We start from the raw sequence: 57,671 nt of genomic DNA, 5'->3' as shown, positions 1-57,671 counted from the left end.
GCGTTGTAAATCCGCATTTTCTTGACGCCACCCGAGTGCACAATAAGAAAGCCGATACTTCCTTAGCGTAGGAAACACCGGCTTTCTTCATATCTAAAATTGCTTAACGTATGTTTTTCGCTTTTTGTTGGTAGGACCCTAATCATTGTGATGTAAATTTCCTACTTATCCAACCGATCGTTGTGCATCGTTTTTCACGCTCGCGAATTCCCCTCTTTGATTGCTACACGTGGGGTATGTATAGCTTGCCAAATGATATAATGCGACGAATAGTATAATGAAGAAGGATTATTTGGAACCAGGTTTCTTAAGAATATAAAAACAGTTAGTTATTGCGATTGCACATATGAAAATGCAAAGCTCGACAAAAAATGAGCTTTGCTTAGTATAACACTATTTTAGCGTCTGTATGTTCGGTTTTAAATTATTAATTACGTATTTTAGTTCATCTGACACGTAGTATGTCATTCTGGCTTACGTTATCCAATCTTTCATCTTTTTATAGATATTGTGTGACGGTAACGCACCACCGCGTTCAATATTGCTTATATAGGATTTCGAAATATTCAATTCTTCGGATACTTGTTTCAATGTTAAACCACGATTGATGCGGCATTCCTTAAAATCACTACCCATGTTCTTGCAAATTTCTTCTTTAGTTTGCGTTAAGGAAAAATTGTTTGGCGTCTTGATTGATTTCTTCCTCTCGATCGGCTCGTAATAGCTAACAATCTCGTCAGGTGGCGCGATGATGATCGTAGCATTCAACCAGACACGTAACCAGCCTTTCTTCGACATGCTGTCTTCATTCCATTGATTGTATTGCCAAAATGTAATTACGCCTTCTTCCTCCAATAAGTCAAGGGCCTTCTCCAGGCGGTCCCGAATACGTGAAGGCGCTTGTAAATCTATTGGGATACCAATTTTCTCGAGTAATGTACTGATTTTATGCGGCTGCAAGTAGCTCGCTTTTCGTGCCTGTGTACGCCAACGCCAGCTTACATAACGGATGAGTTTTTTCTCCCATTTCCGTTGATATGGATTGAATTCAATCGCTTGATTCGGTAATAACTTTACTTGTCTGGCAGCGCCTTGCAAGAAAGGATCAAAAACTTCCCCAATTGTCACATATAGACGTTCGGGTAGTGACTTTTCATTTAATTCGCATGGACTGCCGTCTTCATTCATAAAAATGAACGCACGTCCTTGCATCTTCTTGTTGACAGGTTTGCCTTGTTCATATACTAAAACCGACTCAAGTTCCATCCATAGTGACTGTATGATGGAAAGCGCTTTCAAAACTTGGATACGTTGTTGTTTTTCATAGCCACCACGCCTCCCTGTTCCTCCGAGCTTTGGCTTCAGTCCACGGATTGTCAGTAGATCATCGAAGCGAATTTCTACGCGGTCACCTACTTGCGCCAAATACATATGACATAAAGAATCCAATACGTCCACATCAACTTCCGATAACGATTCGACATCGTTACGCAGTTGATTCATACGACTTGCTGTTCGCTCCTCTTCACGCGGAAGTAGCTGCAAAGAACCTGTTAATCTTGCACCTTGAATAGTTGCTCGCGGCCATTGATCGGGTTCGCAGACAAAGTGCTGGTTAGAAATCGCTTCCGTGATGAATTGATAGATAGCATTGCTCATGACGACAAGATTATTTGTTTTTGCTGTTGATTCGATAGGCTGATGTACAGAAATCTGCTCGCTGACTCCGAGTAATTGATTGATTTGCTCCATTGAATTTTTTTCTGATTCAAACACCGCAAGTATTTCGGAAACCATTTTTTCGATGTACACGTTGACGTCAGCGGTGAATGTATTCAGAAAACTATCGTTGGAAACAAAACTTACCCTCATTTCTTCGAGAAATAATACATTCAACGCTTCTCTGTCAAGAGCATTTAAAGTATTATAGCCATGCCTTTTAAGCATCTCACTGACGGTATGGTTCATTAAATACGTCCTGTACCACGTGCTGAATACATTCCAAGAATTCTCATCATTTAGACGAGTATGTGCATGTACCATTTTATCGTATTTGGCATGTAATTTATTTATAATTTCCCATTTGAGTGTTGGCTTATTCATAAGCAACGGTGTCAGATGACCTTCATAGGTGCTAAAAAATTTAGCGATCATGAACTCTGTCGCTTTCGAGAGCACTTCGCGTCTTGCATCCACACGAATCTTGAAAAACAAATCAATATTGTCCTCGTAGTCTTGCTGACGGACAATGAATGTCTCGTTTTTCCCCCTCGGAAAAATACGGTTGGCATCCACTTTTTTTCGTACGTTTTCAGATGGGAAATTAATTAAGTAGTTATAGTCAAAGAAGTTGGGCTGGCGATCATGTATGATGATCACTTGGAATGGGTCGATTTTATTTGCGATGGCTTGATGATGGGTCAGTTCATAGTTCCTGTCATTCAACAGTAAATCGTGATTAATCAAACAGAATCCCCTCCGATAAACCGTAAGTTCAGAATAGTATAACACGGATTTCCAAGATTCACTATTTACTTTTGGTTCAGTAGAAGGGATAGGTAGTAAAGAGTAGAACGAAAAAACAGCTTGAAAAGTTCGTTGATCAAACTTTTCAAGCTGTTTTATGAATGGTTAGTAGTTAAGATACTAACGCGCCTTGTAATTTGAGTTCTTCGATGAATAATGGAAGGACTTCGAACAAGTCGCCGACGATGCCGTAATCTGCCATTTTAAAGATATTCGCTTCTTCGTCACTGTTAATTGCGACAATCACTTTGGAGTTCGACATGCCTGCCATATGCTGGATCGCTCCTGAAATACCTACTGCGATATAGAGATCGGGCGTTACTACTTTTCCGGTTTGACCGATTTGTAGCGAGTAATCGCAATAATCCGCATCACAGGCACCTCTGGAAGCCCCTACAGCGCCGCCTAGCAAGTCCGCTAGCTCATACAATGCATTGAATCCTTCAGCGCTCTTAACGCCGCGTCCGCCAGCGATAACGATTTTCGCTTCCGATAAATCTACGCCTTCCGTTTTCTTGCGGATCACTTCTTTGACGATCGTACGCAAGTCTTTGACATCTACTTCTTTGGCTGTGATGTCGCCTGTCCGGCTAGCGTCAGGCTCCAACGCGGAAATATTATTCGGACGGATTGTGGCGAATAGCAGTCCTTCGCCTTTCATCACTTTCTTTTCAAACGCTTTACCGGAGTAGATCGGTCTAGTGAAGAGGACTTGATCGTCTTCTTTTTCGATTGCCACCGCATCCGAGATCAATCCAAGTTCCAAGCGGCTTGCGATTTTAGGTGTCACATCTTTACCGACTGACGTATGGCCCATGATCATGCCCGATGGCTTTTCGTCCTGCATCACTTCCATGATCACCTGTCCGTAGCCTTCTGATGTATAATTGCTCAAGTTTGCATGTGAGACGGTAACGACACGATCTGCACCATAGTGAATCATTTCTTCAGCCGGTTGCTGCAAGTCTCCATCACCTAGTACCAATGCTAGAATTTCTGCATTGGCATTTAGTTGTTTTGCCGCTGCAATTGTCTCATAACTTACTTTACGAAGAACCCCTTGCTGCAATTCCCCGATTACTAGTATTTTTTCACTCATAGTAAAACTCCTTTCGTTTCGTAGATTGCTTAGATAACTTTCGCTTCACTAGACAATAAGCTGACCAGTTCTTTGACTTGTTCCCCCGTTTCGCCTACCAAAATCCGTCCTGCCTGCTTTTTAGGGGGTAAGAAAATAGAAATCGTAGCCGTCTTCGCTTCCACTTCGTCTTCATCGAGATCTAGATCATCGAGTTCAAGTTGCTCCAGCGGCTTTTTCTTTGCCTTCATGATACCTGGAAGGGACGTGTATCTTGGCTCATTCAGTCCTTGCTGGCACGTTACGAGTACCGGCATGGATACTTCAATTTTCTCGAGATCCCCTTCGACGTCTTTCTCGATTTTGGCCATTTCGTCTTCAATATCCAGCTTGACGATCGTCGTAATGAAAGGCATATTTAAACGCTCCGCAAGACGAGGCCCTACTTGTCCGCTTGCCTCGTCAATTGCCACATTCCCTGCGAGAATCAAATCCACTTCTTTTCCTTCAAAAAATGCTTCAAGAATTTTCGCGGTCGTGAATTGATCTCCTTCATCCAGGTCTTCACTCGTATTGATGAGTACCGCTTCATCCGCACCCATCGCAAGTGCTGTACGCAATTGCTTCTCTGAGTCCTCATCACCAATCGTCACAACCGTTACCGTTCCGCCGTGCTGGTCACGTTGCTGGATCGCTTCTTCGACTGCGTATTCGTCATACGGATTAATAATGAACTCCGCCCCGCTTTCATCAATACGACCGCCTGACACGGAAATTGCTTCCTCCGTGTCGAATGTTTTTTTCAGTAAGACATAAATATTCATATAAAAGACTCCTCTCTATACTTTGCATCACAATTTATTTGATTTCTTCAGTTTGTAACGCTTTCGGCACAACGTTCGTATCGATCAAATCGGCTTCACTCGTGTGGATGCCAGGAATCGCTCGAGGAATCAACGGCAGGAATAACAATGCAATGACGATGAAGCCCATTATTACCCACGATGTATTCACTATTGCTCCTACATTATTACCGCTTGCAGAGAAGATCGAGAAAGCAACAAGTGCTAACGATGCGCCCATTCTCTGTGCAAGGTTCTCAATTACCGTATTCGTAAATGTCACGACATTCATTCGTTCCGTTGAAGCTTTGGATACGACAAGACCTTTCACTACGGGTGTTTGGAAACCTACACCGATACCGACCAGACTCATAGCAATGAACAAATACGTAAACGATGTAGTAAGTGTCACGAAATTCAACATGATGATTCCGGAAGAAAAGACAAGAATTCCCGATCCTATAATCAATCGTGCTGACAGCTTTTTCATAATTCTTCCGCTTAAATAAGCTGCGACGGAGGTGCCAAGGAATACGGCCATCTGCAGGAAACCTACTGTTGTAGCGGCTTTTCCTTGTACGCTTTGTACGAAGAATGTTAATAAGTACATCACACCCGAGTAACCAAGGAAGATGAATACAGCAATCGTCGTAGGTACCCAGAAGTTCCGATTCGCAACATACTCTAAATCAAGCAACGGTGCTTTTTGTTTTTTCTCTACAAAGATCAAGATGATTAACGCAGTGACGAATACTAGCAATGAGGGAATCCACATTCCTGATTCGATTCCGAAGCTGTTGATGAATGTTGGAATCGTCAGCAAACCGAGCAATAGAGCGATAACGAAAATCAAGCCGAGAACATCCAACTTCTTACGTGCTTGTACTTTGACATGTGGAACAAAAGCAAAGAGTGCAATGCCTAAACCACCGAGAATAGCAGTGAATATAAAGCTTGCCTGCCAGTTCGCCGTGTCGACGATCATACCGCTGATTACCGGACCGAAGACTGCACCAATTGTAATGAACGCCGCAAACGTTCCAATCGCTTTCGCGCGTTGCGTCCCGATCATGAATTTACCCGCATAGGCAATTCCCGATGGTGCAATCGCCGCGCCTGAAATACCTTTAAAGAATAAACCGAGAACGAGCACCCAGAAAGAAAACGAGAAGGCTACAAGCAATGATCCGATGACCATGAACATACCGCCAATTAGAATGACGATCTTCAATCCGAACGAATCGCCAATCCATCCAAGTAGTGGCTGGAATCCTGTTAAACCAACAGCCAGACCCAGTTGCATCCACACCGCGTATCCTGGCGTCAGATTAAATTCCGCCAGCATATGCGGGTATGCGGGAAGATGGGTTGCTAAACTTAACATAATAAAGAATGCTCCGAAACTTATGAATAAAAAACCTCTATTAATCGATTGATCTTTCAATGCCGCTTCATTCATGTAGTGGCCTCCCTTTATCGATAGTGTCATAGTTTTTACAAGCTTTATTCATTATGTCAAATCTAGTTGTGGTTTAAAGTGAAGATCTGCAGAAGGAGATTTCGATATGCTTGGCGCAAAACCGAAGCTCTCCTGCCACAGATCAGACGTTATGGACTGTTTACCGGATATTGATGACACAAGCTTTTTCTACTGTATAATCCAGAACCGAGTCTGTACCGTAACCGCTCTCTTTAACGCCGCTAAACGGAAGATCTGCACCTACTCTAGCGTACGTATTGACCCAGACATTACCTGCTTGAAGCTTATCAATCATACGATGTGCAAGACTGAGATTTTGTGTCCATACACCCGCTGCCAGGCCAAAATTCGTGTCATTCGCGATTTGAATGGCTTCATCTTCCGTATCAAACGGAATAGCGACCGCCACTGGACCGAAAATTTCTTCATGAGCTAGTTTTGAACTGTTGTCAGCTACTTTAACGAGCGTAGGCTGCACCCAATAACCATCCGCAAATTCTGGTTGTCCCGGTAGAACAGCTTCTCCACCGTACTTTCCTCCGAAGACGACTTCATACCCTTCTTTTGATGCCTCATCGATAAACCCGCACACCGACTGATATTGCGCTTCGTTCGCGATAGGCCCCATAGTGTTGTTCGTATCCAGAGTATCACCGTGTTTAACGAATTCATTGTCCGTCATCAACTCTTTTAAACGACCAATCACTTCGTCATAAATGGATCGCTGGATTAGCATGCGTGAACCCGCTACACAAATCTGGCCAGAGTTCGGTGTGAAGATGCCGTTGATCAATCCGTGTACCGCTTGATCGATGTCCGCATCTTCAAAGACGATATTCGGAGATTTCCCCCCGAGTTCAAAGATCAACGACTTCGGTGAATGCGCAGTCGCTTTTGTGATGCGCTCCGCTGTTGCCTTCGATCCTGTCAAACTCACTTTATTCACTTCTTTGTGAGAGACTAGGTAATCCCCGATTTCACGACCCGCACCCGAAATGACATTCAGTACGCCAGGCGGTAAAATGTGTGAAATCAACTCCCCATATCGCAATGAACCGACCGCCGCACTCTCAGACGGTTTTATGATGACTGTATTCCCTGCCGCTAGCGCATAGGCAGCCTTAATCGTAAAGGTGAACAAAGGTGCGTTCCAAGGTAAAATTCCGACTACTACCCCGTATGGCTTACGTGAGGTGAAACCAAAATCTCCAGTGCCCATCTGTACTGTACGACCTTGTGCACCTACGAGAGATGCCGCTCCTGCTGCGTCGTACCAGACCTGCTTTAGCACTTCCGCCAAATACTGATACTCATCTAGTACCCAGCCGTTATTACGCGTTTCAAGTTCAAGCAACTCCGCAGCATACTCGGGAATCATATCCCCGATCTTGCGCAGATAATCGCCGCGTGTACGGGCGGGTAGATTCGCCCAGTCATCGAATGCTGCGCGTGCTGCTTGGACGACCCATTCCGCGTCTTCCTTTTTACTAGAAGGAATGGTTGCCCATACTTCCGCTGTAGATGGATCGATACTGTTTGATACAGCTCCGTCTTGCGCCTGTACGGACTGGCCGTTGATGATATTGCCGTAAGTCGTCAATTTGGATTTCTCGGATACGTTCGTCATATGTTTTCCTCCTTCAAATTACCAGCCTAGTGATGCGACTACTTTTTCTTGATAGAAAGGGGTGGAACCTACATACTGATCATAATAGCGAGCGCGTTTGACAAATAGATGGCAATCGATTTCTTCCGTGAATCCGATTCCACCGTGGATTTGGATGTTATGTGCCGAGACTTCGATGAATTTCTCCGTCGCATATGTACGGGCGCTGTAAACTGCTGCTTCTCGATCGAACTCGTCTGTATCTACTACCCAGTTGGCATAATGGCTTAGTGAGCGGGCAATCTCCAAATGTACTTTCATATTGACGATACTGTGTTTGATCGCCTGGAAACGTCCGATCGCTTGGCCGAACTGCTCCCGAATCTTCGCATATTCCGTCGCCATATGGACAACACTTTCCATTGCACCGACAATGTATGAACTTAGTGCGGCATTGAAGTACAACAGACCTTCTTGAAGCTGCATCCATCCCTTGTCTACTTCACCTATAATTTGATCTTCTTTGATGATTAGATGATTGAATTCAATTTTCGCCACATGTTTTGATTCGTCAAAGGAAGATAACTTCTCGATGTTCATCCCTTCTGTCTTGTCAATCAACACAAGAGACAATCCGTCTTCTTGATCCTCTTGATTGGTGCGTACCAATAGGAGGAAGGCATCTGCAAGTTCCGCTTCCGGTACAAGCGTCTTCGTGCCGTTTAGCACATACTGTCCGTCCTGTTGTACTAATGCACATTGGATACCTGCTGGGGAGAAGTCGTTGAAAGGCTCCAGTGCTGCGAATGAAACCAGTTTTTCTCCTGAGGCAATCGCTGGTAGATATTGTTGCTTCTGCTCCTCTGTTGCGTATTTCTTTAGCGTCGGTACTACCAACGCGGAAGTTTCCATGAACAAGCCAGGTACTAGTGAACGTCCCATCTCTTCGAATGTCGGAACGAGATCGAGTGCATCCAAGTCCATACCGTCATATTCTTCAGGAATGTTGATACCGCTACATCCAAGTTCAGCTAATGTCGTGTACACTTTCTTTAGGTTTTCTGGATTATTGTCAATCATTTCTCGAGCTAGCTGTGTACCGCCGAATGTATCCAACATTTTTCGGATATGTCCACGGAACATTTCCTGCTCTTCTGTTAATGAAAAGTCCATATATCATCCCTCCAAATCTATTAACGTCCCATGTCTTTCGGCAATCCGAGTACGCGCTCGCCAATCGTATTACGCTGTACTTCACTTGTTCCGCCACCAATTGTCTGTCCGAATGAGGCGAGGAATACATGTTGCCACTTCGGATCCGCTACGGCATCTTTATCAAATAGCACGCCTTGATGTCCTTGAATCTCCACGGCAAATGCTGAGAGTGCTTGGTTCAATTCGGTTACTACCAATTTATCGATGGACGTTTCCGCTCCTGGTTGACCGTTCTTAATCGTAGTAGTTAGATTTTTATAGTAATTCAATAGCGATCCACGCACGCGGGCATAAAAATTCGCCAATTTTTGTCTGACTACAGGATTTTCAATCACTGGCTTTCCATTTACTTTATACTGCTGTGCCAGTTCCACGGTATCGTTGAATTGTTTTTCGAGTGTGAAGAGTTCCGCACCGATTCCTGTACGCTCATGGAGCATTAAGGCAATCAATACATGCCAGCCTGCGTCTACTTGTCCGACGATATCTGCATCGGTCGCGACAGCGTCTGTCATATACACTTCGTTAAAGTCTTTATGTCCGTCCATCTGCACGATCGGAACCGTTTCGACTCCCGGTTGGTGCATATCCATCATGAACACGGTAATTCCACGGTGTTTCTTTTCGGGATGCGTACTCGTTCTCGTCAACAGGAAACATTTATCCGCCACGTGGCCAAAACTTGTCCAGACTTTCTGACCATTGATAAGCCAGCGATCGCCGTCTTTTACCGCACGTGTTTTCAAGCCTGTTAAATCAGACCCTGCGCCAGGTTCTGAATAACCTTGGCACCATATTTCTTCGCCTGTTAAGATTTTTTTCAAATATTTCTCTTTTTGTTCATCCGTTCCGATATCGATCAATGTAGGACCTACCATATGGATCCCGATATAGTTGATGAGTGGCGGCGCTTTGACGCGTACCATTTCTTGGTGGTAGATGATTTCTTCCATCAAGGTGGCGTTGCGACCGCCATATTCTTTTGGCCAAGCAATCGCTGCCCATCCGCCTTCATACAATTTATTCTGCCATGCACGTAACACGCGGGAGTATTCATCCAAGTCTTCCGGCAAGTCGCGTTTGCCTTCTAGCCAGCCTTCAGGAAGATTGGCTTCAAGCCATGTTCGTAGTTCGGTTCTAAATTTTTCTTCTTTTTTCGTGAAAGAGAAATCCATACTCGCTCATCCTTTCTATCTCGCCTATCGATCAGTTCGTAGCCGGAATCCACTGTGGCAATGCACGGTCTTCCGTAATATCCACCCACGTCATTTGGATCGGCATACCGATTGCCAAATCTTTTTCTTCGCAATTCAAAATGTTGCCCATGATTTTCACTTCCGGCACTTTGTCGAGCTGTGCAAGGGCGATAATCGTCGGTAACTCCTCTTGGAAGCCTGGTAAGAATGGGCGGTAGGAAACCACATACGAATAGACTGTGGCTTTAATATCGTTGCCTAATTGTTCCCAGGTGACATTTTCACTTCCGCATTTTGCGCACGTAGGGCCTGGCGGTTGTGAGTACGCAGTACAGTCAACACATTTTTGCAGAGCCAGTTGGTGTTGGTCCGCTGCATCCCAGTACGGAGCATTATCTATATCTTTCAATGGAATAGGTTTTTGGTAAGCAGTCTTTGCTTGTGTCATAGTGATTCCTCCTAGTTTCGTAAGATCATGGCGCCTGCGATATCCGGTCCGGCCCAGCCTGTACAAATACCGATCTTACAATCTTCTACTTGGCGGTCGGTTCCTTCGTAGTCATGGCGCAACTGTCTGACGATTTCAATCGCATTGTTCATTCCGTGTGTGTATCCTTCAGATAACATGCCGCCCGCTGTATTGGTTGGCAGCTTACCGCCGATCTTCAAGTTACCTTCTGCAACAAAATCTCCCACTTCTCCGCGTTTCGCAAATCCGTATGCTTCAAGCTGCCGCATAACAACCCAGCTAAAACAGTCATAGATGGAGGCAACATCGATATCTTCCGGTGTCACACCCGCGTTTTCATAGAGCTCTTCCGCTACGTAATCAGAAGCAACTTGGTCGATATCGTTCCAGTAATGCGCGTGCGGATGACATTGTCTTGCCGCCATTCCCATGATATAGACCGGTTTCGACACACAGTCTTTCGCTTTTTCAGCAGATGTTACGATGATCGCATTTCCTTCATCGAGTTCTAGGCATGAATCATGAATATTGAATGGAGAACTAATATCCGGTGTAGCGAGATAGGTTTCCATCGTTAACGGCTTCCCATGCAGGAATGCTTTTGGATTTCGTTGCGCATGTTCATAGAAGCTCAAGCACACATGCCCGAGATGTTCTTTCGTAATGCCCGTCTCATGCATATGACGTGTCGCATACATGCCGAACCATTGCGATGGGCTGGCCGATCCGTACGGAATCACGAAGCTTCCGCCTGCGAGTGCTCCTTGTAGCATATCGGGATCATATCCGCGACCTACACGAGTCCCGGAGCTTCCGTTCATCGAACGATAGATTAATACCGTGTTCAGCTGGCCTGCTTCAATGAGCGCCACTGCATCCGCAATGAGCATTTCCGTACTCGCTCCGCCACCCTGGATATCCTTCACATATTTCGGTCGTACACCTAGATAGGTGGCCAATTGATGGGATGTACAGGAATCCCCTTCGTTATAGTTCATGAATCCGTCGATGTCCGTCGCTTTCAAGCCCGCATCTTTGATTGCTGCGTTGGCCGCTTCAAGCGCCAAGTGCAGAGGCGTGGTTCCCGATTTTCTTGAGCGTTCGCTCTCTCCTACGCCTACAATGGCATAGCGGTCCTTAATAGTTCCCATAGATATATTCCTCCTATTTCACGTCTGTTTATGTCAGTTGTAAGATCGCGCTGCCTGATCCGACCACTTCGCCCGATACTTTCTCGGCCGTCAAATCTAGTGCGATCCTCCGCTTGCCCTCTTCTTCATATGTTCGTTTGACTACACCCGAGCAGCGTATTTCATCGCCCGGTACCGTCATTTTGCCGAAACGCATCTTGAAATTTACCACGCGTGCTTTCTTGCCAGCAATTTTCATCACATACTCCCCAAGGAAACCCATGACGAGCATGCCGTGCGCTATGACTCCATCCATTCCGATCTTCTGCGCAAACCCATCGTCCAGATGCAACGGATTAAAATCCCCGGAAGCACCTGCATATTGTGCAAGTTGCACTTTCGTAATCGGTGGCTTCATCATCGGTTCCAGTTTCTGATCCACGGTCAAATCTTCCAACACCCAATCTTTGATCATCTGAAGTCCCTCCCATTAGTTTTTTGCTGCGCGATAGACGATATTCATTCGGCTAATACAGACAAGTTCGCCTGTTTGATCATTCATTTCCGTATCGAGCTTCAGGAACTGCATCTTTCCGCTCTTTCCTTCTTTGTCATACAGATCACGTACTTTGATCTGGCAACGTAGTTGATCGCCTATGCGGATTGGTTTGTAGTAAAGGAATTCCTGCTCACCGTGTAGCATCCGGCGGTGGTCCAGTTGTAAGGGCATTTTGACTTTGCCGTCGTTCATCGCAATTGGGAATGTCGGTGGGACAATTAGCCCGACGTACGCCGACTCCTTCGCATACTGGTCGTCCGTATAGAGTGGATTGTCGTCTCCGATGGCAGTGACGAACTGGCCAACATGCCGACTTTCTACTTCAAACACGTATTCGTCACTCGTTAAGCCTATAACGCTTTTATCCAAGTCCATTTTCCATCCTCCTCTTATTTGGTGATGATCAATGCATCTGCCGCTACAATGCCGTCTTCGTAAACGATTAACGGGTTAATGTCTATTTCCTGAATGATATCCGAGTAGTCTTCAATTAATCTGGAAACTTTCAGTAACACGTCGATGATGGCTTCTTGATCGACGGGCTTTTTATTGCGTACGCCTTGTAGGATTTGATAGCCCTTCAAACTTTCCATCATATCGATAGCATCTTGTCTTGTGATCGGTGCGGCACGGAAAGATACATCTTTAAAGACTTCTACAAAGACACCACCGAGACCAAACATGATAACAGGGCCGAATGTCGGATCACTCGTTACACCAACGATGACTTCTACGCCTTCAGGTAACATTTCCTGGACGGATATGCCGTGAAGATCCGCTGTTGGGCAATGTTCTTTTGCGCTGCCGTAGATTTCCTTGAACGCCTGGCGTACTTCCACCCCGTTCTGGACATTCAGCCGAATGCCGTTGACTTCCGTCTTATGCGGAATATCAGGCGAATCGATTTTCATGACGACCGGATACCCCATGTGATTCGCAACTTGTACCGCGTCATCCGCCGTCTTCGCAGTAATTCGCTTCGCTGTGCGAATACCGTATGCGGAGAGGATTTCGCTCGACTGCGATTCGCTCAACGTTTGACTGGCGGGTAACAAGTGCCGGATGTTCGATACGTCCAATTCTGTTCTTGCAGGCTCGTCGCTGATTTTATGCGCCTTTCTGTGTGCCTCTGCATAATCTACTAATTTTGCCAACGAACGGATAGGATTCATATCACCGAGAATAAACGGAATGCCGTTGTCCTCGAGATACTGAACACCTTTTGGAATCGACATGCCTTTTAGCGGGAAGTTCGATATCATGACGAACTTATCCGAGTTCTTGCAGATCTCAACGAATTCCTGAAGAAGCGGCGTGTTTTCATCCCAGTGAATAGGGAACTCAGGAAATAAGATGATGTCCGTATCGGGATCCTTGACGAGTACTTTTAATGGTGCGAGATACAATTCCGGATTGGTGATCGATGCGGCTGCGGTTAAATCAACCGGGTTGGAAGCGCTTGCAAAATTGGGAATGTTTTTCTCGATATCTTTTCGCACTTTATCGCTTAGCGCACGGATGTTTAATCCGTACGACTCACAACGATCCGCTTCGTTGATTCCTCTGCCGCCTGAACTCGTGACGATCACGGTATTTTTGCCTGTCGGGAGTTTATTGGCCAAGAATAATTTAGAGAATGAAAGAATGTCATCGTAATCGTCTGCACGCACAATGCCCGCTTGCTTGAAGAATCCGTCATACACTTGATCAGCACCCGCCAATGAGCCAGTATGTGATGCCGCTGCACGACTGCCCGCGCTGCTTCGTCCGGACTTCATGATGACGATCGGTTTATTGATTTGAAGTGCGAATTTCGCTAGTTTCCGTAACTTCGCTGCGTTTTTCTCGCCTTCCAAATAGCCGCTTGCTACTTTTGTTTTCGGATCATGCAACATGTATTCAATGACGTCAGAGAAGCTTACATCGACTTCATTGCCAACACTGACGAAGTAATTAAACGTCAATCCATGTTGAGCTGCCGCAATATACGTCAACACGCCAAACGCGCCACTTTGCGTAACAAATCCCACTTCACGTTTCTTGCCAAGCGGCACATTCGTAAGTCCTGGAGAGAATGTCCCCATCAAGCCATTTGTTGTATTGAGAAGACCTACACAGTTTGGGCCGATCAATCGCATATCGTATTGTTCAGCGATTTCTTTCAGGCGGTTTTGTGCAATCATTCCTTCTTCGCCGATCTCCGAGTAGCCGGATGCAAAGACAATCGCCGCCTTGACACCGCTTTCACCACAATCGATCAGACATTTCTCTACTTGGTGAATGCCGACACAGAGAACAGCCAAATCGACTGATTCGGGTGTATCGCCTACGCTTGCGTAACAAGGCAATTCTCCAATTTCTTTCGCTGTAGGATGGATGGGGTAGATCTCGCCTTTAAACCCTGCGTCTAGTAGTGCTTTCAATTGCAGGTAACCTATTTTATTCGTGTTTTCCGAAGCACCTAGTACGGCTACTCTTTTTGGGTTGAATAAGGGATCTAGATCCATATTCGATGGTAGTACTTCATTCATCATTTTCATCATCTCTTCACCTCTATGCTTTCTTATCATCTATTTACTGGCTTGAGTAGAATCATAGCAAAGGGGGTTTTCCATTATCTTTTCTTTTTTGCGTTAAATAATTAATATTATTAGGAGTGGAATTATTAAATGAACAGACGCCCATCGCCTGATGTGTAAGCACTTTTTTATTTCTTATTTTCTGACTAGTGAAGATAGACCCGACTTTTGTGCAAGATGGGCACGACTTTAAAGAGAGATGAGCGCTTTTTCTGTGGAAGTTCGGGGTGATGGTGCATCGTTTGTGAAAGGTTTTTTGTAATCTGTGACGTAAAACAACGCAAAAAAGCGTCCCATGAAGTGTTCTGACTTCATGGGACGCTTTCTAATTCGTTATTGACTATCCTTCTTCACCGTCACTACTTGCACGATCTGTCCGTCTTTCGCTTCGTCCACTACAGAACTTCCTGTAGACTGGCGATTAGTATTTTTTATCGACATCGGCTCAACCTCTATCTTTAGACCTTTAGACGTGTGAATCACGAACTCTTCATCGTCTTTCACAAGCTTCATATCTACCACTCGATAAGGATTGGATTTGAGTTCTTTAATGATTGTGACACCTCGTAGTGCTCTAGAGCTCGTCTCGAATTCTGAAATGTTCATTCTTTTTACAGTTCCACGCTGTGTGGCTACAAATACATTACGTGCTTGCTCTGTAATCACTTCAAATGCCACCAACTCGTCCCCGGCTTTAAGATTAATGCCCTTGACGCCGCCTGTACGTATACCAGTAATGGCAAGCTCTGACAAGGCAAATCGTAGTGAATAAGCTTGTTTACTTACCAATAATACGTCTTCTTTACCCGTTATAACCCGTGCACCCACCAATCGATCGTCTTTTTTGACGTTCATTGCTTTGAATGTACGGTTAAAACGTTGCACTTGGAAGTCAGTCAGTTTCGATATTTTCACATTCCCATTGGATGAAGCAGTTAAAACACTGCTATTTTCATCAAATTTTTCAAGGGCGATCACGTCTACCAGCTCTTCACCTGGTTCAAGTCCGCAAATACTGGATAGATGCTGCCCTAAGTCACGCCAGCGGATCTCTGGCAGCTCGTGGACTGGTTGGTAGATGTAATTACCGAATGATGTGAACAACAGCAAGTGATGCTGTGTATTCAGTGCAGATTCGATTAGATTATAATCGTGTTCTCTCATTTCTTGACCTTTTCCACCCGAAGCGGAGTACGAACGCATGCTGGTACGTTTGACATAGCCGCCTTTTGTGACGGATACCATGACTTCTTCGCTAGGGATAAGAATATCGAGATCCACTTTCAGTTCCTCAATTTTTTCTTCAATCACGGAACGGCGTGGTTCGGAAAATTGCTTGCGGATGGCTTTGATTTCTTTCACCAAAACAGATTTCAATTTAGCTTCGCTTGCAAGAACCGCTTCTAACTCTTCGATCAAGTCACGTAGTTCTTGTTCCTCACGTTTTAATTCTGTTATATCTGTATTCGTCAATCGGTATAATTGCAATGAAACGATGGCTTCTGCTTGAACTTCAGTGAATTCATAGGCATTGACCAAGTTCAATTTCGCATCTTTCTTATCTTTTGACGCGCGAATGGTCTTAATGACTTCATCGAGGATCGATAAAGCTTTTATTAAGCCGTCTACGATATGTAATCGTTCCTTCGCTTTACGGATATCGAAGGTAGAACGTCGTGTAATGACCTCTTTTTGATGATCAATATACGCGTCCAGAAGCATCGGAAGAGACATTAACATCGGACGCCTACCCGCAATCGCAATCATATTGAAGTTGTACGTGATCTGTAAATCTGTATGCTTCAATAAAAACTGCATGATGGCTGTGCCGTCGATTTCTTTCTTTAACTCCACGACGATGCGCATTCCTGTACGGTCGGATTCATCACGAATTTCCGCAATACCGTCTAAACGACGGTCATGGCGCAGTTCATCCATTTTCTTCACTAAATTGGCTTTATTGACGTCATAGGGGATTTCCGTAATGACAATTTGAGATTTACCTGCTTTTAACTGCTCAATTTCCCACAACGCGCGGATAATGAAACGCCCTTTACCTGTCTTATAGGCAGTACGGATACCGTCTGTTCCTTGAATAATCGCACCTGTCGGGAAATCGGGCCCAGGAATGACTGTCATTAGCTCATCCACGCTGACATTCGGCTTTTTCAAGCGCATCAACACGGCATCGATCACTTCATGCAGTGCGTGAGGCGGAATATCGGTCGCGTACCCTGCAGAGATACCTGTAGAACCATTCACTAGCAAATTCGGGAAACGTCCAGGTAAAACGGTTGGTTCAAGTTCTGTATCGTCAAAGTTGAATGCAAAATCGACTGTTTCTTTGCGGATATCGCGCAACATCTCACTCGCGATAGCAGACAGTCGTGCTTCGGTGTAACGCATTGCGGCCGCGGAGTCTCCATCGACCGAACCATTATTTCCTTGCATATCTATCATTTCATGACGCAGTTTCCATGATTGACTCATCCGGACCATCGCATCGTAGACAGACGTATCACCGTGCGGGTGATAGTTACCGATTACGTTACCGACAGTTTTTGCGGATTTACGGAACGCTTTTTCATGTGTATTGCCTTCATGGAACATCGCATACAAAATACGACGTTGTACCGGCTTTAATCCGTCCCGTGCATCTGGAATTGCACGGTCTTGGATAATATATTTACTATAACGCCCAAAACGGTCACCAATTACTTCTTCCAAGGGCAGATCTTGAAACGTTTCTGACTGTGTCATTCCGTATCCCCCTCAACATGTATATATGCATTATCCAAAATATTATGTTCTTCAATCAAGCCGAAATCGACATTCTCTTCAATCCATTTACGACGTGGTTCGACTTTATCACCCATCAACGTGGTCACGCGACGCTCAGATTTCGCTCCATCTTCAATCGTCACACGGATCAACGTTCGTGTCGATGGATCCATCGTCGTTTCCCATAATTGATCCGCGTTCATCTCCCCAAGACCTTTGTAACGTTGAAGCATATAGCCTTTTCCAACTTTTTCGATAGCTTCCTCTAGATCATCATCCGTCCACGCATAAGCCAGCTTCTCATTTTTACCGGCACCTTTAAATACTTTGAATAAAGGCGGCAATGCGATATACACTTTACCTGCTTCAATTAACGGCTTCATATAGCGATAGAAGAACGTCAACAGTAGCACTTGAATGTGCGCACCATCGGTATCGGCATCGGTCATAATAATCACTTTGTCGTACGCAGCATCTTCGATTTGGAAATCAGCACCTACTCCACCACCGACTGCATGGATGATCGTGTTGATTTCTTCATTTTTCATAATGTCTTCGAGTTTCGCTTTTTCGGTATTGATGACTTTACCACGAAGCGGCAAAATTGCTTGGAACGTACGATCACGTCCCTGCTTTGCTGAACCGCCAGCGGAATCACCTTCAACTAGATACAACTCATTCTTCGCAGCATTACGTGATTGTGCCGGGGATAATTTACCGGATAACAATGTATCGGATTTTTTTCGTTTCTTGCCTGAACGCGCATCTTCACGCGCTTTTCGTGCGGCTTCACGTGCTTGATGTGCACGGATTGCCTTACGGACAAGATTTGCGCTCAGTTCCGCATTTTCTTCAAGGAAATACAGCATTTTTTGCGAAATGACGGCATCTGTCACCGTTCGTGCTTCACTCGTGCCGAGTTTACCTTTCGTTTGACCTTCAAACTGCAAGATTTCTTCCGGGATTCGTACGGAAACGATCGCCGCAATCCCTTCACGGATATCCGAGCCATCGAGATTTTTATCTTTTTCTTTCAATAAACCCGCTTTACGTGCATATTCATTCACCACACGTGTCATAGCAGCTTTTGCACCGGTTTCGTGCGTCCCTCCGTCTTTAGTTCGGACGTTGTTAACGAAGGAAAGAATCGTTTCAGCATAACCGTCGCTGAACTGGAACGCAAATTCGACTTCAATGCCGTCGACTTCACCTTCGAGGTATGCTACGTCATGTAGAACTTCTTTTTCTTCATTCAAATAGGCGACAAACGCTTCAATACCTGATTCGTAATGAAAGATATCTTGCTTATCTGTAGTTTCTTCTTTTAGCGTAATCTTTAAACCTTTCAATAGAAAAGCGGACTCACGCAATCTTTCTGCCAGTGTGTCATATTGATATTTAATTGTCGAGAAGATCGTCGTATCCGGTTTAAAATGGATCATGGTTCCTGTCTCTCGAGTTTTACCGATTTCTTCAAGTGTTGTAGTCGGTTTACCGCCATGCTCAAAGCGTTGGTGAAATTTCTTGCCTTCTCGATGGATCGTCACTTCTAGCCACTCGGACAATGCATTGACAACGGATGCTCCTACACCGTGTAAGCCACCACTCGTTTTGTAGCCGCCTTGCCCAAACTTTCCGCCCGCGTGCAAGACTGTCATAATTACTTCAGCAGTTGGTTTCCCTGACTCATGCTTCCCGGTCGGCATACCACGTCCGTAGTCTCGTACGCTGACACTGCCGTCTTTATGAATTGTGACGTCAATTTCATGACCGAAGCCAGCTAGTGCTTCATCCACCGAGTTATCCACTATTTCGTAGACTAAGTGATGCAGACCTCTTGTGTCGGTCGAACCGATGTACATTCCCGGCCTTTTTCGTACCGCTTCCAAGCCCTCTAAAATTTGAATGGAACTATCATCATACGTATTTTGTATTTTCTGTTTCGTCAAAATGAAACCCCCGTCAAACAAATGTTCTATTATTTTAATCATACATCTTCTGATAAACCTTGTCAAATCAACGTTTTGTTTCAGCTCAACCTATTGTATAGAAGAAATGTACGGAATGCAACGAGCAAACCATGACAACACACCGAACGATTTATGCGGAAATTCCTTTTTCCGGCTGTTCTTCATCTTCCTCTAGAATTCTATTATTGTCCAGAACTTATGCATCTGCTACACTAATAATAAAATAGTTTATCATGCATAAAGGGGTTCACTATGGAAAATTACGTTATCATTCTGGCAGCTTATTTGCTTGGCTCCATCCCTTCCGCTCTGTGGATCGGCAAACTTTTTTATGGAACGGATGTTAGACAACATGGCAGTGGAAACATGGGTGCGACGAATACATTTCGGGTACTCGGAAAAAAAGCTGGCATCGTCGTCACACTGCTAGACATCTTCAAAGGAACGGCGGCTGTCTTATTGCCGTTATGGCCAGTATTCCACGATACAGCGATTCATCCATTGATTCTTGGAGTCGTCGCAGTACTTGGACACATCTTCCCTATTTTTGCAGGACTAAGAGGCGGAAAAGCCGTTGCGACTTCTGGTGGAGTATTACTCGGTTATAATTGGCCCATTTTCTTATTAGTCGTCATTACGTTTTTAATTGCGTTAAAACTAACAAAGATGGTATCGTTAACATCCATCATCGTGTCTGTCATGGGACCACTATACTGTCTCATTTATTACTTTATGGGTGGCGATCTGTATTTATTTTTAGTCGTCGCACTGATGGGCCTTTTCATTTTTTATCGCCATCGTGACAATATTAGTCGGATTAAGAATGGATCTGAACCGAAAGTGAAATGGCTATAGACTTTTCACGGGAAAGGATGTATGGAGCATGAATATTCACCTATCCAAACAAGCCATTCATTGGTTTGAAGAAGAAATGGAAGTCGCTACAGGCGATTATGTAAAGTTTTTTGCGCGTTATGGCGGATCCAGTCCATTACATGAAGGTTTTTCCATAGGTATTACAAAAGAAGAACCAGACGAGCTGGCAGTCGAAAACGTCATGAACGGCGTGCATTATTACATAGAAGAACGAGATCTTTGGTTCTTCGATGGACATGACTTGCATATTGATGCCGATTCGGCAACGGAAGAATTATCTTTTGACTATGAAGTAGCGTAAATTACAAGAAAAATGGTAAGCATCACTGCTATAAAGAGTGATGCTTACCATTTTTTAATCGGTGTAATTGATGTAATTGCCCTTCTTGCCTCAAAATTTCTACTTGACGTTCCCCAAGTAAATCGAAATGCGGATATTTTTCGCGTGCGTGGATCCATTCTGGCTGTAAACCGTATGTATTTCCCCACTTTATGAGCTTTTCGACATCACTGCATCCCGCTTTTGTGACAGTATTGACTGTCGGAAACCGGTCATCTAACCAATAATGTGTCAAAAACGCAATTTCCTCACGCTGTACCGCATTTTTCCACTCCTTTAATTGCTGTCGATCGATTCCAAATGCCATCAGCCTTCGCCTCGCTGAATTTTCGTGTATGTTGCATCCCATTCCGGATGAATTTTGCGCAAGGATACTGGTCGGAAGTTTTCTTTTTTCACTACTACGTGCTCAGAAACACCGGTGGCGGCAATCGATCCGTCTGCATGCAGGATTTCATAGCCATAGACCGTACGTAGCTTGCCGTGCGACTCGACCCACGTTTTGACAGTAATGGTCTCACCGTATGTAATCGACGACTTATACTTCACTGACAGCTCGGTTACAGGCGCCAAGTAGCCGTCGCGCTCAAGCTGTGCATATTCGTATCCGAGATCTTTGATCAGTGTAGTCCGGCCAATTTCCATCCAAATTAAGTAGTTGGCATGGTAAACGACGCCCATCTGATCGGTTTCTGCGTAACGCACTTCGATTTCTTTTTCACTCGTAAACATGTGATCACCTCATGTTCTAGTATAGCGAACGGAAAAGTGAATTGCTTGTGATAGACATTATGGGAGTGGAAATTGTAGGTGGAGACGTGGAGACATGAGCGGATATAGCTTACGTATGAGCCGATACGGACCGTGCTAGAGCGGTGGTCTCGTATCATAGAGCGCTTGGCGGTATCCATAGAGCGGACACGCATGAACTATGAGCGCTTATTCGAATGAATGAGCGTCGACGCAATGGTTTTCACTCTATCCCCGCTAGTCAAACTGTAAAACGCGAAAAAAGATGCCCGGCTTAGCCGAGCATCCTTCCTTATTTCTATATTACTTTGCTGCTAATTTATTACGTAGAACCATTTGAAGGATTCCGCCGTGACGGTAGTAGTCTACTTCAACTTCAGAGTCGAAACGAGCTAGTACTTCAAATTCAGTTTCCTTGCCGTCTGGAGCTTTCGCTGTAACTTTAAGGATTGAACGTGGTTTTACGCCTTCAGCGATATTCACACAGATTTCTTCTTCACCAGTTAAGCCTAGAGATTCAACGTTTTCACCATTGATGAATTGAAGTGGAAGTACACCCATCATCACTAGGTTAGAACGGTGAATACGCTCGAAGCTTTCTACGATAACTGTTTTGATGCCAAGCAAGTTGGTACCTTTTGCTGCCCAGTCACGTGAAGAACCCATTCCGTAGTCTTTACCACCAAGGATAGCTAGACCCGTACCGTCTTCTTGATACTTCATAGCTGCATCATAGATCGGCATAACTTCTTTGTTTGGCCAGTACGTAGTGAATCCACCTTCAGTGCCAGCTGCGATTTGGTTACGAATACGAATGTTCGCAAACGTTCCGCGCATCATGACTTCGTGGTTACCACGACGTGAACCGTAAGAGTTGAAGTTACGTGGCTCTACGCCATTTTCACGCAAGTAGAGACCAGCAGGTGTATTCAAACCGATAGCTCCTGCAGGTGAAATGTGGTCAGTCGTGATAGAATCACCGAACTTACCGATTACACGCAAGCCGTTAAGCGGTTCGATATCACCTGGTTCTTTCGAAAGGTTTTCGAAGAACGGTGGGTTTTGGATATACGTTGAAGACTCATCGAAATCGTATAGTGAATCGTCAGTCGTTTCAATTGCATTCCATGCTTCGTTTTCAGTGAATACGCGAGCATATTCTTTACGGAACAATTCAGGTGTAACTGTAGCGTTCAATACATCGTTAACTTCTTGTGTAGAAGGCCAGATGTCTTTGAAGAATACGTCGTTGCCGTCTTTATCTGTTCCGATTGGGTCTTTCGCAAAGTCAATGTTCACTGTTCCAGCTAGTGCATATGCTACAACTAGTGGAGGTGAAGCCAAGTAGTTCGCTTTCACAAATGGGTGTACGCGGCCTTCAAAGTTACGGTTACCTGATAGGACAGATGTAACTAGAAGATCTTCGTCACCAATTGTTTTTTCGATTTCCGGAAGCAATGGACCGGAGTTACCGATACATGTAGTACATCCGTAACCTACAGTGTTGAATCCGATTTGATCCAAGTAATCAGTTAGACCTGATTCGTTCAAGTAGCCTGTTACGACTTTTGAACCCGGTGCCAATGAAGTTTTAACGTATGCAGGAGGTGTAAGTCCTTTTTCAACAGCCTTCTTCGCAACCAATCCAGCCGCTAACATAACGTAAGGGTTAGATGTGTTTGTACAAGAAGTGATAGCTGCGATTGCAACGTCACCCGTTTTCAGCTCAACTTTACGTCCGTCTTCGAACTTAATTGTGCCTTTTTTCTTAAGCTCTTTTGGTGTTAAACCAAAGCCTTGTGTTCCTTCTGGAGCTACAACTGCGTCTTTGAACGACTGTTGCATTTCAGTCAATGGAATCAAGTCTTGTGGACGTTTAGGACCTGAAAGGTTTGCAGCGATGTCGCTAAGGTTGATTTCTACAACTTTAGTGAATGTCGGCTCTTCCTTTTCAGGAGTGAAGAACATATCGTTTTCGATCAAGTATTGCTTAACTACTGCAATATGCTCTTCGTCGCGGCCTGTTAAGCGCATATAGTTAAGTGACTCTTCGTCAACTGGGAAAAATCCACAAGTAGCACCATATTCAGGCGCCATGTTTGCGATTGTCGCACGGTCAGCAAGTGGCAATTTAGAAACGCCAGGGCCGAAGAACTCAACAAATTTACCTACAACGCCTTGTGCACGAAGGATTTGAGTTACTTTAAGCGCCAAGTCCGTTGCAGTTGTACCGTCTGGAAGATCGCCAACCAATTTTACACCGATAACTTCTGGAATTGGGAAATACGAAGGTTGTCCAAGCATTCCTGCTTCTGCTTCGATACCACCAACGCCCCATCCAAGTACACCGATACCGTTGATCATGGTTGTATGGGAGTCCGTTCCAACCAATGTATCTGGGTATGTTTCGAATGATCCATCTTCGTTTTCAACAGCGTGAACAACGTTTGCTAGATATTCAAGGTTTACTTGGTGAACGATACCCGTTGCAGGTGGTACTGCACGGTAGTTATCGTATGCTTTTTGTGCCCAGCTCAAGAACTGGTAACGCTCAGCATTACGTTCGAATTCAAGTTCCATATTTAGTTGTAGAGCTTCTGGCGTACCATAGCTATCTACTTGTACAGAGTGGTCAATTACTAGATCCACTGGAATTTCAGGATTGATCTCGTTTGGATCTCCACCTAGTTCGTTCATTGCAGAACGCAATGAAGCCAAGTCTACTACAACAGGAACTCCTGTGAAGTCTTGTAGAATTACACGTGAAGGTTTGAATGGAACTTCAGCGTCTGCGTTTTGTACAGTGCCCCATTTAGCTAAATCTTCTACATGGTCGTCCTTGATCACGTATCCGTCGTGTTGACGAAGTACGGATTCTAGTAATACTCTTACAGAATAAGGAAGTTTCGATACTTTTGTTAGTCCTGCTTCTTCTAAAGCTTTCAAACGGTAGTAGTTATACGTCTTGTCGTTTACTTTGAAAGACTGACGGCTATTATGCAAGTTGCTTTTTGCCATTTTATGTTTCCTCCCTTTATGTACTGAAAGACGAAAAGTTCCCATCTTTCCTCTACTCCATCTTAGTATAGCAAAGAACAATAGTAAAATACATATAATTTATAGGTATACATAAGAAAAGCTTATGACTAATCGAAATATCATTAAGAATTCTCAATTAGTCGTTTCTATTCTCAAATAGCGTCACATTCTCTCGTAAAAATGCCGTTTATGCCATTTACTGTATATCTATTTCCAGAAAATAATAAATAACTATTTTATGTTTTATTACGAAATTATGTATGGTAATGAAGTCTTTAGTGTCTTTACATATGTTTAGACACGGAGCCGCCACTATGAGAAAATAAAGAAAAGGAGAGGTTTTGTATGAAGAAAGCATTACTCGTTATCGATTATACAGTAGATTTTGTAGCAAGGGACGGTGCATTGACTTGCGGTGATCCAGGTATCGCGCTTGAGCAGTATATTGTGAAGCAAACAACGGAGTATGTACAACACCAATTGCCAGTATTCATCATTAATGACGTGCATGAAAAAAATGATCCGTACCATCCGGAAAGCAAACTATTCCCTCCTCACAACATTCGAGGCACAGTAGGCAGAAATCTTTATGGGAAACTGCAGGATCTCTATACCGATCATAAACAAGAAATTAGTTGGATGGATAAAACACGCTACAGTGCATTTGCCGGAACAGATCTCGATATCCAATTGCGCGCACGCGGTATTACGGAAATCCATCTTATGGGTGTATGCACGGATATTTGCATCTTACATACTGCAGTCGATGCGTACAACCTTGGCTACACGATTGTTGTTCATGAAGGCGGCGTCGCAAGTTTCAACGCTGCAGGTCACGACTGGGCTCTCTCTCACTTCCAAAACACATTGGGCGCAACCGTGATAGCGAAATAAAGTCAGACAAAAGTTCAGCAGGCATTTGACCTGTCTGAACTTTTTTATCGAAAAATGTTTGAGGTATTAAAAAGATGGTAATACCAATACTAAGCAAGAGCTACATAACATAATGAAAAGGAGATGAGCAACATGAGCTTTTTATGGTTCTTAATTATCGGAGGTATCATTGGTTGGCTAGCTGGACTTATTGTAGGTAGAGATATTCCCGGCGGTATCATTGGTAACATCATTGCAGGTATTGTAGGTGCATGGATTGGTGGTGCACTATTAGGCGAATGGGGTCCACAGATCTCTAGTTTCTATTTCTTACCCGCGTTAATCGGTGCGATTGTACTTGTATTCATTGTTAGCTTAATTATGAAGAGTATGCGAAGAGCTTCATAATACTAAACATCAAAACGTGAAGTGGCCCATTCGAGGCGCTTCACGTTTTTTTGTAGACTAAGTTTTGCTTATTCATTCGTCTACACGCTCATAGTTCATGCGTAACCGCTCTATAGTCACCGTAAAGCGCTCTATAATACGAAACCAAAGCTCTATCATGTTCCGTAACCGCTCTATAGTCAGTGCGAAGTGCTCTATGATAGGTGACAACCGCTCTATACGCCCGCCTCTTGAACGTTCCCTTCCACTTTACATCAATCAAAAAAACGCGGAGCCACCAGATTCGGTGGACTCCACGTTTCATTTCTTCACTTGCTTCTCTGTTGCCTTGCGTTGCTCCTCGAACTCATTGTAATACCACAATACATCTTCTACATATTGATCGCTGTGATTATAAGTGAAAACAGCTTTCGGTATATCCCCGTCTGCGGCACCGCTATCCGATAGATAGTGGGCGGCGCTGAAGATGGCATCTTCTATATCAAATGGGTCCGCTATTCCGTCACCGTTTGCATCGACACCGTAACCACCGTATTGCTTAATCACCGCTGGATCAATTTTATCACGTTCAGGAATATCTCCTTTGCCCAATTCCTTGCAACCAGGATAATCCCAGCCGACGAACGTACATGGCATGAACTGCATCGGTCCTTCTGCACCAACTGGTGAGACGTCGGCTTTCATTGTAGAGAACCTGGTCTCAATGCGGTGATGCGCTGCAAGCAATGTCCACGGAATATTGTATTCTTTTGCTGCCTCGATATAGATTGGAATAAATTCCTGTGGGACGGCTTCTCCAGTTTTTCGGTCTTGAATATGAAATAACGCCGTAGCCGTTTCTTTAATCGTGTCGTGTTTTCCGAAATTCACCCAAAGAATGGCGGAAATCGTAAAGAGCGTGACAGCAACAGGTACTAATAAAACCAAAAAAGCGACCATAACTCGTCCCGATCGACTGAGCCTCTTTTTCTTTAATTTCTTCATTGCCTCATCCCTTCAGTTGATTACTTGCCTTCTTTGATGAGTGCTTTCATGTCTTTTACGATTGTATCATATTGCACGTCTTCGTTCCCACCATATAATTTTACGACTTCATTGTTCTGATTCACCAAGCCGAATGAAACGCCATGGATGACTTGATCATCATTCGGGATTTGCTTCACTAACTGTTTAAACGATGAAGCAGCTAATTTTTCAATGGTCTTCATATCGTAACCTGTCAGCATCTGCCATTTACTTTCATCGGGCGCGCTAAACAAGTCGAGATACTTCCCGAGTTCTTCTGGTGTATCCACATCCGGGTCTACACTGAATGACACGATATGGTAATCCTCGATGTTATTGTCAATCAATTTTTCCTGCAACGTGACCATATTGCTCATCATTGGCGGACAAACGGTTGTACATTTCGTAAATACAAATTGCGCTAGCCATACAGAGCCTTTCAAGTCTTCATCGGTTACGGTTTCATTGTGTTGGTTGGTAGCTTTAAATGAATCCACTTTATATTTATGATCGGGCTTAAAACTGCCACCACACGCACTCAATATCAGCACAAAAATAAGTGTTAACGGTACCAAAAGCTTTTTATACATTTTCGATTCCTCCACCTTTTAATAGTCACTTTATCATAACGAAAGTTCACCAGTCATACAAGGTGAAGGCAGCCTCCATTTTGGCTAAATCTTGTCGGAATCATGAAGTTCCTATGAAGTCATCTGTTTTTGATGTCTGAGAGAACGCCATGAATCGCCTCTAGCTTCACTTCCAAACGATGCAGTAGATAAAACGATACGAAAATCGGAAATCCGACATCTTGTATGAGCTGTAGCCAGTGCTCCATTGTTCACTCCTCCTCTCTGTCATTCGATGAAAAAGCCGGCTTCCAGTACGTGACTGAAAACCGGCTGTAACTTATCGACTGACGATGTTTCGTGTATCACGTGCAACGATTCGTGCACCTTTAATCGTGGCGAGTGGAGATTCTTCGATGAGGAAAATATTGCTTTGGATCACTTGCTGCATTACCGCTTCGACTTGACCTTGCGTAATGTCTTCATCGGGTTCATCCACCGTTAATGTGACCGGCTTATTCGCCGCGGTTAAAAATGTTAATTCCAATACTTTTGCCATGTGCGCTCTCCTCCTGTACGATTTTAGTTATGAAGATCTTCTGTTACTACTTTCTCGAGCTGAATGAGTGGGTAGCTTGATAATGAAGCAAGTTGTGTCAAAGCGGTGTACATATTTGCTGGTGTTGCGTCGTCATTGATGAATTTGTACGTTTTAATCTTGCGGATGAAGTGACCTTTCTCGTTAACACCTGCATTAAAGTGGATCTTCGCCGTAGCCTGATTGAATTCTAGTGTTGCTGCCATGTGTATCACCTCCTTTCATCCGCTATATAGACGAAAAAAGTGAAAAGGATACTTTGTTAGTGAAATATTTCTCAATTGCTTTTATAATGAAGGGTAGAATGGAAGAGGTGAAAAAACCGTGCCAGACCTATTTATGTGGTTTATTATATTTTGGGGTATTGTGATGATCGGCTTATTCGCTATCGGTGGATTCTTCATGTTCCGGAAGTTCCTGAAAGTATTGCCGAAAGAAGACGGAAAATCGACACTGGATTGGGAAGAGCATTACGTCAATGAGTCGTTGCATTTATGGAATGACGAGGCGAAAAGCATGCTCAACGAACTCGTTACGCCTGTGCCGGAGTTGTTCCGCGACGTGGCGAAGCAGAAGATCGGTGCCAAGATCGGTGAGATTGCATTAGAAGACCGTGCCAAAACTATTGAATTTGATCATATTATCAAGGGGTATATTCTTGCTACGCCAAAGCGCGACCATAACTTCTTGCGCAAGAAACTCAAGCAGATGGAAATTGATGTTCAGCCATATGAGCATTTGTTTACGTGAATAAAGAAACAGGATGTCCCTATTGATGGGGCATCCTGTTTTTGTGTGGTTTTGAGTATGTAGTTCAAGTTCGTAAGATCAGTGAGTTAGGGTGATACGTCATGGGATGGAAGCTCCAGCTGGCGCACGCTTTCCTATGGGCTCACGGTGAGCCAACCAGGTCGCTAGTACAAAGCCATGCCCGCTGGAAAGCGTCCGCTCGGAACGGAAATCCCCTACTCAAAACTTATGCCAGCCTTCTACTTTCATTTCCAGACATAAAAAAAGAAGCCGTCACAAGGACGACTCCTTCCCTACCCTACTCTTCTCAAGCATCTTATACTTCACTAACATTCCGACCCGCCACGGCAAGATCATCGAAAACGCGAGGATGAAAAACATGCCGCCAAGCTCACCGACGTCGATTGTGTTACTGAGCACGATCTTTCCGACCAGGCGAATCACCAATAACCCGAACAGGATCAGTAAAAACACCTTCGACTTCTTCAAATAAATCCCGTCATCTTTAATCTCAAACTTCGTCGTATAAATCAAAAACGTGGAAAATATCAAGCCGACCAAACCGGCTTCTACCACTTGCGTCCATGGCACTTGGAATTCGTCGAACAAGAACATCAACATCCCAGACGACATGAACAATGGCGGTAAGATAATCTTCTTCGCCTGAATCGGCCTATTCGACGCCTTCGCCCGCATCGTATAGACAAATGTCGTCATCACGACGAAAACTACCGTCGAAGCGATGATCAAGTAAATGGAAGGAATACTTGTGAAGACGTAATCTATCAGTTCTTGTATCTTATGCATCTATGTTCCCCCACTGCACGAGCTCATCGAGGCGTTTTTTCAGATCATTCATTGGAACGATTCGTGCAAAACGCGTCAACTCTTTCTGTTCATTAAATAATAAGACGACTGGTGCAGTAAAGAGTGACAACTGTCCGGCTATTTCTGGAACTTCCGCTGCGTTCACACGGTAGAAGTCGAATGGATAATCGCTTTCGAGTGCCGCCACCTGCGGATACAATCCTTCGCAGACGGAGCAATTATTCGTTTTCACGAACAACAAGAACTGCGGTGTCTCATTCAATACATGCTGCCACTCGTCAAAAGAAGTAATTTCTTTCATCCTACACCTCTTTTCCGCTTACCCACTTACATTAAAAGCCTTGGAAGTCGCCAAAGATTGGGCTAAGCCAACTTGTGAAATAAACCATTCCGTTAAAGAACAGTATGATACCGAATGCAATCATCAAGTAGCCGCCTACTTTCGTAATCTTCATACTGTGCTTGCGAATCCAACCAATTCGAGTGATGAAGAAAGATAAGAAGAAGAATGGAATCGCGAAACCAAGTACATAGAGCATCATATACAACATACTAGATGCCGGATTCGTCGCAGCAAGATAGATGATGGCACCGATGATCGGTCCCATACATGGCTGCCATCCAGCGGAAAACGCTAGACCGATCAGCGCCGTACCGAAGTAACCTGCGGGACGATTTTTAAATTGCAGCTTCTTCTCTTTCATTAGAAATTCTGGTTTAAATAATCCAATCGTCATCAGTCCGAAGATGATGATGAAAATCGCACCTAGCTGACGAATCAAATCTTGATATTGCAAGAAGATCGATCCAATTAAGGACGTACTGAATCCTAAAATAATGAATACGATCGAGAATCCGAGTAAGAAGAACAGCGTGTGCAACATGCCAGCACGGTTCATTCCTTTTTTCTTATCTCCGAGTTCATCCAGTGACATGCCGGTAATATACGAGATAAAGGCCGGGTATAGTGGTAATACGCATGGAGAAATAAAACTCAGGAAACCTGCTCCAAACGCAAAGAAAATATTAACATCCGTCCCCAACAAAATTCCTCCTTTAACAGTAGAACAAGTAGAATGCCGGCAAGCGCCAACATTCCCACTCTATCGTACCAAACAAGAGACTCGATTACGCTTCATTTGATTGTGAAATCTTTTTGACAATCACGCAATCTTACTCTTGTGTTCCGTTTTGCAATTCATACATCGTGTAGTACAAGCCCTTTTGCGCAAGCAACTCTGCGTGTGTCCCACGTTCAACGATTTCGCCGTGGTGGAGTACGAGAATTAATTCGGCATCCGCGATCGTACTTAGACGGTGAGCAATCGCAATCGTTGTACGGCCTTCGCGCATCTTCTCTAAACTCTTCTGAATCGCCACTTCCGTTTCCGTGTCAATATTTGCAGTTGCTTCGTCGAGCACGAGCACTTTCGGATTCATCGCAATGGTCCGTGCGAAAGCGATCAATTGACGCTGTCCACTGGATAACGTCGAACCGCGTTCTGTCACTTTCTGTTCATAACCGTTTGGCAACTCTTCAATAAATTGATCGGCTTGAACGAACTCTGCAGCTTCCCGCACATCTTCATCCGTCAACTCTTCATTATGGAGACGGATGTTGCTTGCGATATCACCGTAAAACATGAACGGATCTTGCAAGACGAGTCCTACTTTTTTCCGCAATTCTTCTATTGGATACTCTTTTAGCGATACCCCATCAATGAAAATGTCGCCGCGCTCGTATTCATAAAAACGCATGAATAGATTGATAATCGAACTCTTTCCGCTTCCTGTATGACCGACCAGTGCGACCGTTTCACCTGCATTGGCGGTAAAGGAAATATTTTTGAGCACATCCTGTTTACCGTCATAACTGAACGTCACATTACGGAATTCGATCGTACCTTCTGTAATATGCTGAGTAGATACTGCTGTTTGCTTTGGTTCAATTTCCGGATTATCGATTAACGCGAATACTCGCGACGCAGATACGATCGCTTGCTGGAACATCGATAAACGTTGCATCACTTGGTTGATCGGTTGGAATAGACGTCTTAGCAACGTAGTGAACGCATAAATAATCCCGACATCCACGACCGACGTAAACGATGCCGTTCCGAAATAGCTAAGTACTGCAACGATGGATCCGGCATACAGCAAGTCGATAAATGGTCCAAGCATCAAGCTATCAAAACGAATATTTCGCAGTCCGACGCGGTAATGTCCTTCATTGACTTCAATAAACTCGTCAGACAAGCGCTTCTCTTGGCGGAACGCTTGAATCATGTCCATACCAGATAATGACTCGGAGATTTTCGCGTTCAGCTGACTGAGCCGTTCCCGAATATCTTGATAGAAGTCTGCACTGTAATAGCGATAGACCGATACGAGAATTAGGAATAGCGGCAATAAGATCAATGTATAAAGCGCGAGTTTGCCGTCAAGCGTAAAGAGCGCAATATAGACGCCGACAATTCCGAAGATCGCCTGCATGAACGTAACCGCCACACTGACGAACATTTCTTTGATGGATTCCGTATCATTCGTTACACGTGAAACGATTCCGCCAGCAGGTGTCTGATCGAAATACCGTAGTCCAAGCTTCTGGACTTTCGAGAACGCATCGATCCGAATTTGCTGGATGATTGCGAGTGCAAATTCCTGGAACCGCAATGTTTGGAAATACGACCCGATAATGTTGACGAGTTGTAGTCCGATGTAAATTAGTGCAATGGTCCATACTTCTTTCGCCGGGAAGTTTAGTGGTACGACATAGTCATCGAGGAATCGCTGGATCACTAGTGGCCCAAGAATCGTCGATGTCACCGTCAACAGCAATAATAAAATTGCAATCAATGCACTTTTTTTCATTGGTAAGACGTATTTCGCTAGCCGCATGAACGTTTTGAACTGATCTCTGGCGGACATCTTCTGTTTGTTATTCATCTGCGCCGCCTCCTTGCTCTACGATCGACTCTAGCTGTTGCAAATCGTACATTTCTTTATACATACCGTTTTGCGCCATTAAGCTATCGTGATCGCCAATTTCAACGACTTCGCCTTCATCAAGAACAATAATTTGATGCGCGTGCTGAATGGCACTTAAGCGGTGCGACGTAATAATGGTCGTCTTACCCGTTCTTTCTTCTTTCAATGAACGAAGAATCGCTTCTTCCGTCCGGGCATCTACTGCGGACAATGAATCATCCAGCAACAATAGCTCCGGATCCATTAGCAACGCACGTGCAATGGACACACGCTGACGCTGTCCACCGGATAACGATACGCCACGTTCTCCAACGAGCGTTTCATACCCTTTTTCAAACGTCAGAATATCTTCGTGAATATGCGCAGATTTCGCAGCCGCCACAATTTTCGCGGGATCAATTTTCGGGTTCGTAAAGGCAATATTTTCACCGAGTGTCGTCGAGAACAAGAAATGGTCTTGCGGCACATAACCAATTGCCTGGCGCAAACATTCCTTCTTATAGCGCGTAATCGGAATGCCACCATACGTAATCGTTCCCGTATACCCTTCGAATTCTCGCATTAATAGCTTGAGAATCGCTGTTTTCCCTGCACCGGTCTTGCCGATCACGCCAAGTGTTTCACCTTGCTTGATCGTAAAGTGTAAATTACGCAGCGATGCTCGTTTATCGTCTGGGAACTTGAACGTGTCGATATCAAAGACGATATCTCCGTGCGGCAATTGACTCACCGCATTCGGACGATCTTGAATTCCAGGCTCAACCGAAAGTAAATCCTGAATTCGGCTGTAGGATGCATTTCCCCGTTCGACAATGTTGAATAGGAAACCAATAGCTAGCATCGGCCATGTTAACAGTCCTAAATAGGAAGTGAACGCCACCAAATCCCCGATCGACAACTCCCCTGATAAAATAAAGCGTGTACCGAAATAAAAGGATAGAATATAGGAGATCGCAAAAACTCCCGCAATCGTCGGATCAAACAACGCATCCACTTTCGCAACACGCATATTCTCCTTAACGACTTGTTCTGAACGTTTCGTGAACGACTCGACATCTTCTTTTTGCTGACCAAACGTCTTCAGCACTTTAATTCCTGAAATACTCTCCTGTGCTTTGTCGTTCAAATCGGAGAATGCTTCCTGCGCTACACGGAATCGATTACGTAATAATCGTCCGTAATAACTCGTCAGGAAAATCATCACCGGAATCGGCACAAGGGCGATCAGCGTTAACTTCCAACTAATCGAAAACGCCATCATCAAGATGACGAAACCACCTGTTGAAATCGAATCGAAGAGTGTCAGAATTCCTGATCCCGCCGTTTGTTGCACTGCATTGATGTCATTCGTTGCATGCGCCATTAAATCTCCGACACGTCGTCGCTGATAAAATGAAGGCGACATGCGCGTGAAGTGCGTAAACAGACGCTCTCTCATGACGCGTGCAAGGTATACCGATGAGCCAAAAATCATCACGCGCCAAATATAGCGCAAGACATACATCAATACGCCCGTCACCACGAGAATAATCATCCAGCGCATCAGCATCTCCGCGGTCAATTCATCTTTCGCCACCGCATCGACAATATAGCCGATAATTTTCGGCGGTGCCAGTTGCAGTAACGCGACAATCATCAGGGCCGTGATCCCTATGCTGTATTGTTTTTTTCTCTCAGAAAAAAACCAGCGTAAATCCAGTAATACTTTCACTGGCTTTCCTCCTTTGTTCTGCACCACTTCTCTTGCAGTATTTTTTATAGTGCTGGCTATTTGATTCTAGCAAAACTTCTAAGTTATCGAAAGTTACGGAACTGGAATATTTCAGTATTTGAAATACATCCTCTTTATACTAGCGGGATCGTACGACTGGATTCGACTTGTTTTCATTTATAATGTCCACCGATTAATTGATTTCGTCTATACGCCGTACCACCTGGCGTAACGGAAACTGCGCGAAGAATAGCAGCCGATCCATACTTCATGCGAATTTCATCCATCACGTGACCGATTTTTTGTTGCTTCCAATTCATTGGTTCAAATAAACTGAGCTGGAAGCTACTATCTTCTTCGAGATTCGACAAGTTGACGGAAATATGGCGTAACGGTCGTCCGTCATGGAACGTTTCAAACAACTCTAAACAGACGCGATAAATCGCCATCGTTTCATTCGTCGCTTCCGGCAACGTTTTTTGACGATTGAACCCGCCACCGAGTACGTGCTTTGAATAACCAAACGACAATGTGATGGTGCGTCCTTTCTTTTTCGCAAGCCGCGCACGCATTGCGGTATCTTCACACATCTCAAGCATGACGGCCAATACTTCGTCAGTCTTCGTATAATCGCGCAACAGCGTCTGGCCTTTGCCATAACTCACTTGCCCTTCGATCAACACGGAGCCAAGGTCGGAATAATCGATGCCATGCGCATGATAATAGAGTTGATTGCCCATCACACCGAACTTCTTCTCCAAACTCTCAAGCGGGGTGTGCGCGAGATCACCAACTGAATAAATGCCCATGTCTTCAAGCGTTCGCTCCACTCGCTTGCCGATTCCCCACATTTTATGAAGCGGGGCAACAGGCCATAACTTCTCCGGCACATCTTCATACGTCCAGTGCGCAATCCCTGTTTTTTTCGCCTCGAGATCTAGCGCGAGCTTCGACAACAACATATTCGGCCCGACTCCGCACGCTGAACGCAACTCGAATTGCCGGTACAACTCATCCTGAATGCGGAAAATCAACGTCTCAAGAGGACCCCATAGTCTTTCCGTGCCCGTAAAGTCGACAAAACTTTCATCAATACTGTATACATGGATCGCTTCTTTTGGTACATAGCGGTTCAACAACTTCGTCAATTCCATCGACACATCGATATAAAATTGCATTTTCGGTTCAATTAAACGAATGCTTGGGTCGTCCGGCACCTCATACAGACGCATGCCTGTCGTAACTCCAAAGCGTTTTTTCAGTGGCGGTGAGGCAGCCAGTACGACACCGCCTTTTCTCTCAATATTGCCGACAATCGCAATCGGCACTTCCATTACGTCGAGTCCTTCCATGGCTGCAGCACAGCTCGCGTAGAAGCTACGCATATCAAGACACGCAATTTTTCTATTCGGTAATGGTTTCATATGGCATTCACCTCTCAAAAGAACAAGTGTTCCTATGAGTAGTATACCCCCATTTATCGGGTTCAAGCAATGGAAATTCGCGGGTACCATGGATAGTTGTGGTGAATATATCGACTAGACGAAAATATCCCGAAAATCAGAGTGTGACCTCTCACTTTCGGGATATACTATTTCGGTATATCATTGTAATATAATAATTATTTACAGGGAAATATCTTCAGGTGGTTGGCCCGATTTATTCATCAAGCGAATCGCTTCGGGTTCAATTTTCAAAATAACCAAATTCGGATCTTCAGGACCGTCAAACCACGCTTTCATATGATCATTCCAAATTTTCTTTTTCAAGCTTTCGTCATCAGAAATCGCTACACGGCCGGAATACTCAACGTATGCGTCACCGAATCCTTCCCCGTCATACCCAAGAAGAATATGCGTGTACGGATTATCTTCAAGTTCATCTACCTTTTCCGTTTTTCTATTAGTAGGTGTATACAAAGTCAATCCATCACTCATAAATGTCATATACCGGCTATACGGTTTGTTGTTATCCACCGTCGCCATCGTTCCTACCATACTTTCATCCAGAATTTTCTGTACTGTGTCTTTTGCAGTCATGTACTTCCGCTCCTTTCGAGATTACTCCTAGTCTTCCCACCGCCACCATTTCTAAACCTAAAACGATTTGAGCAAGCCACTCATTTCAGCCAATACTGACTACCGTTACGGGTCTGACCGAAATAACCGTATTCAATTAAATAATTTCGAAGTGTAATGAAATCTTCATGAATTTCCGAAAGCCGATCATTCAACTCATGTTTACTGTACGAAATATCTCCGTCAAAGCGCTTACTAATTTCCTGGACAATAATTCGTCGCTGTTTTTCCGTCGCCGGCATCTCTTTTAACTGGCCATCGGTTCCGTCAGGGAAAAATGTTTGCAGTATTGCTTGCTGTTCTTCCTCCGCCACTGAATACTCATCGTGAAATAATTGAGATGCTTTATGCGGCGGGATAAACGCCTGCGCGTACGACTCACGTTCTTTCAATAACTCCATCATCGCAAGAAACACTTTCGCCTGACGTTCTTTTTCTTTTAACGCAAAGCGATGATGCCGGACGGTCGTCGCACTGCCAATCTCCAGTTCTTCCTGTACATCTTTATCACTTTTCCCTTGATAGAATAAACGCAACAGATCACCTTGATGATCCGTAATCCCTGACCATTTCTTATCGAGTTCAAGCAAATACGCAAACACCGACTGATGCGAATGTTCGATATGCACATGCATAAATCGCTCCGCTTCATACAACGCATTCTCGTACGGATAAATCACACCTTTTTCGATTTGTTTACCGCATAGTAAACAATCATACGATGTGGAATCTTCTATATACCCTTGCTTTAATTCCGTTAGTGAAGCATCCCAGAACGCTTTCGTAAACTCCATATATCCCACACTCCCGTTACATTTTTAATCAAGACAAACAAACCAATCTTTTGTTTGTCAGCTATCTTCTATGATACCTCACGTATTATCTGACTTCAATAGCGCAACAAACAATATACCGCTTTGTTTGTTCGTTCATTTGCAATACGTTTCATACAGTCGCCAAACAATATCGCACGTGATACACTCATTTCATACCTATACAAACGAGGTGACATAATGTGTTTACTGGCGTTTCAATTGCAAAGCCATCCGAAGTATCAGCTCGTCATGATGGCGAACCGAGACGAAGCTTACGCACGTCCGACAGCACAAGCAAACTTTTGGAGCGATCATCCAGATATTTTAGCAGGACGTGATCTCGAACAAATGGGCACGTGGCTCGGCATCAATACACAAGGGAAAGTCGCTGCACTAACCAATTATCGTGACTTCACGCTACCGCAAACCGGCAAACTCTCACGCGGTCACATTGTATCTTCCTATCTACAATCCAGTCTGTCTGCACAAGATTTCATGGAGCAACTGCATACAAATCGAGAAGATTATGCAGGCTGTAATGTACTGGCTGGATCCGCCAAGGAAATGTTTTATTACTCAAACATCGAGCAATCCATCCAACATCTACCGAACGGCACACATGGACTGAGTAATGCCTTGCTCAATACACCGTGGCCGAAAGTGGATAAAACGAAAGCTTTGCTGGCAGATTACTTGCAACAAACGGAGACGATAGATCCGAATATATTATTTGGCATGATGCAACGAGCGGAACCATTTCCGATTGAACAACTACCGGATACCGGCGTAGGTGAAGATCTCGAGCGCTTGCTGTCTTCGATATTTATCGCATCAAAAGACTACGGCACACGTTGCACGACTGTACTGACCATAGACAGAGAAGATCGTGTAGAATTCGAAGAGCGCACATACAAAAAAGGCGTCTTTACCGCTACTCAAAAATTCTCTTTTCGCATCGAAAAACCGGCTCACTCCTAAAAGAGTACAGCCGGTTTTATTCTGTTTTTCATGCATTATTTTCATATAATTATTATAACATGTCCATATATTTTTTGAATTCGGCCAAAGCTTTTTCGCGGTCTCCCGTACTGAATAAACGTCTTTGATCAGCACCGATAATACGATAATGTCCACCTGCGGTATGCTGTTGCAATTGATATTGCTGCCATTGCCCGATTTCCGTCCACCAATTAATCGACGCACTGGCGGCTGTTTGTCGTGAATGAATCTCTTCATGTACTGCTATTTCAGCTAACTCAATCGGGTCTTCTCCCATGACCGAGCGCAACAAAGCACTCTCGCGAAATAGCGCACAAACTACTACCGCTGTTGCCCAACCAATTTCTTGGCGGCCTTTCTCTAACTGTACTAAAGTCTTCTTTGAAATGCCTATAATCTCCGCCATTTGATCTTGCGTATACTCCATTTCTGTTCGGATTAACTTCAAGCGGGGTGACACTAAGTCAATGACTGTCTGCTTATTCAACGTTTTATTCCACCTTTACATTTAAAGTGTATATTTACACATTTAATCACTTTAGTTATTTTACGTGTGATACAACCGCCTTTTGTGTGTTTTGTCTTCATTCGTGTAAAATAGCTTTTATCTCTATAAGCAGTGTATCACAACTAGTATCACTAGATAAATCCCCATAGAAAAAACCTGCAGAACCGAAGTTCAACAGGTTGTGTATAGCGTATTAAATAGTTCTGGTAGAATCCCAATTCGTAATATCTTCTTCTAGCGGAATTTGTGCAGCTCGAGCTTTTACCGCAGCGTTGAAGAACAAGGCCACTAGGAAGATCGAGATGACAGTCGCTCCGATTATGGACACATTCATCGGTAAGCCGAATCCAATGGCGGCATTCAATATATACGTCGTCGTAGCCATCAGCATGAATGTTCCGGGTATGAGTGCGACCCAGTAGTTCTTACCGGCAATGAAGAGATACATTGCACCTACAAATAACGCAATGACCGCCGTGGACTGATTCGCCCAAGAGAAGTAGCGCCATAGAATGTTGAAATCTACTTGAGTCAGTGCAATCGAAATAGCGAACATCGGAATCGCGATCCATAGACGGCTCATGATTTTCGCTTGCGGATACTTGATATAGTCCGCAACAATCATGCGTGCACTACGGAATGCCGTGTCGCCTGATGTGATCGGTAGGATGATGACACCAATCACCGCAAGTGTTCCACCGATAGCACCTAGCATCGTGATAGATACTTCACTAACAATAACTGCCGGTCCACCAGCCGCAAGCAATTCACTCAATGTCACACCGTTAAACAACGCCATACCAGCCGCTGCCCAAATCATCGCGATAATTGCTTCTGCAATCATCATGCCGTAGAAAATTTTGCGACCTTGGTTTTCATTCTTCGTTGTCCGGGAAATAATTGGAGACTGTGTCGCATGGAAACCAGAAAGCGCTCCACATGATATCGTTAAGAATAATAACGGGAAGATCGGAATATTATCAGGATGTAAGTTCGCAAATGTCAATTCAGGAATCGGAACACCTTTAATGACCATCATGCCGCCGATACCGACTGCACTGATCACAAGTAGCGCACCGAAGATTGGATAGAAACGACCGATGATTTTATCGATCGGTAATAGTGTCGCCAAAATATAATAAAGGAAAATAAGAGCCACGATGATTCCCATTGCCATCCAACCATTCATGAGGTTGTATAGCAATCCTGCTGGTGCGGAAACGAATACCGTACCGACCAAGACGAGTAATAATAACGCAAACGCATTGACAATATGTTTCATCGCTTTGCCGAGGAATTTTCCTGCCAGTTCAGGCAAGTGTGCACCGCGGTTTCGGATTGAAATCATACCTGTCAGATAATCATGTACAGCGCCTGCAAAAATCGCACCGACGACAATCCAAACAAATGCGACCGGGCCGTATAACGCACCCATAATCGGTCCGAAAATCGGGCCAACTCCTGCGATATTTAGTAATTGAATCAATGAGTTCTTGTTTGTGCTCATCGGCACGTAATCGACTCCGTCCGCGCTCGTATACGCCGGCGTAGGACGTTCTTCTTTAACGCCAAACATTTTGACGATATACTTACCATACGTAAAGTAACCAACTATTAATAATACGATAGAAAATAAAAATGTAATCATTGCCTTTTTCCCTCCCTAGTATTGATAACGCTTACATCAACTATAATAGAAAGATGTCCGAACTATGACAAAATCTCGTAACATGTCAAAATCGCGAGGTAAGATGCACTCCGAGAGATTAACATGTTACGAGATTTTTTTATCCTTCGAGGCGTTGCCGTAATTCTTTGACATAATTTCGGCTAACTGACAATTTCTCCGGGCGCTGATCTACTTCTAACTGATACGCTCCATTGAACCAAGGCGTCAAGCTACTGACATGTACGAGGTTCACGAGAATACTTTTATGGATGCGGAAGAACGATGAATAGGTCAATTTGTTCTCGAGATCTTTCAATGTCATGCGCGTTTCATAATCACGCGTAGGCGTAACGATCTTCGTCCAGTTTTCTTCTCGGTGGACATAAAGAATATCGCTGACCGGGATATAGTGGATTTCGCCTTCCGTTTCGACGGGCAATCGACCCATTCGTTTCGGTGATGTGTCGAGTTGTGTCCGCTGCAGCAACTCTTTTACACGCGCAATCGTCTGCCGCAATTGCTCTTCATCATACGGCTTCAGTAAATAATCCATCGCATGGACACGAAACGCTTCTGCCGCGAATTGCGGATAAGCCGTCGCGAAGACGATCAGCGGTACTTTTTTCAATGCGCCTAGCGTCTTGGCGACTTCCATTCCATCCACTTTTGGCATCTCGATATCAAGGAACACGACGTCAGGCTGTAGCTGCATCGCCTTGATAATCGCCGACTCCCCTGAATCCGCTTCTCCGACAACCTTTACTCCATCAAATCGTCCAAGCAAATACAGCATTTCTTCGCGCGCGTACCTTTCATCATCTACGACTAATACGCGAATCGTTTCCGTCATATCCGTTCACCTCCGATTTCGGAATGTGGAATGAAATCTTCGTCCCTTCATTCTGTGTACTTTCTATTGTGAGTCCTGAATTTTTATCGAACGTCATCTGTAGGCGTCGGTTAACGTTATAGAGACCGAGCCCGGTACCTTTTTCAGATTGGATTTTCTCTCGTCCAAGTATAGCGAGCCGCTCTGGAACAATTCCCTCACCGTTGTCTTCTACCATAATATGAATGGCATCGCCTATTTCATGTATTGAAATGTGGACCATTGCATTTGCGTCCAAATCCTTAATACCGTGCGTCATCGCGTTTTCAACGATCGGTTGCAACGTCAATGGCGGAATCTTCTCCTGCAGAACGTTCGGATCCACGTCGATACAAATCTTCAATTTATCAATGAAACGTGCTTCTTCTATCATCAAATACGCTTTGACGTGCGCAAGTTCTTGCTGTAACGTTACCATCTTCACCGTCGTACCTTCAAGATTCTGACGCAAGAAGAATGACAGCGACGACAGCAGTTTACGCGCTTCATCCGGATTTGTTCGTATCAATGAAAGAATAATATTCATCGAGTTAAACAAGAAATGTGGACTAATTTGCGCCTGCAACGCTTGGATTTCTGCTTCTTTAGCTAGTTGATAGGCATGATCCGCTTCGGCAATTTCAAGTTGATTGCTGAGTAGTTCAGCAAGTCCCGCAATTAATTCAATCGTGACATCGGTAATCGCTGTACGTGAAGGATAAAATAGCTTCAATGTTCCAATCGTTTCACCGCGCGTTTTAAGTGGTGCAATGACGATGGCACCTGATGCAGATACACTCGGATGGTCATGGGTGACAGAATCCGTGACAATGAGCCGACCTTCCCGGATCACTTGACGCGTAATATCTGTCTGGATCGGGCCTTGCATCATCGTACCCCCGGATCCGACATATGCGAGAATATCCGTTTTATCCGTCATCGCGACAGCACCTGGTTTCAACTCATCTAAGAGAATACCGCACACCGCCTGAGCTGTTTCCTTTCGCATACCTGTCCGTAAATAGCCGAGCGTCTGATCCGCGATACGCAATGTTTTCTGCGCTTGCAACGCGGTCACTTTTTCCTGATCACTGATGACGTTATACGCAATTAGCATAAATAATGCAGCACCCATTCCATTTGCCAAAATCATCGGCAAACCAATCGTTTGAACCAATGCGACTGCTTTCTCAAACGGCTCTGCTAATACAACTATGAGCACCATTTGCAACGCTTCCGCAGCTGCACCAATCGTGAATGCCAAAAGCGGACGAATAGGCTTGCCCTTTTTATAGAAGTAGCCTGCAAGAATACCTGAAATTATAGTGGATACGCCACACGAAAAAGCCGTGAATCCACCTAAAGACATCCGGTGTATCCCAGCGATGAGTCCAGCGCCAATCCCAAGTCGATATCCACCAAGCAATCCTGCGACGACTACCCCGATCACACGGGAATTCGCAATCGCCTCATCGGTAGTGAGTTGCCATGACATATTTTCAAAATGAAACGTCTGCATATCCAGTGCTACACCGAAATACGTTCCGAAAATCCCAAACAATCCAAAAAAGAGTATCGCCGTCAGCTCTTGCCGACGGTCCAATACATCTTGATGGATCATATGTTGGAAAAAGCGAAAACGAGTCAGAAGGAAAGCGACCGCCACAATCATTCCGACCCGTTCAAACATAATGATCAGTAAATCGAGCATCGCCATCCTCCATTCATTTGATTAACAAAAACTACTTTTTAATCGCCTTGTTCACAACCGCTACGACTTCCATACGTGACATCTTCTCGCGTCCTTCTTTAAGCGCATCGAGTGTACTATGCGCTAGTGCCAACGGAATATTACAGAAGTTCAAAATCGTCTTCGTATGGATGTCTTCAATATACGCATCAGCGAGGGCCAAATTTTCTTCAGCATACGCAAACATTTCCGGCAACTTCCAGTCATTCGGGAAGAAGTTCACATCACGCACAGCGTCTTCCTTGTAGTTGCGAAGAATATTAACAGACTGCAAGCCACGGCCAAAGCCAATGGCTAAGTCACGATCCGTCTCCGTGCCATCATACCAGCGCCAAATATCCGCAAGCATAACGCCAACGAGTCCCGCAACATAGTACGTATAATCATCAAGATCCTCACGCGTCTCAATCACCCAGTCCTTGCCTGCCCACTTCGCCATGCCACGGCCCATGATCGCAGTCGATTCGAGTACTTTAGTACGTGCCGTGTCTGGACAGAACTCTACCCAGTCAGCTAAGCGCAACGTCACTTCAGGCAACTGATCCCGGTACGGTGCGAATAACTCGTCCAGTGCAGACGCCATCGATTCACCTGTTGCAATCATGCGGTCTAGTATATCGCTTACTTTGTTCAGTAAATCCATGACGATATGTACGTCCAGTTGTTCATGGTCTTCAATTTCGTCGATTGCGCGCATACACAAGTACGCAGACGCGACGGCTTCTCTAACGTTTGGTTCAAGTAATTTAATAGGTATATAGAATGTACGGCTTGTCTCTTTTAGGACTTTCATTGCTTCTTTTTGTAGTTTCGCTTCAGTTTTCATGTAAGGTTCCCTCCATCAATCTTCGCACAGGTAGTGATTATATAGAATGTGTTTATTATAGCATTGATTGTCTTAGGCATGCGACTGGAAAGATGTTGGAGGTGGAAAACTAGTTGCGAAATGCATTTACCAAGTTCCGGAAATGATACACGTATATACAGATACTATATAACGTGTTGTGCCATAATGGAATTCAAAAGAATACTAAATGGGTGCCAGACCAAGACGATCTACTGAATTATCCTTCCCGTCAAAAAAGGGACACCAATCCATATGCGAATTGGGTCCCCGGATATTGTGTATTTATTGTTTTCTGCTGCCTGTTCTATCTACTGAAATTAAATCAAGTTTTCCTTTTCAACAACTCTACTGGACTCTTTCCTGCTACGGTCAATCGTAATTTCAACCGTCTGCTCTTTTGGCTCGTCAAATGGTGCACCATCATAAACATGGACACCATCTAATTCACCCTGACGTACCCATTTCATAAATGACATAATCATTAATAACATAATGAAAACGAGCGGTAATGCCGTGATAATGGAAAGTGTCTGTAAAGCCTCCAAGCCGTCACCATACATGAGAACGATTGAGATGCTTGTTAGAACGATTCCCCAGAATACACGATACCAACGTGCTGGCTCCTCGCCTTCTTTCAAATTAATAGACGCTACGTCTGATAACGTATAAGCAGCCGAGTTAACAGTTGTCGCCAAGAAAATGGCGGCAACCAGTAAATACAGCACCATAACGACTCCGCCTAGCGGAAGCTCATTCAAGATAGCTAATATAGCGGCAGGTGCACCTTCATTTTGTAAGATATCGAGTACGGGAACAATATTATTAAGTTGGAAGTACATACCTGTGTTTCCGAAGATCGCAAAGGCCAACCAGCAGCCCAATGTTCCGCCCACTAACTGCCCTAGTATTAAACCTTTAATCGTACGACCTTTCGAAATACGAGCAGCGAACATACCTGTGAATGGAGCATATGAGAACCACCATCCCCAATAGAAAATTGTCCAAGCGTCACTGAATCCTGATTTCCCCACCGGATCTGTGTACAGGCTCATTCTAAAGAAGTTTTGGAATAGAACACCGACACTGTCCGTAAAGCTCGCAATAATAAACATCGTTGGACCAAAGATGAAGATGAAAATCGCAATCGCGATATATAGGTAAAGATTCCAGTCGCTTAAAAGCTTCAATCCTTTTTTCAGTCCGAAATAAAGACAGATACAGAAAAAGATCATCAATGTAACGACAATCACTAAATTAAGTGTAAGCGTTTTCTCTACACCAAAGAGTGAATGGACTCCTTCAGCGAGCAAGGGGGTACCAAGTGCTAAGGATGTTCCAATACCGCCGATTAGACCGAACATGAAGCATACGTCAATTATTTTCCCAAGTAAACCATCCGCTTTGTCCCCGATGATTCCACGGCATGCTGTACTCAATCGATAGGATTTTTGACCTTTGACATATACTGCGTATGCGATCGGGATGGAAGGAACGCAATAGATAGCCCACGCAGAGAATCCCCAGTGAAACATTCCATATGTAGAGGCAAAACTTGCTGCTTCCACGGTTTCTGCCGCCATGCCGTATGGAGGACTGGAATAGTAGTAAGCCCATTCAATAATTCCCCAATACATGATACCCGAACCGATTCCAGCAGTGAAAATTAATGCCAGCCAGCTAAATGTTGAAAACTCTGGCTTCGTATTACCTAATCTAATTTTGCCCAACTTGCCAAAAGCCAACCAAAGCAAGAAGCCAAATATCCCTAAACAAACCCATAAGTACATGGGACCGAAGTTTGTTGTGATGGAATGAAGGACGGTATTTAAAAACGTAGTCCCTTTGACGGGATTTATTAAAATAGGAACAGTCAACGCCGCAATCAAGGATAAAGCAATCGCCAATATCTTTTTATCAATGGTCTCAAATCTCATGTATACACTCCCTTAGTCTTCTATGATTCATTCTCATTTTACTTCATATAGAGTCATTATTAAAGAAAACCATCAGTGTAGAAAATACACCGATAAGTTATCTTAAACGCGTGATGTACTAGATTTCTCAAATAAGGCAGTCAAGCGATCACCTACACCCGATGTTGAGGAGCTTCCTGCATATCAGGTGTGAGAACTTTATTCTATACTAGAAGTTGTTCAATAGCATCTATAACTTTTTTGTCGTATTGCTCATAACCGAAATGATCGAGCAGTTGACTGGCTGACCAGATCGTCGCCAACGGATTCCCCATTTCTTTTCCTACAATATCCGGCGCCGATCCGTGAACCGGTTCGAACATTGTTCTATCAAGAAATCTATTCATTAAGCGCCTCGAGAACCATTTCATGGAATTGAACGATTGCTTGTTCAGATTGAGAGTAGCGGCCTTTTTCGAATGCACTTGATTTGAATCCTAATTGTCCCAATTCAACTAATTCGATGTCTTCAAAGCGAACTTGCTCCGCGAATGTCATCAAGTCTTTCTCTTCTTGAGATAATTTGTCTAGGCTGTCTTCTTTAAAATAGTACGTATAAACGATTTCAGTATTTTCATGATCGATTGGTATCAATTGAATCGTGGCCATATTAGCGGGTCCCGGATAAATGGTAAGCATCAAGTTCGGCCATAACCAGAAGAATGAGCCGCCTTGCATTTCCGCCTCATCCAGATTCACTTCTCCGTATTGCTTATCAGGTTTTACCATTGTGCCTTGAAGGGAATAGTTCTCACATGTAATGATCTGATAATTATCCATATCCAATGTATCAATGAAGCTCGGGTGTGCCACGTGACAATGATCACATTCCAAGTAGTTTTCAACAAAGGCTTTCCAATTCGCTTTGATATGACGAGATTTACGATGTGTGAATTGCAAACCACTCAGAAATTCGAACTTACTTAAACGGTCAAAGAAGTCTCCGTATGATTCTGCCAGTGGTTTTGCGTTGTCATCCAGGTTAACGAAAATTAAAGATTCGATTACTTCCATTCTGACAGAACGCAGGCAAGCATCTTGTACACAAGCCGCATCTTCTTCACTTCGGAAGTTAGGTGCTTTATTTAATTTACCGTCTGTTTTGAATGTCCAGCCATGGTACGAACATTGTAAAATTTTCTTCTTGCCTGATTCAGTTTTTTCAAGTTTTGTTGCTCTGTGTGGACAAACATTATAGAATGCGCGAAGGACATCATCAGTTCCACGAATAATGATAATCGGATCGTCGCCAATTTCAGCAGTGAAAAATGCACCTTTCTTCTCTACTTGGCTCACATGACCGACCAATTGCCAGCTCTTTGCGAAAATCATTTCTCTTTCTTTTTCCAATACGCTTGGGTCTGTAAATAAATTATAAGGCATCGTTCTTTCGAATGTTCTTTCTGTAGCGTTCTGCACTTTGTTATATGCCATTTCTCATTCCCCCTTTAGGTTTCTCATATTTTAGCTAGCTTTAATTCTCTGACACGCGAATGGTGTTTCTGCCAATTTGATAGAGTGGCTCGGACATCATTTAAAAGCACCCAACCAAGCCTTCAATCAAATCTTCAAGTGCTTCAGTGACTCCTTCGTTGTCATCCAGCAAAGCAAATGCGAAGCTGTCAGCTGTATGATCTAATACGTCCGGTGCGACTAGGTTATATGCTCCAAACGCGATGCAAATATTTCTCTTCACCATGGTAAATGGCGCCATTATCTTGCTCCTGCTCCGGAAATCAAAATAATCAGTTATCTCTGAAGGTCATTTTTTTGGAGTTTCTTCCTTATCTCCCATAAGGCTAGTGCTATGCATAGGTTGAATTTTCGCTGTTGGATCGATATACACCTTGGCACTGCTTACGGAAACAGGTGCTTCTCCAAATGCTGATGCAATCGGCTTTACTTTTGTAGTCAATTTGAAAACGCCTTCATTTTCTTTCTTGACTTGTATTACCGTTTCACCCAAGTAGATGGTAGTTTTAAATTGATTCATCTGTTCAACCAGATGATCCACCAGCTCCTGAGCCCTCACCTTATGGAAACCAGCAATATCATACATATTTTTTCAGGATACAGTGCTGCAAGCTATGGCAGGCTCTCAATGACTATTACGGACAGTTGCCGAAGTCCTGCATAAAACGCTGTAAATAAACCGACCGGACCGCCTCCAATAATTGTAATATCACTAGCCTCGGCTGTTCTACCCAGTTCATACCTCCTAATAACTACTTTATATACAGCGATTTGGTACGAAGCAATTAGGGAATTACCTCATTTATGCCTCATCACAAAATCTCCCCAATTATTAATGCAATTATTATGCCAACTATTAAAATATCAATAGGAATAAGGACTCTGTCGTTTTATCTTCATAATGTTGTTACAATTCATTCAAATTCGAGTCGGAATTGACTCAAAAAATACGCGGTATTTTCAAAATTGACTCAGATCAAACAGCAGAAAGGTGATTAAAATGCCCGAAAACAAAGAGCATGAAAAGCGGTGACCAATCGGGACTTGCTACAAATGGTGAAAAATAAAATGTTCCGGGAAAATTTATACTACAGGCTCAATGTGATCGATATTCAGATACCGTTGTAGCGCGAACGAAGAGAAGATCGTATTCCACTGATCTATAGTTTCCTAAGCAAATTCAATGGAAAATATCATTCAACAACAATCATTTCTGAAGAATGGTTAATCGTTCTGTACCATTATTCATGGCCGGGCAATGTGCGCCAGCTGGAAAATCTGATGGAGCGCCTAGTCATCATGAGTGAAGCAGTCATCGGGTTTGACGATCTGGCGGAGATTATTTTGGAGAAAGTGGAGGAACTTCTCGAACTGCTCTTTTCGAATTCATTGGACAGTGCGCTGGATAATATAACCCGCACCATGATTAGAAGATCGTATGAGAAGTTCAGCTCATCGAGGGCAGTGGCAGAAGACCTGAAGATCAGCCAGTCCAATGCTTCCCCGCTAAGACCGCCAAAGTGAAGACTGAACCATAAAAACGAGCTGCCCTTGAGACGATTTCCGTCCCGAGCGGCAGCCCGTTTTACGTATTGAATTCCTTTTCCATAAACTCGACGAACGCTTTTACGATATGTGAATTCATGGATTCTTTATGATACAGCCTCCATGTTAGGAGCACGATCGATTTTCCATCGGCAGAATAACTATCAACCTTCTCCAGCTCCGGCGTATCATCCAGGATCAGACGTGGTAAGAAATTCTAGCAGTCGCTCAGCCAGTTTCTGATCGACAATACGTTTGGCGAAGAAATAGGTTCCGACTTGTTCGCCTTTCTGAGCAGGCACAAACTTACAGGACAGCTTTGCAGACACTGGATTCGTAGATGCATCTGAATGAAATTCTGGATCAGTATGTGCATGGAAGACGATCAGCTGAATAGAATCTCAAAAATACGTTTCTATAGCAGTCTCACACGCTTCAATACATCCTTCATAAAACCAAATCATATCATTAGTTAACCTATACTTCGCAGCAAATTATTTAATCAGCATAAATAAACATTAAGGTGTACTTGAAGGTCAAGGAATTTGCTAATTCGAAAGAATGATAAACTAAAAAGACTGGATGCGTGAACATCCAGTCCATTATAACTGTCAACAGTTGGAAGAGCGTATGGGCTATAGTAATTTTTTCAAAAGAGCGGTCACCTTAACCTCAATGCGAAATGGTTACTTTTGATGAAAATTAGGATGAAAGCCAGGCATGCAATTATTCTCTTCTTAACTCAGTTTAACTTATTTTGAACTGCTTAATCAGTTCATTTAGACTCGCCGCACTTTCTTCCAGTGACCTTGCACTGCCGGATACTTCATTCATAGAACTACTGGATTGTTGTGCAGTTGCCGATACCTGCTCAACACCTGCCACTGATTCTTCAGAAGCAGCCGCTATATTTTCAATCGAATCATTAATAGACCTTGTGTTGTCTAACACTTGATATAGAGTGGAGGACATGCCTTCAATTTGAGTACCTACCGATCGAATAGTTTCTTGAAGAACTTTAAATGTATCCCCAGTAGTTTGGATTTGGCTCGATCCTTCATTCACTAGGCCATACCCTTCATCCAGTGATCTGGCGACATGATTGGATTCCGTTTGAATGTCCGTGACAATTGTGGTAATTTCGGAAATAGAATTACCGACCTGTTCTGCAAGTTTTCTAACTTCATTGGCTACAACTGCAAATCCTTTTCCTTGTTCCCCCGCACGTGCCGCCTCGATTGCTGCGTTCAATGCCAGTAAATTCGTTTGTTCCGCAATTTCTTCGATCACTTTAACCAGCTTAGTAATTTCGTTCGTCTTGTTAGTTAATCCTTTTACCGTGAAGAGTGAACGTTCCATCTTTTCATTGATCTGATTCATTTTTCGAATGGATTCTTCCATGTTTTCATTTCCGTTATCCGTCATCTTGAGCATGACGTTCGATTGATTTTTTACATCTTCCCCTTTCTCCGCGACTTTTGTAATTTCTTTAGTAAACTGACTCACCTGTTCGTTCAGTGCTGAAGATGAATCCGCCTGAACCTCTGCTCCGTTGGTCAACTCGATCATTGTGGTCGCGATTTGCTGACTGCCTGCTGTTACCTCATCCGCATATTGTGTAAGTTCTTCACTTTCGCCCGTCACATCATTTGATACAAGGATGACCTCTTCAACCAAATGCCTGAGTGAATTTTTCATATCATGAATACTTCTCGAAATCGTCCCAATCTCATCTTTTCTAGCCAAGTATTTCGCGTCAATTTCTTCAGTAAAGTCGCCGTGCGCAATCGTTTGTAAACTTTGCGCCGACTTAATAATCGGTGTAGTAATGTATCTTGCACTAAGTGTATTCAATACTAGGATCAAAACGAGTACTATCAAGGAAATGAATATAATTGTTTTAATCATCTCTTTTGCCCCGGCTGTCAATTCTTCCTCTGACATAAATGAAGCTAAAATCCAATCTGTATTCGCCACTTTATACGGAGAAACCAAGTATTTCTTATCTTTAATAGTTGCATAGAAAGGTTCCAATTCTTTTGATGAAATCTCTTTTAACCCTTCAATGTCCACTTCATCTATGCTTTTGAAGTTATTTTCAGGATTATTTCCATCCGCCATAATAATTCCTGTATCATGTACAATCATGGAAAACCCTGTATTACCTTGTTTCATTTCATTTAACATGTCACTTACAACGGACTGCTGAACATCAATTCCCAACGTCCCCAATACTGCGCCATTCTGATCCGTTAAAGTGCGCACATTACTAGTCACCATGGCATTTGCAATTGAGTCTAAATAGGGAGCAGTCCTGGCGATCTTTCCATTGCCTTCTTCAGCTGCTTGATACCATCCTCTATTTCTTGGATCATACTGTTCGTTTACCTTTGTTTCAGGCCACTGCAAATAGGCTCCATCTTTAGTTGCAAGATATACATACAGCGTCTCTGGATGGGTTTCTCCATACAACTTAAACACATCATAAATCTGTTGTTCTATTCCGCCATTTTTAGATGGCGTCATTTGTACCTCTTGAGGATTGTCCTTGTAGGTTGTAATTGAAGCATCTATTTGCTTTACTAATGGATTCTGTACCATCATTTGAATGTCCCGGTCTATTTGACTGTAAAAAATGTCTATGGACTTCTCGACGACTTTCATTTATTCTTTTGAATTATCCAGAAAATCTGTTTTTGCTTGCCTCGTAATTTGATAGCTGATGATCCCACCGACCAGCAATAAAGTAATTACAATTCCAATAGCTGAAGTAATGATAAACTGTGCTTGTATGCCTCTAAATTTTTTTAACAATTGCTATGCCTCCACTCCGCGTATTCATATTGTGAAAAAGTGATGTAAGTTTAATTTAACGGGAGTAAGGACTCGATTCTAAAGACCTAATACAGAGCGAATAAAAAAGTACGTGGAAAAATCAAAACAATTTTCCCACTACTACTATTTAGTCTTCTGACAACAGCCAAATTATGGTGACTTGAAGGAACATTAGACTTTCCTTTATATCTCGTAATAAACAAACTTTTCAATATCGAATTATACCAAATATACCCACAATTACAAGTACTTAAAAAAGTCACCCGTGTTGACACATTCTCGATTGGTTCTCCCGCAGGTACCTTATTCACCAACTCCCAACTACCTCCAAAGCCGACACGCCGCTTTTGGGACGTTTAGCGTACAACTACGCTAGGAAGTATAGACGTCATTCTACAATACCAACGAATGAGTCAGAATTGTAATCGTAACCAAAGATGATTAAGTATTTTAAAAATGGGTAAGTTTAAAAAAAGGAGAGGATTGCATATGATGAGAGCGGTTACGTATCAAGGCGCGAAAGACATTAAAGTGAAAAAGGTAGACGCCCCACGTATTGAAAAGCCGGATGATATCATCGTCAAAATTACTTCTACAGCCATTTGCGGGTCGGATTTGCATATTTATACAGGGGCATTGCCGGCTCATAAAGACTACGTAATTGGGCATGAGCCTATGGGTATTGTCGTAGAAACTGGAGCCGAAGTGACGAAAGTAAAGAAAGGCGACCGTGTCATCATCCCCTTTAATGTCTCATGCGGCGAATGTTTCTTTTGTCAGCATGAATTAGAAAGCCAGTGTGACAATTCGAACCCGAACCCCGAAGTGGACACAGGCGGTTATTTCGGTTTTACCGAGCGCTACGGGAATTATCCAGGCGGTCAAGCCGAGTATTTACGCGTACCATACGGAAACTTCATTCCGTTTGTCATTCCTGAAAGCTGTGAACTGCCGGATGAATCCTTGTTGTTTCTATCCGATATTCTTCCAACAGCTTACTGGAGTGTGGAGCATGCAGGTGTAAAAAAGGGAGACACCGTTATTGTCCTAGGCTCCGGGCCTGTCGGATTATTGACGCAGAAATTCGCCTGGATGAAAGGGGCGGAACGGGTCATCGCAATCGATCATGTCCCCTACCGACTGCAGCACGCGAAGAATACGAATAACGTGGAAATATTTAATTTTGATGAAGTAGATGGAATTGGGCAACAAATGAAAGAGTTGACAAAAGGCGGTGCAGACGTTGTCATTGACTGCGTCGGAATGGATGGGAAGAAAAACATTCTCGAGAAAGTTGGACAGAAAATGAAAGTTCAGGGCGGTACACTGAGCGCCATCGAAATTGCCTATCAGTCTGTCCGGAAATTCGGCACGATTCAGCTGACGGGTGTATATGGATCGCTTTACAATATGTTCCCGCTTGGTTTCATATTTGAACGCAATGTCAATATGCGAATGGGTCAAGCACCGGTCGTGCATTATATGCCGATGCTGTTCGACAAAATCACGAATGGAGAAATCGATCCAACCGATATCATCACCCATATCTTGCCGCTTGAAGACGCTTCGAAGGCATATGATACATTTTATCAACACGAGGATGAATGCATCAAGGTCATCTTGAAACCATAAGACCAGTAGAACCCGTTTACCGAATACTATCGGGGAACGGGTTTTTTAAAAAAAGCGATACCCTACCCCTGCTTATCTGAATATAATGATGATTACTTTAAAATATAGGCGCTTTCCACAAATGTTTGAAAGGATGTGATCGACGATAGATCAACATACACAAGCGATATGCGCATGTTCAGTTGATCACTTTCAAGCAAAATGATTCTAGATTAATCTCTATCATTCGAAAAAGCATATATTTTTTTCACGGTTTCATTCGGCATATAACTTGCTAAATCCAGCAGTTCATCTACATCTGTTTCTAGTTCTTCTGCCAATGTACAAACTACTTCACGTGTAGGCATATATATGCCTTTTTCCAAAGAATCAATGAAGGAGTAGCTGAGGTTCACGCGCTCCGCTAAATAACGTAAAGACATCTGTGCTTGTTTGCGTAATAGGTGCAAGTGTTTTCCAAAATCGTTCAAATAAATCGCCGCCTTATCTAATGATAAATTATGTAAAAAAACATCTGTAATTCTTATATATCCTTCATAATAATAAGTGAAATAATTTTCAGTCTAACAGTATAGTACAAAAGACTTTGATTACTAACATCTAACAAAAATACAATTAACATAATGTGAATAAATGCATTTTATTGAGTAGAAAGCAACAAGGATAAGTGATCGAACCTAAACATAATTAACTGTAAATTCAATATACACGATTTTTACTCAGAATACTATTAGCGATATCCCTAATTGTCATTTCCAATACTCATCCTATCCGTCTTATTTATTAGTGAATGAAAACAGTTTATATCGCGGAAGTTTCAGGATTTGTGTCATACAGCTTTTACCTATACATTGAAAAGGCGCCTACTCCCCATCCTGCGCTGGGGTCATGAGTAGACGTCTTTTCCATTTATATGTTGGGAGGTATTTTTCACTAGACATCTGCTAAGTGATCTTTTTCTGATTGATTTTCTCCCTATCGACTGTCATCACGCCTTCATTCGTCAATCCCAAAAAGTTACACAATGTAAAGTAGTAAAACAATTAGTAGAACAAACAGAAATTAGCCGGCAACGGGACGGACAGAGTATTTGGCGATTAGAAATAAACACTATACTCTGTTCAACTCAAGAAATGCCCTCGCTACAAACGATAAATCTTCCTCAAACATCGGCGCGAGATTTGGACGACGTCTTACTGCAAGGGGATGATACGCAACTGCAGTTTTAAATCCCCTCACTTCATGCCATTCTCCACGCAAGCCTTTGACATCCACTTCAGGATTTTGAAAAAATGATTGAACTGCTACATTGCCTAAACAGACGACAAGGGAAGGTTGTTGTTGTTCTAATTGAGCTTCGAGATGATGAATGCAAACTGATCGCACTCTCTCTTTGTCATATTTACGAAGGGGCCGTCGTTTCAGAATATATGTCACGTACAGCAACTCTTCCTCTAAACCCACAGTTGATAAGGTCTGTCTTAAAGTTTGGCGCGTTCCGCAAACCATTCGATTCCCTTCACGATCTTCTAGTGCGCCTGGATTATCAAGAATGATCATGATCGACGCTTTCGGATTTCCTTCTCCCCAAACCATACGAGAACCTTGGTTATATAGCCCACACTCTTGGCAATCTTGCTGACTTTTTGGCGTCGGATCTTCCCGCCAACTTTCTGAACAACTAGAATTCATCTTATTCACGCTCCTAGGTTTTCAGCATTCCCTTTCTACATGCATACATACCTTGATTCATTGACACATGTCCAGTCATTGGGAATGCACGTTGGATAGAACGTTGTCGTGCGGAGCGTTTGATGAAAATCTTCCTATTGCAGGGATGACAGAGGAAGATGATTCACCCTACCTACACATTTTTCTGGAACGACCTCTATAAACTGTACTTCTGACAATGACTTAACATTTTTGTGTCCAGGATATTGACATAAATCCAATACCACGAATAGTTTCAAATTACTTGAAATCATTTATACAAACTAAAAAGACATCTACACCCAACCTTTTAAAGATCAAGAGTAGACGTCCTTTCAATTTACAACAAGTCATAACGCGTTTTATTGCATTTCTAATTCCGCTTTCAACTCTTGTACGCGCTCTAACGATAACCCCGTTGTTTCAACCTCGATTTCTACATCTAGTTTTTTCAGTAGAAGATTACGTGCTATATGTTCTTTTTCACCTATTTTCCCCTTCTCTATTCCCTTTTCTATCCCTTCCTAGCCTTCTCTTCTCGCCACTTCGCTTCATTTACTGCTACTTCCTGATCTAGAACTTGTTTTAAGCGAACTTCATAGGCAAATCGTCCGTCTGAATCCAAACTCATTTCATTCCAACTTGTAAATGCCTCTTGCAAATGTTTGTCAGTCATCGCAATCGCCTCCAGTTCTTTGTAGATATCTTCATATATATGTTGTTTTCTTTGGTCTACGATACTTAACAGAAGCAACCAGCGAACCAATACATCATTCCACGGATCCAGCTTTTCATCATACCAATGTGCAAGTAGCTTAGGTATTTCAATGAATAAGAGGTACTCGGTCCTGTAACGATTGATCATCGTTTGGTGGACCTGGTACCTTATATTTATCATCGCGATGTTCCTAACATCTTCTGTAAAGCGTTTACACACAGTACAACGTAAAATCAAGACTTATTTGGGATAAATGAAAACTGTTGGCATCACACTTATGATGGTATACTATATGACATCTAGAAGTGTTAACTAAATGGGAGGTATGCATGATGAATTCACAGGAGAAATTAGAAGATATCCGTAAAACCGTTAGACTTACTGCACCGCTAGAAAAAGTATGGCAAGCTGTTTCTACGTCAGAAGGTATGGCGGCGTGGTGGATGCCAAATTCCCTTCAACCAATTGAAGGTCAAGAATTTGTACTTCATACAGGGCAATACGGGGACTCCCTTTGCAAAGTAACAGAACTTGATCCACCTACCCGTTTGGGCTTTGATTGGGGTAAAGATTGGCATGTTTTCATTGAATTAAAGAAGTTGAGCGATGAGGAAACGGAGCTTACATTAATACATGCTGGCTGGGATGCAAATAAAGTAACTGAATTTGAACAACCACACGCAGTCATTCGCGGATTTATGGACAGTGGTTGGGAACGGATTGTCAAAGAGAAACTTCCTACCGTACTACAGGGGTAAGTGTTGCGAATCCATCTAAGCAAGCTAGAAGGTCGGACGTGAAAACCGGTATATGCTTAATCCAGAACTATTGAAAGAAACCTACTATTCGCCATAAGTGGAACCGAGAGTATGAAATGTACATCTCTCGGTTCTTTTATTTTATAGCTATTTAATCAATTGCCTTAACTCATCTGTCATTTGTTCAACTAACTCTGGTCTCCCATGAAATTGTGCGGGAGTATTTTGGAAGAGCTCAATTAGCCAATTGCCATCTTTGTTTACTGCAACTAGAATTTGTTGGGCATTTAGTGTGGGCTCAATATCTGTTTTTCCAGGAGGAATCATACCTGCAATGGCTTGCACGATTGCCGTATCAGTTCCTATTGCACGAACATCCTGAACTTTAGTTACAAAAGGGGCAGTGGGATGGTTTTCAAAGATCGATGCGAGGTGCGATAAGATTTCCTCTCGTCCAATCAGCTTACTTCCATCAAAACCAATTTGAATTCCAGATCCCGTGAATAATTCGGCCATTCCTTTTGCATCACGTTTGTTCCACGCTTCTATCAGCCTCCAATAAAGACTAGTGACTTCATCTACTTTAAAGATATTCATGCAGTACGCTCCCCTCTGTATAGAAGATCTTCCCCTTGTTAATTGGCACGTGCTCTCCACTTAATTATACGTTCACTTATAAACCCCATTACCATACCCACAACAATAGGAAGCAGTGAAATTTCAGTATGTGACAGTGAAAGTTTAAATAGTAGAATTTCTATATTCGCTACAAAGCCTAGTAAATATAGGAATATCATCGTTCCAAATGAAACCAGTAACGGAATCCAAAAGGAATTATTCATATCGTCACCTCCCAAGCTTTTTAATGGGCTGTACGTGATGCTTCTATCTGATCATCGTATTTCAATCCGTTATGTTGAGAATTACATTCGCTTTGTTTTCTCATGCTTCGTAATATAAAGTATATCATTTTTCTAGCAAACTTTCTAACTACTCTGTTATTAAGATATGAGGCTCAGCGTATAACTGAAGCCGAAATCAGCAAAATTGAAAGGTTCATAGTGATCGAACAAGTGGATAGGAGATGGGCCATTTATAAAACACCTATATACGGCAGAAACGCTTTTACATCCACCATAGCGTTTGCTGCCTATATAGGTGCTATTTTTTCTATATCTAGTGAATTAAGGGTTTAGCCAGTTCATCAATAAGGCTCTGCTTCACGACCTTTTTCCACCGCATCTTTCACAGCCTGTTTAGAATCACACAAGCGTGGTATTCCCTTTCAAAAGAATTCGTTTGTACACCTGTAGACTTTTTCTGGAGA

General features: G+C 43.4%; 55 protein-coding genes and 2 pseudogenes. 10 read left to right on the top strand and 47 right to left on the bottom strand.

Annotated features, from left to right (window positions below):
• Positions 1–474: 474 nt before the first annotated feature.
• From CSV67_RS14500 to parE, 14 genes are all read right to left on the bottom strand, one after another.
• A complete protein-coding gene (locus CSV67_RS14500) occupies positions 475–2,466 on the bottom strand; it encodes a helix-turn-helix domain-containing protein (RefSeq protein WP_099632316.1) in 1,992 nt (663 codons plus the stop codon).
• Positions 2,467–2,638: 172 nt separating this feature from the next.
• The gene (locus CSV67_RS14495) at positions 2,639–3,625 is read right to left on the bottom strand and encodes an electron transfer flavoprotein subunit alpha/FixB family protein (RefSeq protein ID WP_099632315.1); all 987 of its coding nucleotides are present in this window, start codon (positions 3,623–3,625) and stop codon (positions 2,639–2,641) included.
• Positions 3,626–3,654: 29 nt separating this feature from the next.
• Entirely contained in the window at positions 3,655–4,428 is a 774-nt protein-coding gene (locus CSV67_RS14490; RefSeq protein ID WP_099632314.1) for an electron transfer flavoprotein subunit beta/FixA family protein, read from the bottom strand.
• A gap of 34 nt (positions 4,429–4,462) precedes the next feature.
• Positions 4,463–5,905 carry an MFS transporter gene (locus CSV67_RS14485; protein ID WP_099632313.1) on the bottom strand — a complete coding sequence of 481 codons (1,443 nt, stop codon included), beginning with the start codon at positions 5,903–5,905 and terminating at the stop codon, positions 4,463–4,465.
• 160 nt (positions 5,906–6,065) lie between these two features.
• Complete coding sequence (locus tag CSV67_RS14480; protein WP_099632312.1) at positions 6,066–7,553, bottom strand: aldehyde dehydrogenase family protein; 1,488 nt, start codon at positions 7,551–7,553, stop codon at positions 6,066–6,068.
• Between the two features lie 18 nt (positions 7,554–7,571).
• Entirely contained in the window at positions 7,572–8,705 is a 1,134-nt protein-coding gene (locus CSV67_RS14475; RefSeq protein ID WP_099632311.1) for an acyl-CoA dehydrogenase family protein, read from the bottom strand.
• A gap of 20 nt (positions 8,706–8,725) precedes the next feature.
• Positions 8,726–9,922, bottom strand: a complete 1,197-nt coding sequence (locus tag CSV67_RS14470; protein ID WP_099632310.1) for an acyl-CoA dehydrogenase family protein — start codon at positions 9,920–9,922, stop codon at positions 8,726–8,728.
• Between the two features lie 31 nt (positions 9,923–9,953).
• The gene (locus CSV67_RS14465; protein WP_099632309.1) at positions 9,954–10,391 is read right to left on the bottom strand and encodes a Zn-ribbon domain-containing OB-fold protein; all 438 of its coding nucleotides are present in this window, start codon (positions 10,389–10,391) and stop codon (positions 9,954–9,956) included.
• An 11-nt stretch (positions 10,392–10,402) separates the two neighbouring features.
• Positions 10,403–11,563, bottom strand: coding sequence for a thiolase C-terminal domain-containing protein (locus tag CSV67_RS14460; RefSeq protein ID WP_099632308.1), 1,161 nt, complete (start codon positions 11,561–11,563; stop codon positions 10,403–10,405).
• Positions 11,564–11,591: 28 nt separating this feature from the next.
• Positions 11,592–12,017, bottom strand: coding sequence for a MaoC/PaaZ C-terminal domain-containing protein (locus CSV67_RS14455; protein WP_099632307.1), 426 nt, complete (start codon positions 12,015–12,017; stop codon positions 11,592–11,594).
• A gap of 15 nt (positions 12,018–12,032) precedes the next feature.
• A complete protein-coding gene (locus tag CSV67_RS14450; protein WP_099632306.1) occupies positions 12,033–12,476 on the bottom strand; it encodes an FAS1-like dehydratase domain-containing protein in 444 nt (147 codons plus the stop codon).
• Between the two features lie 14 nt (positions 12,477–12,490).
• The gene (locus CSV67_RS14445) at positions 12,491–14,641 is read right to left on the bottom strand and encodes an acetate--CoA ligase family protein (protein WP_233192630.1); all 2,151 of its coding nucleotides are present in this window, start codon (positions 14,639–14,641) and stop codon (positions 12,491–12,493) included.
• Positions 14,642–15,013: 372 nt separating this feature from the next.
• Positions 15,014–17,440 (bottom strand): DNA topoisomerase IV subunit A, encoded by a 2,427-nt coding sequence (gene parC / locus CSV67_RS14440; protein WP_099632305.1) that lies wholly within the window; start codon positions 17,438–17,440, stop codon positions 15,014–15,016.
• Positions 17,437–19,452 carry a DNA topoisomerase IV subunit B gene (parE, locus tag CSV67_RS14435; RefSeq protein ID WP_233192629.1) on the bottom strand — a complete coding sequence of 672 codons (2,016 nt, stop codon included), beginning with the start codon at positions 19,450–19,452 and terminating at the stop codon, positions 17,437–17,439. The genes parC and parE overlap by 4 nt, the downstream gene beginning before the upstream one ends.
• Before the next feature lie 231 nt (positions 19,453–19,683).
• Between parE and plsY the strand changes: the two genes are divergently transcribed.
• Together plsY and CSV67_RS14425 are read left to right on the top strand one after the other, a co-directional pair.
• Positions 19,684–20,286, top strand: coding sequence for a glycerol-3-phosphate 1-O-acyltransferase PlsY (plsY, locus tag CSV67_RS14430; protein ID WP_099632303.1), 603 nt, complete (start codon positions 19,684–19,686; stop codon positions 20,284–20,286).
• A 28-nt stretch (positions 20,287–20,314) separates the two neighbouring features.
• Entirely contained in the window at positions 20,315–20,608 is a 294-nt protein-coding gene (locus tag CSV67_RS14425) for a HesB/YadR/YfhF family protein (protein WP_099632302.1), read from the top strand.
• Between the two features lie 28 nt (positions 20,609–20,636).
• Here the strand turns inward: CSV67_RS14425 and CSV67_RS14420 are convergent, their stop codons facing one another.
• The 3 genes from CSV67_RS14420 to acnA all read right to left on the bottom strand — a co-directional run bounded on the left by CSV67_RS14420 (position 20,637) and on the right by acnA (position 24,415).
• Entirely contained in the window at positions 20,637–20,954 is a 318-nt protein-coding gene (locus CSV67_RS14420; RefSeq protein WP_099632301.1) for a hypothetical protein, read from the bottom strand.
• Positions 20,954–21,379, bottom strand: coding sequence for an acyl-CoA thioesterase (locus tag CSV67_RS14415; protein WP_099632300.1), 426 nt, complete (start codon positions 21,377–21,379; stop codon positions 20,954–20,956). Before CSV67_RS14415 ends, CSV67_RS14420 begins: the two co-directional genes overlap by 1 nt.
• 321 nt (positions 21,380–21,700) lie before the next feature.
• A complete protein-coding gene (gene acnA / locus CSV67_RS14410) occupies positions 21,701–24,415 on the bottom strand; it encodes an aconitate hydratase AcnA (protein ID WP_099632299.1) in 2,715 nt (904 codons plus the stop codon).
• Between the two features lie 366 nt (positions 24,416–24,781).
• Here acnA and CSV67_RS14405 point away from each other — a divergent pair, with 366 nt between their 5' ends.
• Positions 24,782–25,330: a cysteine hydrolase family protein gene (locus tag CSV67_RS14405; RefSeq protein ID WP_099632298.1), complete on the top strand. Its 549-nt coding sequence runs from the start codon at positions 24,782–24,784 to the stop codon at positions 25,328–25,330.
• Between the two features lie 132 nt (positions 25,331–25,462).
• Positions 25,463–25,717 carry a GlsB/YeaQ/YmgE family stress response membrane protein gene (locus CSV67_RS14400; protein WP_099632297.1) on the top strand — a complete coding sequence of 85 codons (255 nt, stop codon included), beginning with the start codon at positions 25,463–25,465 and terminating at the stop codon, positions 25,715–25,717.
• Between the two features lie 300 nt (positions 25,718–26,017).
• Here the strand turns inward: CSV67_RS14400 and CSV67_RS14390 are convergent, their stop codons facing one another.
• The 5 genes from CSV67_RS14390 to CSV67_RS14370 all read right to left on the bottom strand — a co-directional run bounded on the left by CSV67_RS14390 (position 26,018) and on the right by CSV67_RS14370 (position 28,095).
• Positions 26,018–26,701: a lytic transglycosylase domain-containing protein gene (locus CSV67_RS14390; RefSeq protein ID WP_099632295.1), complete on the bottom strand. Its 684-nt coding sequence runs from the start codon at positions 26,699–26,701 to the stop codon at positions 26,018–26,020.
• Between the two features lie 20 nt (positions 26,702–26,721).
• On the bottom strand, positions 26,722–27,312 hold the full coding sequence (locus CSV67_RS14385) for an SCO family protein (RefSeq protein WP_099632294.1): 591 nt from the start codon (positions 27,310–27,312) through the stop codon (positions 26,722–26,724).
• Positions 27,313–27,431: 119 nt separating this feature from the next.
• Positions 27,432–27,560 (bottom strand): YvrJ family protein, encoded by a 129-nt coding sequence (locus tag CSV67_RS14380; RefSeq protein WP_081241957.1) that lies wholly within the window; start codon positions 27,558–27,560, stop codon positions 27,432–27,434.
• A gap of 71 nt (positions 27,561–27,631) precedes the next feature.
• Positions 27,632–27,850 (bottom strand): DUF2922 domain-containing protein, encoded by a 219-nt coding sequence (locus CSV67_RS14375; RefSeq protein ID WP_099632293.1) that lies wholly within the window; start codon positions 27,848–27,850, stop codon positions 27,632–27,634.
• Positions 27,851–27,873: 23 nt separating this feature from the next.
• Positions 27,874–28,095: a DUF1659 domain-containing protein gene (locus tag CSV67_RS14370; protein ID WP_099632292.1), complete on the bottom strand. Its 222-nt coding sequence runs from the start codon at positions 28,093–28,095 to the stop codon at positions 27,874–27,876.
• Between the two features lie 133 nt (positions 28,096–28,228).
• On the opposite strand from CSV67_RS14370, the gene CSV67_RS14365 reads away from it, so the two are divergent.
• Positions 28,229–28,639: a DUF2621 domain-containing protein gene (locus CSV67_RS14365; protein ID WP_099632342.1), complete on the top strand. Its 411-nt coding sequence runs from the start codon at positions 28,229–28,231 to the stop codon at positions 28,637–28,639.
• 273 nt (positions 28,640–28,912) lie between these two features.
• Here CSV67_RS14365 and CSV67_RS14360 read toward each other — a convergent pair whose 3' ends face one another.
• The 8 genes from CSV67_RS14360 to CSV67_RS14325 form a co-directional block, all read right to left on the bottom strand.
• Complete coding sequence (locus CSV67_RS14360) at positions 28,913–29,446, bottom strand: CcdC family protein (RefSeq protein ID WP_099632291.1); 534 nt, start codon at positions 29,444–29,446, stop codon at positions 28,913–28,915.
• On the bottom strand, positions 29,439–29,768 hold the full coding sequence (locus CSV67_RS14355; RefSeq protein WP_099632290.1) for a thioredoxin family protein: 330 nt from the start codon (positions 29,766–29,768) through the stop codon (positions 29,439–29,441). The genes CSV67_RS14360 and CSV67_RS14355 overlap by 8 nt, the downstream gene beginning before the upstream one ends.
• A 31-nt stretch (positions 29,769–29,799) precedes the next feature.
• Positions 29,800–30,510: a cytochrome c biogenesis CcdA family protein gene (locus CSV67_RS14350; protein WP_099632289.1), complete on the bottom strand. Its 711-nt coding sequence runs from the start codon at positions 30,508–30,510 to the stop codon at positions 29,800–29,802.
• A gap of 130 nt (positions 30,511–30,640) precedes the next feature.
• Positions 30,641–32,413, bottom strand: a complete 1,773-nt coding sequence (locus CSV67_RS14345) for an ABC transporter ATP-binding protein (RefSeq protein WP_099632288.1) — start codon at positions 32,411–32,413, stop codon at positions 30,641–30,643.
• Positions 32,406–34,166: an ABC transporter ATP-binding protein gene (locus CSV67_RS14340; protein WP_099632287.1), complete on the bottom strand. Its 1,761-nt coding sequence runs from the start codon at positions 34,164–34,166 to the stop codon at positions 32,406–32,408. Before CSV67_RS14340 ends, CSV67_RS14345 begins: the two co-directional genes overlap by 8 nt.
• Before the next feature lie 173 nt (positions 34,167–34,339).
• Positions 34,340–35,590 carry a Y-family DNA polymerase gene (locus tag CSV67_RS14335; protein ID WP_099632286.1) on the bottom strand — a complete coding sequence of 417 codons (1,251 nt, stop codon included), beginning with the start codon at positions 35,588–35,590 and terminating at the stop codon, positions 34,340–34,342.
• Between the two features lie 201 nt (positions 35,591–35,791).
• Positions 35,792–36,205 carry a pyridoxamine 5'-phosphate oxidase family protein gene (locus CSV67_RS14330; RefSeq protein ID WP_099632285.1) on the bottom strand — a complete coding sequence of 138 codons (414 nt, stop codon included), beginning with the start codon at positions 36,203–36,205 and terminating at the stop codon, positions 35,792–35,794.
• An 80-nt stretch (positions 36,206–36,285) separates the two neighbouring features.
• Positions 36,286–37,038, bottom strand: coding sequence for a DUF2087 domain-containing protein (locus tag CSV67_RS14325; RefSeq protein WP_099632284.1), 753 nt, complete (start codon positions 37,036–37,038; stop codon positions 36,286–36,288).
• Positions 37,039–37,257: 219 nt separating this feature from the next.
• Between CSV67_RS14325 and CSV67_RS14320 the strand changes: the two genes are divergently transcribed.
• Positions 37,258–38,037, top strand: coding sequence for an NRDE family protein (locus CSV67_RS14320; RefSeq protein ID WP_099632283.1), 780 nt, complete (start codon positions 37,258–37,260; stop codon positions 38,035–38,037).
• Positions 38,038–38,089: 52 nt separating this feature from the next.
• Here CSV67_RS14320 and CSV67_RS14315 read toward each other — a convergent pair whose 3' ends face one another.
• The 10 genes and pseudogenes from CSV67_RS14315 to CSV67_RS14270 all read right to left on the bottom strand — a co-directional run.
• Positions 38,090–38,545 (bottom strand): helix-turn-helix transcriptional regulator, encoded by a 456-nt coding sequence (locus CSV67_RS14315; protein WP_099632282.1) that lies wholly within the window; start codon positions 38,543–38,545, stop codon positions 38,090–38,092.
• Between the two features lie 214 nt (positions 38,546–38,759).
• The gene (locus CSV67_RS14310) at positions 38,760–40,214 is read right to left on the bottom strand and encodes a carbon starvation CstA family protein (RefSeq protein WP_099632281.1); all 1,455 of its coding nucleotides are present in this window, start codon (positions 40,212–40,214) and stop codon (positions 38,760–38,762) included.
• A 139-nt stretch (positions 40,215–40,353) separates the two neighbouring features.
• Positions 40,354–41,085, bottom strand: coding sequence for a LytR/AlgR family response regulator transcription factor (locus CSV67_RS14305; RefSeq protein WP_099632280.1), 732 nt, complete (start codon positions 41,083–41,085; stop codon positions 40,354–40,356).
• Positions 41,051–42,820, bottom strand: coding sequence for a LytS/YhcK type 5TM receptor domain-containing protein (locus CSV67_RS14300; RefSeq protein ID WP_369803190.1), 1,770 nt, complete (start codon positions 42,818–42,820; stop codon positions 41,051–41,053). Before CSV67_RS14300 ends, CSV67_RS14305 begins: the two co-directional genes overlap by 35 nt.
• Positions 42,821–42,845: 25 nt before the next feature.
• Positions 42,846–43,679, bottom strand: coding sequence for a squalene/phytoene synthase family protein (locus tag CSV67_RS14295; protein WP_099632278.1), 834 nt, complete (start codon positions 43,677–43,679; stop codon positions 42,846–42,848).
• A gap of 338 nt (positions 43,680–44,017) precedes the next feature.
• A complete protein-coding gene (locus tag CSV67_RS14290; RefSeq protein ID WP_099632277.1) occupies positions 44,018–45,634 on the bottom strand; it encodes a BCCT family transporter in 1,617 nt (538 codons plus the stop codon).
• A gap of 203 nt (positions 45,635–45,837) precedes the next feature.
• Complete coding sequence (locus tag CSV67_RS17150; protein WP_369803189.1) at positions 45,838–46,020, bottom strand: isocitrate/isopropylmalate family dehydrogenase; 183 nt, start codon at positions 46,018–46,020, stop codon at positions 45,838–45,840.
• Complete coding sequence (locus tag CSV67_RS14280; protein ID WP_099632276.1) at positions 46,013–47,107, bottom strand: aromatic ring-hydroxylating oxygenase subunit alpha; 1,095 nt, start codon at positions 47,105–47,107, stop codon at positions 46,013–46,015. Before CSV67_RS14280 ends, CSV67_RS17150 begins: the two co-directional genes overlap by 8 nt.
• 100 nt (positions 47,108–47,207) lie before the next feature.
• On the bottom strand, positions 47,208–47,387 hold the full coding sequence (locus tag CSV67_RS14275; protein WP_099632275.1) for a ferredoxin: 180 nt from the start codon (positions 47,385–47,387) through the stop codon (positions 47,208–47,210).
• 192 nt (positions 47,388–47,579) lie between these two features.
• A pseudogene (locus CSV67_RS14270) lies at positions 47,580–47,881 on the bottom strand (NAD(P)/FAD-dependent oxidoreductase); the annotation flags it as partial.
• 294 nt (positions 47,882–48,175) lie between these two features.
• Between CSV67_RS14270 and CSV67_RS17145 the strand changes: the two are divergent.
• Together CSV67_RS17145 and CSV67_RS17185 are read left to right on the top strand one after the other, a co-directional pair.
• A complete protein-coding gene (locus tag CSV67_RS17145) occupies positions 48,176–48,274 on the top strand; it encodes a sigma 54-interacting transcriptional regulator (RefSeq protein WP_099632274.1) in 99 nt (32 codons plus the stop codon).
• A 12-nt stretch (positions 48,275–48,286) separates the two neighbouring features.
• Positions 48,287–48,670: pseudogene (locus CSV67_RS17185) on the top strand (AAA-type ATPase lid domain-containing protein); the annotation flags it as partial.
• A 768-nt stretch (positions 48,671–49,438) separates the two neighbouring features.
• On the opposite strand, the gene CSV67_RS14255 reads toward CSV67_RS17185, so the two are convergent.
• Both CSV67_RS14255 and CSV67_RS16710 read right to left on the bottom strand, forming a co-directional pair.
• The gene (locus CSV67_RS14255) at positions 49,439–51,355 is read right to left on the bottom strand and encodes a methyl-accepting chemotaxis protein (protein WP_099632272.1); all 1,917 of its coding nucleotides are present in this window, start codon (positions 51,353–51,355) and stop codon (positions 49,439–49,441) included.
• Positions 51,356–51,505, bottom strand: a complete 150-nt coding sequence (locus tag CSV67_RS16710; protein WP_158232956.1) for a hypothetical protein — start codon at positions 51,503–51,505, stop codon at positions 51,356–51,358.
• 513 nt (positions 51,506–52,018) lie between these two features.
• Between CSV67_RS16710 and CSV67_RS14250 the strand changes: the two genes are divergently transcribed.
• Positions 52,019–53,158, top strand: a complete 1,140-nt coding sequence (locus CSV67_RS14250; protein ID WP_099632341.1) for a zinc-dependent alcohol dehydrogenase — start codon at positions 52,019–52,021, stop codon at positions 53,156–53,158.
• Between the two features lie 212 nt (positions 53,159–53,370).
• Here CSV67_RS14250 and CSV67_RS14245 read toward each other — a convergent pair whose 3' ends face one another.
• From CSV67_RS14245 to CSV67_RS14235, 3 genes are all read right to left on the bottom strand, one after another.
• Positions 53,371–53,628 (bottom strand): helix-turn-helix domain-containing protein, encoded by a 258-nt coding sequence (locus CSV67_RS14245; protein WP_099632271.1) that lies wholly within the window; start codon positions 53,626–53,628, stop codon positions 53,371–53,373.
• A 640-nt stretch (positions 53,629–54,268) separates the two neighbouring features.
• Complete coding sequence (locus CSV67_RS14240; protein WP_099632270.1) at positions 54,269–54,850, bottom strand: uracil-DNA glycosylase; 582 nt, start codon at positions 54,848–54,850, stop codon at positions 54,269–54,271.
• Positions 54,851–55,382: 532 nt separating this feature from the next.
• Positions 55,383–55,733, bottom strand: a complete 351-nt coding sequence (locus tag CSV67_RS14235) for a PD-(D/E)XK nuclease family transposase (protein ID WP_158232955.1) — start codon at positions 55,731–55,733, stop codon at positions 55,383–55,385.
• A gap of 185 nt (positions 55,734–55,918) precedes the next feature.
• Between CSV67_RS14235 and CSV67_RS14230 the strand changes: the two genes are divergently transcribed.
• Positions 55,919–56,344: an SRPBCC family protein gene (locus CSV67_RS14230; protein ID WP_099632268.1), complete on the top strand. Its 426-nt coding sequence runs from the start codon at positions 55,919–55,921 to the stop codon at positions 56,342–56,344.
• Positions 56,345–56,491: 147 nt separating this feature from the next.
• Here CSV67_RS14230 and CSV67_RS14225 read toward each other — a convergent pair whose 3' ends face one another.
• Together CSV67_RS14225 and CSV67_RS14220 are read right to left on the bottom strand one after the other, a co-directional pair.
• Entirely contained in the window at positions 56,492–56,941 is a 450-nt protein-coding gene (locus CSV67_RS14225; protein WP_099632267.1) for an SgcJ/EcaC family oxidoreductase, read from the bottom strand.
• A gap of 38 nt (positions 56,942–56,979) precedes the next feature.
• A complete protein-coding gene (locus CSV67_RS14220; protein WP_099632266.1) occupies positions 56,980–57,186 on the bottom strand; it encodes an ATPase in 207 nt (68 codons plus the stop codon).
• Positions 57,187–57,671: the final 485 nt, after the last annotated feature.

The sequence above is a fragment of the Sporosarcina sp. P2 genome, from assembly GCF_002743255.1.
In the GTDB taxonomy this organism is placed as follows: domain Bacteria; phylum Bacillota; class Bacilli; order Bacillales_A; family Planococcaceae; genus Sporosarcina.
The sequence above is the reverse complement of the archived record's forward strand: the minus strand, read 5'-3'. Positions and strand labels throughout refer to the sequence as shown.

Bases quoted from the DNA above. Each gene is read 5' to 3' on its own strand.
- CSV67_RS14335 (WP_099632286.1), bottom strand. From the start codon at position 35,590: ATGAAACCATTACCGAATAGAAAAATTGCGTGTCTTGATATGCGTAGC.
- CSV67_RS14290 (WP_099632277.1), bottom strand. From the start codon at position 45,634: ATGAGATTTGAGACCATTGATAAAAAGATATTGGCGATTGCTTTATCC.
- CSV67_RS14385 (WP_099632294.1), bottom strand. From the start codon at position 27,312: ATGTATAAAAAGCTTTTGGTACCGTTAACACTTATTTTTGTGCTGATA.
- CSV67_RS14295 (WP_099632278.1), bottom strand. From the start codon at position 43,679: ATGAAAACTGAAGCGAAACTACAAAAAGAAGCAATGAAAGTCCTAAAA.
- CSV67_RS14235 (WP_158232955.1), bottom strand. From the start codon at position 55,733: ATGATCAATCGTTACAGGACCGAGTACCTCTTATTCATTGAAATACCT.
- CSV67_RS14320 (WP_099632283.1), top strand. From the start codon at position 37,258: ATGTGTTTACTGGCGTTTCAATTGCAAAGCCATCCGAAGTATCAGCTC.
- CSV67_RS14250 (WP_099632341.1), top strand. From the start codon at position 52,019: ATGAGAGCGGTTACGTATCAAGGCGCGAAAGACATTAAAGTGAAAAAG.
- CSV67_RS14405 (WP_099632298.1), top strand. From the start codon at position 24,782: ATGAAGAAAGCATTACTCGTTATCGATTATACAGTAGATTTTGTAGCA.
- CSV67_RS14380 (WP_081241957.1), bottom strand. From the start codon at position 27,560: ATGGAGCACTGGCTACAGCTCATACAAGATGTCGGATTTCCGATTTTC.
- CSV67_RS14390 (WP_099632295.1), bottom strand. From the start codon at position 26,701: ATGAAGAAATTAAAGAAAAAGAGGCTCAGTCGATCGGGACGAGTTATG.
- CSV67_RS14485 (WP_099632313.1), bottom strand. From the start codon at position 5,905: ATGAATGAAGCGGCATTGAAAGATCAATCGATTAATAGAGGTTTTTTA.
- CSV67_RS14460 (WP_099632308.1), bottom strand. From the start codon at position 11,563: ATGGGAACTATTAAGGACCGCTATGCCATTGTAGGCGTAGGAGAGAGC.
- CSV67_RS14325 (WP_099632284.1), bottom strand. From the start codon at position 37,038: ATGGAGTTTACGAAAGCGTTCTGGGATGCTTCACTAACGGAATTAAAG.
- CSV67_RS14445 (WP_233192630.1), bottom strand. From the start codon at position 14,641: ATGAAAATGATGAATGAAGTACTACCATCGAATATGGATCTAGATCCC.
- CSV67_RS14420 (WP_099632301.1), bottom strand. From the start codon at position 20,954: ATGGCATTTGGAATCGATCGACAGCAATTAAAGGAGTGGAAAAATGCG.
- CSV67_RS14370 (WP_099632292.1), bottom strand. From the start codon at position 28,095: ATGGCAGCAACACTAGAATTCAATCAGGCTACGGCGAAGATCCACTTT.
- CSV67_RS14240 (WP_099632270.1), bottom strand. From the start codon at position 54,850: ATGAATTCTAGTTGTTCAGAAAGTTGGCGGGAAGATCCGACGCCAAAA.
- CSV67_RS14220 (WP_099632266.1), bottom strand. From the start codon at position 57,186: ATGAATAATTCCTTTTGGATTCCGTTACTGGTTTCATTTGGAACGATG.
- CSV67_RS14365 (WP_099632342.1), top strand. From the start codon at position 28,229: ATGTGGTTTATTATATTTTGGGGTATTGTGATGATCGGCTTATTCGCT.
- CSV67_RS14495 (WP_099632315.1), bottom strand. From the start codon at position 3,625: ATGAGTGAAAAAATACTAGTAATCGGGGAATTGCAGCAAGGGGTTCTT.
- CSV67_RS14450 (WP_099632306.1), bottom strand. From the start codon at position 12,476: ATGGACTTGGATAAAAGCGTTATAGGCTTAACGAGTGACGAATACGTG.
- CSV67_RS14305 (WP_099632280.1), bottom strand. From the start codon at position 41,085: ATGACGGAAACGATTCGCGTATTAGTCGTAGATGATGAAAGGTACGCG.
- CSV67_RS14475 (WP_099632311.1), bottom strand. From the start codon at position 8,705: ATGGACTTTTCATTAACAGAAGAGCAGGAAATGTTCCGTGGACATATC.
- CSV67_RS14255 (WP_099632272.1), bottom strand. From the start codon at position 51,355: ATGAAAGTCGTCGAGAAGTCCATAGACATTTTTTACAGTCAAATAGAC.
- CSV67_RS14300 (WP_369803190.1), bottom strand. From the start codon at position 42,820: ATGGCGATGCTCGATTTACTGATCATTATGTTTGAACGGGTCGGAATG.
- CSV67_RS14400 (WP_099632297.1), top strand. From the start codon at position 25,463: ATGAGCTTTTTATGGTTCTTAATTATCGGAGGTATCATTGGTTGGCTA.
- CSV67_RS14345 (WP_099632288.1), bottom strand. From the start codon at position 32,413: ATGAATAACAAACAGAAGATGTCCGCCAGAGATCAGTTCAAAACGTTC.
- CSV67_RS14230 (WP_099632268.1), top strand. From the start codon at position 55,919: ATGAATTCACAGGAGAAATTAGAAGATATCCGTAAAACCGTTAGACTT.
- CSV67_RS14310 (WP_099632281.1), bottom strand. From the start codon at position 40,214: ATGATTACATTTTTATTTTCTATCGTATTATTAATAGTTGGTTACTTT.
- CSV67_RS14465 (WP_099632309.1), bottom strand. From the start codon at position 10,391: ATGACACAAGCAAAGACTGCTTACCAAAAACCTATTCCATTGAAAGAT.
- CSV67_RS14355 (WP_099632290.1), bottom strand. From the start codon at position 29,768: ATGAAAGAAATTACTTCTTTTGACGAGTGGCAGCATGTATTGAATGAG.
- parC (WP_099632305.1), bottom strand. From the start codon at position 17,440: ATGACACAGTCAGAAACGTTTCAAGATCTGCCCTTGGAAGAAGTAATT.
- CSV67_RS17150 (WP_369803189.1), bottom strand. From the start codon at position 46,020: ATGAATAGATTTCTTGATAGAACAATGTTCGAACCGGTTCACGGATCG.
- CSV67_RS14425 (WP_099632302.1), top strand. From the start codon at position 20,315: ATGAATATTCACCTATCCAAACAAGCCATTCATTGGTTTGAAGAAGAA.
- CSV67_RS14480 (WP_099632312.1), bottom strand. From the start codon at position 7,553: ATGACGAACGTATCCGAGAAATCCAAATTGACGACTTACGGCAATATC.
- CSV67_RS14455 (WP_099632307.1), bottom strand. From the start codon at position 12,017: ATGATCAAAGATTGGGTGTTGGAAGATTTGACCGTGGATCAGAAACTG.
- CSV67_RS14490 (WP_099632314.1), bottom strand. From the start codon at position 4,428: ATGAATATTTATGTCTTACTGAAAAAAACATTCGACACGGAGGAAGCA.
- CSV67_RS14280 (WP_099632276.1), bottom strand. From the start codon at position 47,107: ATGGCATATAACAAAGTGCAGAACGCTACAGAAAGAACATTCGAAAGA.
- CSV67_RS14360 (WP_099632291.1), bottom strand. From the start codon at position 29,446: ATGCATAAGATACAAGAACTGATAGATTACGTCTTCACAAGTATTCCT.
- CSV67_RS14275 (WP_099632275.1), bottom strand. From the start codon at position 47,387: ATGGCGCCATTTACCATGGTGAAGAGAAATATTTGCATCGCGTTTGGA.
- CSV67_RS14330 (WP_099632285.1), bottom strand. From the start codon at position 36,205: ATGACTGCAAAAGACACAGTACAGAAAATTCTGGATGAAAGTATGGTA.
- acnA (WP_099632299.1), bottom strand. From the start codon at position 24,415: ATGGCAAAAAGCAACTTGCATAATAGCCGTCAGTCTTTCAAAGTAAAC.
- CSV67_RS14375 (WP_099632293.1), bottom strand. From the start codon at position 27,850: ATGGCAAAAGTATTGGAATTAACATTTTTAACCGCGGCGAATAAGCCG.
- CSV67_RS14415 (WP_099632300.1), bottom strand. From the start codon at position 21,379: ATGTTTACGAGTGAAAAAGAAATCGAAGTGCGTTACGCAGAAACCGAT.
- CSV67_RS14225 (WP_099632267.1), bottom strand. From the start codon at position 56,941: ATGAATATCTTTAAAGTAGATGAAGTCACTAGTCTTTATTGGAGGCTG.
- parE (WP_233192629.1), bottom strand. From the start codon at position 19,452: ATGATTAAAATAATAGAACATTTGTTTGACGGGGGTTTCATTTTGACG.
- plsY (WP_099632303.1), top strand. From the start codon at position 19,684: ATGGAAAATTACGTTATCATTCTGGCAGCTTATTTGCTTGGCTCCATC.
- CSV67_RS14470 (WP_099632310.1), bottom strand. From the start codon at position 9,922: ATGGATTTCTCTTTCACGAAAAAAGAAGAAAAATTTAGAACCGAACTA.